The 56,931-nt window shown below is 72.1% G+C and carries 53 protein-coding genes and 1 riboswitch (2 of these 54 cut by a window edge); of the genes, 13 read left to right on the top strand and 40 right to left on the bottom strand.

Going from position 1 to position 56,931, the window contains the following annotated elements; all coding sequences use genetic code 11:
- Both ESZ52_RS13295 and ESZ52_RS13300 read right to left on the bottom strand, forming a co-directional pair.
- Positions 1-259, bottom strand: partial view of a thymidine phosphorylase gene (locus ESZ52_RS13295; RefSeq protein ID WP_131105354.1) — the beginning only. The gene continues 1,031 nt to the left of window position 1, outside the view; 259 of the gene's 1,290 nt are visible here — the first part of the coding sequence; its start codon is at positions 257-259; the stop codon falls past the left edge of the window.
- Entirely contained in the window at positions 252-1,133 is an 882-nt protein-coding gene (locus ESZ52_RS13300) for a hypothetical protein (protein ID WP_131105355.1), read from the bottom strand. The genes ESZ52_RS13295 and ESZ52_RS13300 overlap by 8 nt, the downstream gene beginning before the upstream one ends.
- A gap of 36 nt (positions 1,134-1,169) precedes the next feature.
- On the opposite strand from ESZ52_RS13300, the gene ESZ52_RS13305 reads away from it, so the two are divergent.
- Positions 1,170-1,862, top strand: coding sequence for a hypothetical protein (locus tag ESZ52_RS13305; protein ID WP_131105356.1), 693 nt, complete (start codon positions 1,170-1,172; stop codon positions 1,860-1,862).
- A gap of 108 nt (positions 1,863-1,970) precedes the next feature.
- Here the strand turns inward: ESZ52_RS13305 and ESZ52_RS13310 are convergent, their stop codons facing one another.
- The 8 genes from ESZ52_RS13310 to ESZ52_RS13345 form a co-directional block, all read right to left on the bottom strand.
- On the bottom strand, positions 1,971-2,399 hold the full coding sequence (locus tag ESZ52_RS13310; protein WP_181009906.1) for a cytidine deaminase: 429 nt from the start codon (positions 2,397-2,399) through the stop codon (positions 1,971-1,973).
- An 8-nt stretch (positions 2,400-2,407) separates the two neighbouring features.
- Positions 2,408-3,712, bottom strand: a complete 1,305-nt coding sequence (locus tag ESZ52_RS13315) for an ABC transporter permease (RefSeq protein ID WP_131105357.1) — start codon at positions 3,710-3,712, stop codon at positions 2,408-2,410.
- Positions 3,709-5,052 carry an ABC transporter permease gene (locus ESZ52_RS13320; protein ID WP_238154432.1) on the bottom strand — a complete coding sequence of 448 codons (1,344 nt, stop codon included), beginning with the start codon at positions 5,050-5,052 and terminating at the stop codon, positions 3,709-3,711. Before ESZ52_RS13320 ends, ESZ52_RS13315 begins: the two co-directional genes overlap by 4 nt.
- Positions 5,049-6,635 (bottom strand): ABC transporter ATP-binding protein, encoded by a 1,587-nt coding sequence (locus tag ESZ52_RS13325; RefSeq protein WP_131105358.1) that lies wholly within the window; start codon positions 6,633-6,635, stop codon positions 5,049-5,051. The genes ESZ52_RS13320 and ESZ52_RS13325 overlap by 4 nt, the downstream gene beginning before the upstream one ends.
- Positions 6,636-6,798: 163 nt before the next feature.
- Positions 6,799-7,974, bottom strand: coding sequence for a BMP family lipoprotein (locus ESZ52_RS13330; protein WP_131105359.1), 1,176 nt, complete (start codon positions 7,972-7,974; stop codon positions 6,799-6,801).
- 140 nt (positions 7,975-8,114) lie between these two features.
- The gene (locus ESZ52_RS13335; RefSeq protein ID WP_337590172.1) at positions 8,115-9,434 is read right to left on the bottom strand and encodes an amidohydrolase; all 1,320 of its coding nucleotides are present in this window, start codon (positions 9,432-9,434) and stop codon (positions 8,115-8,117) included.
- A 104-nt stretch (positions 9,435-9,538) separates the two neighbouring features.
- Complete coding sequence (locus ESZ52_RS13340; RefSeq protein ID WP_131105360.1) at positions 9,539-11,122, bottom strand: acyl-CoA mutase large subunit family protein; 1,584 nt, start codon at positions 11,120-11,122, stop codon at positions 9,539-9,541.
- A 20-nt stretch (positions 11,123-11,142) separates the two neighbouring features.
- Positions 11,143-12,300 carry a quinone-dependent dihydroorotate dehydrogenase gene (locus ESZ52_RS13345; RefSeq protein WP_131105361.1) on the bottom strand — a complete coding sequence of 386 codons (1,158 nt, stop codon included), beginning with the start codon at positions 12,298-12,300 and terminating at the stop codon, positions 11,143-11,145.
- Positions 12,301-12,324: 24 nt separating this feature from the next.
- On the opposite strand from ESZ52_RS13345, the gene ESZ52_RS13350 reads away from it, so the two are divergent.
- The 3 genes from ESZ52_RS13350 to ESZ52_RS13360 all read left to right on the top strand — a co-directional run bounded on the left by ESZ52_RS13350 (position 12,325) and on the right by ESZ52_RS13360 (position 15,425).
- Positions 12,325-13,476 carry a mannose-1-phosphate guanylyltransferase gene (locus tag ESZ52_RS13350; protein WP_131105362.1) on the top strand — a complete coding sequence of 384 codons (1,152 nt, stop codon included), beginning with the start codon at positions 12,325-12,327 and terminating at the stop codon, positions 13,474-13,476.
- A 119-nt stretch (positions 13,477-13,595) separates the two neighbouring features.
- Positions 13,596-14,753 carry a glycosyltransferase family 4 protein gene (locus ESZ52_RS13355; RefSeq protein ID WP_202865343.1) on the top strand — a complete coding sequence of 386 codons (1,158 nt, stop codon included), beginning with the start codon at positions 13,596-13,598 and terminating at the stop codon, positions 14,751-14,753.
- Positions 14,754-14,873: 120 nt separating this feature from the next.
- Entirely contained in the window at positions 14,874-15,425 is a 552-nt protein-coding gene (locus tag ESZ52_RS13360) for a 2'-5' RNA ligase family protein (RefSeq protein WP_202865344.1), read from the top strand.
- A gap of 68 nt (positions 15,426-15,493) precedes the next feature.
- Here the strand turns inward: ESZ52_RS13360 and ESZ52_RS13365 are convergent, their stop codons facing one another.
- Positions 15,494-15,949, bottom strand: a complete 456-nt coding sequence (locus ESZ52_RS13365; protein ID WP_131105363.1) for a LysM peptidoglycan-binding domain-containing protein — start codon at positions 15,947-15,949, stop codon at positions 15,494-15,496.
- A gap of 236 nt (positions 15,950-16,185) precedes the next feature.
- Between ESZ52_RS13365 and ESZ52_RS13370 the strand changes: the two genes are divergently transcribed.
- Positions 16,186-17,172 (top strand): malate dehydrogenase, encoded by a 987-nt coding sequence (locus ESZ52_RS13370; protein ID WP_131105364.1) that lies wholly within the window; start codon positions 16,186-16,188, stop codon positions 17,170-17,172.
- 183 nt (positions 17,173-17,355) lie between these two features.
- Here ESZ52_RS13370 and ESZ52_RS13375 read toward each other — a convergent pair whose 3' ends face one another.
- From ESZ52_RS13375 to pcrA, 11 genes are all read right to left on the bottom strand, one after another.
- A complete protein-coding gene (locus tag ESZ52_RS13375) occupies positions 17,356-17,595 on the bottom strand; it encodes a DUF3017 domain-containing protein (RefSeq protein ID WP_131105365.1) in 240 nt (79 codons plus the stop codon).
- 69 nt (positions 17,596-17,664) lie between these two features.
- A complete protein-coding gene (locus ESZ52_RS13380; RefSeq protein ID WP_131105366.1) occupies positions 17,665-18,537 on the bottom strand; it encodes a bifunctional methylenetetrahydrofolate dehydrogenase/methenyltetrahydrofolate cyclohydrolase in 873 nt (290 codons plus the stop codon).
- 24 nt (positions 18,538-18,561) lie between these two features.
- Positions 18,562-19,104, bottom strand: a complete 543-nt coding sequence (locus ESZ52_RS13385) for a glycine cleavage system transcriptional repressor (protein WP_131105367.1) — start codon at positions 19,102-19,104, stop codon at positions 18,562-18,564.
- Positions 19,105-19,194: 90 nt separating this feature from the next.
- A complete protein-coding gene (gene purH / locus ESZ52_RS13390; RefSeq protein WP_202865345.1) occupies positions 19,195-20,799 on the bottom strand; it encodes a bifunctional phosphoribosylaminoimidazolecarboxamide formyltransferase/IMP cyclohydrolase in 1,605 nt (534 codons plus the stop codon).
- A gap of 27 nt (positions 20,800-20,826) precedes the next feature.
- Positions 20,827-20,905: riboswitch (ZMP/ZTP riboswitch) on the bottom strand.
- Between the two features lies 1 nt (position 20,906).
- On the bottom strand, positions 20,907-21,413 hold the full coding sequence (locus ESZ52_RS13395; RefSeq protein WP_131105368.1) for an SRPBCC family protein: 507 nt from the start codon (positions 21,411-21,413) through the stop codon (positions 20,907-20,909).
- Position 21,414: 1 nt separating this feature from the next.
- Complete coding sequence (purN, locus tag ESZ52_RS13400; protein WP_425600017.1) at positions 21,415-22,059, bottom strand: phosphoribosylglycinamide formyltransferase; 645 nt, start codon at positions 22,057-22,059, stop codon at positions 21,415-21,417.
- Positions 22,060-22,069: 10 nt separating this feature from the next.
- Positions 22,070-23,380, bottom strand: coding sequence for a cell division protein PerM (locus ESZ52_RS13405; protein WP_132974523.1), 1,311 nt, complete (start codon positions 23,378-23,380; stop codon positions 22,070-22,072).
- Between the two features lie 103 nt (positions 23,381-23,483).
- A complete protein-coding gene (gene sucD, locus ESZ52_RS13410; protein ID WP_131105371.1) occupies positions 23,484-24,374 on the bottom strand; it encodes a succinate--CoA ligase subunit alpha in 891 nt (296 codons plus the stop codon).
- Positions 24,375-24,411: 37 nt separating this feature from the next.
- On the bottom strand, positions 24,412-25,626 hold the full coding sequence (sucC, locus tag ESZ52_RS13415) for an ADP-forming succinate--CoA ligase subunit beta (protein WP_131105372.1): 1,215 nt from the start codon (positions 25,624-25,626) through the stop codon (positions 24,412-24,414).
- 137 nt (positions 25,627-25,763) lie between these two features.
- Positions 25,764-26,276 (bottom strand): cobalamin-dependent protein, encoded by a 513-nt coding sequence (locus ESZ52_RS13420; protein WP_131105373.1) that lies wholly within the window; start codon positions 26,274-26,276, stop codon positions 25,764-25,766.
- 140 nt (positions 26,277-26,416) lie between these two features.
- On the bottom strand, positions 26,417-29,008 hold the full coding sequence (gene pcrA, locus ESZ52_RS13425; RefSeq protein WP_131105374.1) for a DNA helicase PcrA: 2,592 nt from the start codon (positions 29,006-29,008) through the stop codon (positions 26,417-26,419).
- Positions 29,009-29,083: 75 nt separating this feature from the next.
- On the opposite strand from pcrA, the gene ESZ52_RS13430 reads away from it, so the two are divergent.
- The 3 genes from ESZ52_RS13430 (at position 29,084) to ESZ52_RS13440 (ending at position 31,079) form a co-directional block, all read left to right on the top strand.
- The gene (locus ESZ52_RS13430) at positions 29,084-29,485 is read left to right on the top strand and encodes a hypothetical protein (RefSeq protein WP_131105375.1); all 402 of its coding nucleotides are present in this window, start codon (positions 29,084-29,086) and stop codon (positions 29,483-29,485) included.
- Positions 29,482-29,913: a hypothetical protein gene (locus ESZ52_RS13435; protein ID WP_131105376.1), complete on the top strand. Its 432-nt coding sequence runs from the start codon at positions 29,482-29,484 to the stop codon at positions 29,911-29,913. The genes ESZ52_RS13430 and ESZ52_RS13435 overlap by 4 nt, the downstream gene beginning before the upstream one ends.
- A gap of 86 nt (positions 29,914-29,999) precedes the next feature.
- Entirely contained in the window at positions 30,000-31,079 is a 1,080-nt protein-coding gene (locus tag ESZ52_RS13440; RefSeq protein WP_131105377.1) for a lysylphosphatidylglycerol synthase transmembrane domain-containing protein, read from the top strand.
- Between the two features lie 15 nt (positions 31,080-31,094).
- Here ESZ52_RS13440 and ESZ52_RS13445 read toward each other — a convergent pair whose 3' ends face one another.
- From ESZ52_RS13445 to guaB, 8 genes are all read right to left on the bottom strand, one after another.
- Positions 31,095-31,907: a type 1 glutamine amidotransferase gene (locus ESZ52_RS13445; RefSeq protein ID WP_131105378.1), complete on the bottom strand. Its 813-nt coding sequence runs from the start codon at positions 31,905-31,907 to the stop codon at positions 31,095-31,097.
- Positions 31,904-33,217, bottom strand: coding sequence for a Mur ligase family protein (locus ESZ52_RS13450; protein ID WP_131105379.1), 1,314 nt, complete (start codon positions 33,215-33,217; stop codon positions 31,904-31,906). Before ESZ52_RS13450 ends, ESZ52_RS13445 begins: the two co-directional genes overlap by 4 nt.
- Positions 33,218-33,222: 5 nt before the next feature.
- Entirely contained in the window at positions 33,223-34,800 is a 1,578-nt protein-coding gene (gene guaA / locus ESZ52_RS13455; protein WP_131105380.1) for a glutamine-hydrolyzing GMP synthase, read from the bottom strand.
- Entirely contained in the window at positions 34,797-35,132 is a 336-nt protein-coding gene (locus ESZ52_RS13460) for a DUF3817 domain-containing protein (protein ID WP_131105381.1), read from the bottom strand. The genes guaA and ESZ52_RS13460 overlap by 4 nt, the downstream gene beginning before the upstream one ends.
- Positions 35,129-36,034 carry an SURF1 family protein gene (locus ESZ52_RS13465; protein ID WP_131105382.1) on the bottom strand — a complete coding sequence of 302 codons (906 nt, stop codon included), beginning with the start codon at positions 36,032-36,034 and terminating at the stop codon, positions 35,129-35,131. The genes ESZ52_RS13460 and ESZ52_RS13465 overlap by 4 nt, the downstream gene beginning before the upstream one ends.
- A gap of 29 nt (positions 36,035-36,063) precedes the next feature.
- Positions 36,064-37,512, bottom strand: coding sequence for a YncE family protein (locus ESZ52_RS13470; protein WP_131105383.1), 1,449 nt, complete (start codon positions 37,510-37,512; stop codon positions 36,064-36,066).
- On the bottom strand, positions 37,499-38,620 hold the full coding sequence (locus ESZ52_RS13475; protein ID WP_131105384.1) for a GuaB3 family IMP dehydrogenase-related protein: 1,122 nt from the start codon (positions 38,618-38,620) through the stop codon (positions 37,499-37,501). Before ESZ52_RS13475 ends, ESZ52_RS13470 begins: the two co-directional genes overlap by 14 nt.
- A gap of 129 nt (positions 38,621-38,749) precedes the next feature.
- Entirely contained in the window at positions 38,750-40,264 is a 1,515-nt protein-coding gene (gene guaB / locus ESZ52_RS13480; protein ID WP_131105385.1) for an IMP dehydrogenase, read from the bottom strand.
- A 274-nt stretch (positions 40,265-40,538) separates the two neighbouring features.
- On the opposite strand from guaB, the gene ESZ52_RS13485 reads away from it, so the two are divergent.
- The gene (locus tag ESZ52_RS13485) at positions 40,539-40,820 is read left to right on the top strand and encodes a WhiB family transcriptional regulator (RefSeq protein ID WP_131106639.1); all 282 of its coding nucleotides are present in this window, start codon (positions 40,539-40,541) and stop codon (positions 40,818-40,820) included.
- 189 nt (positions 40,821-41,009) lie between these two features.
- On the opposite strand, the gene groL is transcribed toward ESZ52_RS13485, so the two are convergent.
- The 3 genes from groL to ESZ52_RS13500 form a co-directional block, all read right to left on the bottom strand.
- Positions 41,010-42,617, bottom strand: coding sequence for a chaperonin GroEL (gene groL / locus ESZ52_RS13490; protein WP_131105386.1), 1,608 nt, complete (start codon positions 42,615-42,617; stop codon positions 41,010-41,012).
- 108 nt (positions 42,618-42,725) lie between these two features.
- The gene (gene groES / locus ESZ52_RS13495; RefSeq protein ID WP_131105387.1) at positions 42,726-43,022 is read right to left on the bottom strand and encodes a co-chaperone GroES; all 297 of its coding nucleotides are present in this window, start codon (positions 43,020-43,022) and stop codon (positions 42,726-42,728) included.
- Between the two features lie 231 nt (positions 43,023-43,253).
- A complete protein-coding gene (locus ESZ52_RS13500) occupies positions 43,254-44,522 on the bottom strand; it encodes a phospholipase D-like domain-containing protein (protein WP_131105388.1) in 1,269 nt (422 codons plus the stop codon).
- 67 nt (positions 44,523-44,589) lie between these two features.
- Between ESZ52_RS13500 and ESZ52_RS13505 the strand changes: the two genes are divergently transcribed.
- A complete protein-coding gene (locus ESZ52_RS13505; RefSeq protein WP_238154433.1) occupies positions 44,590-45,837 on the top strand; it encodes a THUMP-like domain-containing protein in 1,248 nt (415 codons plus the stop codon).
- Between the two features lie 2,837 nt (positions 45,838-48,674).
- Here the strand turns inward: ESZ52_RS13505 and tsaD are convergent.
- From tsaD to ESZ52_RS19505, 5 genes are read right to left on the bottom strand one after another with little or no spacing between them, the layout of a single operon-like run.
- Positions 48,675-49,724: a tRNA (adenosine(37)-N6)-threonylcarbamoyltransferase complex transferase subunit TsaD gene (gene tsaD / locus ESZ52_RS13510; RefSeq protein WP_131105389.1), complete on the bottom strand. Its 1,050-nt coding sequence runs from the start codon at positions 49,722-49,724 to the stop codon at positions 48,675-48,677.
- Positions 49,717-50,190 carry a ribosomal protein S18-alanine N-acetyltransferase gene (gene rimI / locus ESZ52_RS13515; RefSeq protein WP_238154434.1) on the bottom strand — a complete coding sequence of 158 codons (474 nt, stop codon included), beginning with the start codon at positions 50,188-50,190 and terminating at the stop codon, positions 49,717-49,719. Before rimI ends, tsaD begins: the two co-directional genes overlap by 8 nt.
- A gap of 12 nt (positions 50,191-50,202) precedes the next feature.
- On the bottom strand, positions 50,203-50,892 hold the full coding sequence (tsaB, locus tag ESZ52_RS13520; RefSeq protein ID WP_202865346.1) for a tRNA (adenosine(37)-N6)-threonylcarbamoyltransferase complex dimerization subunit type 1 TsaB: 690 nt from the start codon (positions 50,890-50,892) through the stop codon (positions 50,203-50,205).
- Positions 50,893-50,926: 34 nt separating this feature from the next.
- The gene (locus ESZ52_RS13525; protein WP_131105390.1) at positions 50,927-52,150 is read right to left on the bottom strand and encodes an HD-GYP domain-containing protein; all 1,224 of its coding nucleotides are present in this window, start codon (positions 52,148-52,150) and stop codon (positions 50,927-50,929) included.
- On the bottom strand, positions 52,147-53,448 hold the full coding sequence (locus ESZ52_RS19505) for an HD-GYP domain-containing protein (RefSeq protein WP_131105391.1): 1,302 nt from the start codon (positions 53,446-53,448) through the stop codon (positions 52,147-52,149). The genes ESZ52_RS13525 and ESZ52_RS19505 overlap by 4 nt, the downstream gene beginning before the upstream one ends.
- 423 nt (positions 53,449-53,871) lie before the next feature.
- On the opposite strand from ESZ52_RS19505, the gene ESZ52_RS20130 reads away from it, so the two are divergent.
- Positions 53,872-53,946 carry a 50S ribosomal protein bL37 gene (locus tag ESZ52_RS20130; RefSeq protein WP_425600054.1) on the top strand — a complete coding sequence of 25 codons (75 nt, stop codon included), beginning with the start codon at positions 53,872-53,874 and terminating at the stop codon, positions 53,944-53,946.
- A gap of 106 nt (positions 53,947-54,052) precedes the next feature.
- Here the strand turns inward: ESZ52_RS20130 and rsrA are convergent, their stop codons facing one another.
- Positions 54,053-54,334, bottom strand: a complete 282-nt coding sequence (gene rsrA / locus ESZ52_RS13535; RefSeq protein ID WP_131105392.1) for a mycothiol system anti-sigma-R factor — start codon at positions 54,332-54,334, stop codon at positions 54,053-54,055.
- Positions 54,331-54,993: a sigma-70 family RNA polymerase sigma factor gene (locus ESZ52_RS13540; protein ID WP_131105393.1), complete on the bottom strand. Its 663-nt coding sequence runs from the start codon at positions 54,991-54,993 to the stop codon at positions 54,331-54,333. Before ESZ52_RS13540 ends, rsrA begins: the two co-directional genes overlap by 4 nt.
- Positions 54,994-55,250: 257 nt before the next feature.
- On the opposite strand from ESZ52_RS13540, the gene ESZ52_RS13545 reads away from it, so the two are divergent.
- Together ESZ52_RS13545 and ESZ52_RS13550 are read left to right on the top strand one after the other, a co-directional pair.
- Entirely contained in the window at positions 55,251-56,495 is a 1,245-nt protein-coding gene (locus ESZ52_RS13545) for a pyridoxal phosphate-dependent aminotransferase (RefSeq protein WP_131105394.1), read from the top strand.
- Between the two features lie 7 nt (positions 56,496-56,502).
- On the top strand, positions 56,503-56,931 hold the 5' portion of the coding sequence (locus ESZ52_RS13550) for an SOS response-associated peptidase (protein WP_131105395.1). 414 nt of this gene lie beyond the right edge of the window; only the first 429 of its 843 coding nucleotides appear in the window; it begins with the start codon at positions 56,503-56,505; the stop codon falls past the right edge of the window.

Consider the following 56,931-nt stretch of genomic DNA (forward strand, 5'->3'; position numbering starts at 1 on the left):
AGTGCTTGTCGGCGGTCGGCCGGGACAACGAGGAGAAGTCCATCCGCTCGCCGGAGTCGATCATCGCCCGGGTCCAGTCGCTGATCTCCCGCCGCGTCATACCGTTGAGCAGGATGGCCATGGCCAGGGCGGACATCTGCTCGTCGGCCACCTGGCCGCGGGTGTAGGCGTCGATGACCCAGGCGATCTCCTCGCTGGTCAGCTCCCCCCTGTCCCGTTTGGTGCTGATGACGTCGACGGCGGCGAAGGACTCACTCATAGCGCCCAGTCTGGCCCATCGTCCCGGCGGCCCTCGCGACACGTGCCACCTTCGGTCCCGGCGGGTCCTCCCCACGCGCGGCAGCGACGTCCCGCTGCAGCCTCCGCAGCCCCGACTCGAACTCACGCCGCCCGGACCCCGGCAGCGCCCCTGCGCCGCTGAGCTGGCCCAGGAGCCGGTCGGACTGCTCCCTCAGCTCCTCCAGGACCCGCATGACGTCCTGGGTCGATCCGGTGGTGGCTGCCGTGTGCAGGTCGCGTGCGCAGCGGCTCAGGTGCAGCTGACCGAGGGACACGACCGGGTCGGTCGACGGGCTGGCGCCCACGGTCGGGTTCGCCGTGGAGTATGTGGAGGGGTGTCCCGGAGGGTATGCCGAGGACTGACCTGGGGGCCGCACCGGGGGCGGGGTGCTCCCGTGGGGGTACTGGGGAACGTCGATCCGAGGCATGCCGGGACCCGTCGCCGTTCCGGAGCCGGGCGCTCCCGGCGCTGGCGTGGCCCCGGGGCCCGGCTGCTCGCCGGGTCGGTGCACCCAGGGTGAGTGTCCCGGGCCGCTCTGTGTCGGGGCGGTGGTGGGCGGCTCCCCCATCCGGCCGACCGGCGGCGGGGTGGCACCTTGGTCGGGGCCACCCGCCCACCCGAGGGTGGATCGGTCGGACCCGGAGTCCGGCCGGTAGGGCGGCAGTGGCTGGCCGGAGCCGTGCTGCTCGGCCTTCTTCTGCTCGCTGCTGCCGCGCTGGCTCAGCACCCCAGCAGCGATCCACCCGATGATGATCGGCACGAAGATGCTCACGTTCATGTCCAGCAGCACGTTCAGGACGACGAACGCGATGATGGCCCAGCCCCACCAGGGCAGTGAAGGAACGGTGCGCACCGGACCACCCTACCCACGTGTGACATCCTGTGGCCCGTGCAGACCGCAGACATCATGGCCCTCGTCGTCCCGCCCACCGTCGAGCTGCTGCGCCGTGCCCGCGCGGCGGAGGGGGCCAGGCCGCAGGAGCCGGAGCCGATGTTCGCCACCCTCATCGCGGTGCGCAACGGGCGCGTCGTGGCCAGCGTCAGCACGCCGCGGATGTCGATCACCCTGAACTGTGCCCTGCCGATGGCGGTCGGGCTCGACCCGGAGGCTCTGGTCGTGGCGGCCCAGGCCCAGGTGGAGGGTCGCCCTGCGCTGGCCTACTCGGTGATGAAGCGGGACCGGACCGCCAAGTTCGTCCTGCAGCCGGTGGCCGAGCAGGACGGCGAGCTGGTGGTCGGGCGACCCGTCGACGGCGGCGAGCCGGCGGACCCGCACATCCTGCAGACCCTGGCCGAGGCGATGGGCCAGCGGCCCGTGGACGTGACCAAGGTGGCCCGCAAGGACCTGGGTGGCACGTTCGGCGAGGACACCTTCCTGCCGCCCGAGGAAGGCCGGGTGGTGGTCGACGCGGGCACGGTGAAGACGCTGGAGCAGCGGGTGAAGGGCGTGCGGGGTCAGGCGCTCTACGTGGCCCGCAGCCCCGAGGCCGGGCGGCTCGCGCTCGAGGCCGGCCTGCCGCGGACCAGCCTGCTGACCTCCGACTCCCCGGAGGTCGTGGCCGCCACCGAGGACGGCAGCTGAGCCGTCAGGAGCTCAGCGCAACGAGCGCAGAGAACGAACAGAGAGAACGAGCGGAGAACGAGCAGCGAGCCGCCCGGAGCCAGGTACACAGGCGCCGGCTGGTCAGGGTCAACGCTGCAGGTGCTCGGCCCCGAACGCCTGGGGCAGGATCTGCTCCATCGGCAGGATGCCCTCGGGGGTCTGCAGCAGGCACCCCGGGCCGCCGTGCTCCCACAGCAGCTGGCGGCAGCGGCCGCACGGCATGAGCGTGGCGCCCTGGCCGTCCACGCACCACACCGCCACCAGCCGCCCGCCGCCGGTGGCGGCCAGCTCGGAGACCATGCCGCACTCGGCGCACAGGCCCACGCCGTAGGAGGCGTTCTCGACGTTGCACCCGGCGACGACGCGGCCGTCGTCGACCAGGCCGGCCACGCCGACCGGGTAGCGCGAGTAGGGCACGTAGGCCCGCTGCATGATCTGGGTGGCGGCGATCCGCAGCCGCTCCCACTCGATGTCGGTCTCGGTCCCGGTGTCGGTCTCGGAGTCGGTACTGTCCACGCCATACCTCAGCTCTTGGTGTAGGGGATGCCCTCGGCGGCCGGTGGGCGGACCCGGCCGACGAACCCGGCCACGGCCAGGATGGTGATGACGTAGGGCAGCATGAGCAGCAGCTCGGAGGGGATCGTGCTGCCGATGCTCGACATCATGTTGCCCAGGTTCTTGGAGAAGCCGAAGAGGAGGGCCGCAGCGACCGCGCCCCACGGGCTCCACTTGCCCAGGATCATCGCGGCCAGCGCGATGAAGCCGTTGCCGGCCGACATCTCGCGGCCGAAGGCCAGGCCGGAGCCGACGGTGAAGAAGGCACCACCCAGACCGGCGACGGCACCACCGAGGATGGTGTTCCACACCCGGCGGGGGTTGACCTTGATCCCGACCGTGTCGGCGGCCCTCGGGTGCTCGCCCACGGCGCGGGTGCGCAGGCCCCAGCGGCTGCGGAAGAGCATGATGTTGAGCACCACCACGAGGGCGTACATCAGGTAGACCAGGACGGTCTGGTTGAACAGCACCGGGCCCAGGACGGGGATGTCCGCCAGGCCCGGGACCCGGATCCGCTCCAGGGGCATCCGGGTGTTGAACAGGGCCCGGTTGTCGGCCAGCAGGGTGGAGAAGAAGAACCCGGTCAGGCCGATGATCAGGGTGTTCAGCACGACGCCGACGATGATCTGGTTGACCCGGTACATCACCGCGAACCAGGCCAGGACCGCGCCGACCATCGCGCCGGCGAGGGGGGCGGCGAGCAGACCGGCATACCCGTTGCCGGCCATCGAGGCCACGACCGCGGCGGCGAACGCACCGAACAGCAGCTGTCCCTCGATGGCGATGTTGATGATGCCGGAGCGCTCGCAGATGACACCGGACATGGCGCCGAAGACCAGCGGTACGGACAGCGCCAACGCACCGCTGAGCAGCGAGACCATCGGGATCACCGAGGTGGTGCCAGCGCCCACGTAGGTGAGGAACGCCAGGACGAAAGCCAGCCCGACGGCGACGTGCAGCCACGCCGGGGCCGGGATCCGGTCCCGGGCCCGCAGGTAGGCCCACACCGCGGCAGCCGCCATGAGCACCGCGAGCACGATGATCGTGGTCAGCGCGGGCACGGTGATGTCGGGGATGGTGAACCAGTCGCTGGCACCCCCCACCTGGAAGGTGGTCGAGGTGCCGGCCGGTGTGCCGGGCACCATGAGCACAGCGGTGATCAGCGCGGCCACGGCGTAGCTGATCGGGGCCTTGAGGCCGAGCTTGGGTCGGACGGCGGACTGCTCTGCGTCCGGTGGGGGCGCGTCCGCCGGCCGCTCGGTGACGGTGCTCATGCTGCGACCTCCTTCGCCTCGGGACGGGCTCTGGGCTTGTACGGCCTGGCCGGGTCGGGCAACCGGAAGACCGACCGGACCAGCGGCGGAGCGGCGATGAGCAGCACGATGATCGCCTGCAGCACCAGGATGATGTCGATCGGCGTGGAGGTGAGCGACTGCATGAACGAGCCGCCCGCCTTGAGCGCACCGAAGAGGAGACCGGCGAAGAAGGTGCCCCAGGGACGGGACCGGCCCAGCAGCGCCACCGTGATCGCGTCGAAGCCGTAGGTCGCCGCGACGCCGGCGGTCAGCGAGCGTTCCGTCCCCAGCACCTGCGCGGTGGCGGCCAGTCCCGCCAGCGCACCGGCGATGAGCATGGTGATCACGGTGACCCGCCCGACCGACATCCCCGCCGTCCGCGCGGCCGCCGGGTTGGCGCCCGCGGCCCGCAGCTCGAAGCCGATCGTGGACCGCTCCAGCAGCCACCAGACCAGCGCCGCGGCAGCGATGGCGATCAGGAAGCCGAGGTGCAGTCGGAAGTTCACGCCGGGGAACCAGTCCGCCGGGATGAGCAGGGGGTAGACCGCGTCGGCACCCACGCTCGGGCTGCGCTGCCCGGTGCGACCGGGGTTGAACGCGGGCAGCTTGAGCACATAGCTGATCAGGTAGACCGCGATGTAGTTGAGCATGATCGTGACGATCACCTCGTTGGCCCCGAAGCGGGCCTTGAGCACGCCCGGGATGCCCGCCCACACGGCCCCACCGATCGCGCCACCCAGGACGGCCACCAGCAGGTGCAGGACCGGGGGCAGGTCGAAGGCGAAGCCGAGCCAGGCCGCGACGATCGCGCCGACGATGATCTGGCCCTGGGCGCCGATGTTGAACAGGCCCGCCCGGAAGCCGACCGCGATGCCGAGCCCGGCCAGGATCAGCGGCACGGAGTAGACCATGGACTCGGTGATCGGCCGGAGCATCCCCGCCAGGGTGGGCTGGTGCCAGTCGAAGATCGCGCCGCGGAACATCGCCACGTACGCCTCGGTCACCGCGGTCCACGCGGCGGACAACAGATCGCCGGGCCGACGGAAGAAGTACCCGGCAGCCTCCCGGGTCGCCGGGTCCGCGAACGCGATGAGGAAGGCCCCGATGACCAGGGCCAGCACCACGGCCAGGACGGACATGAGCATGCTGCCGGAGAGGACCTGGTGCAGCACCGGCCGACGGTCCTGGCCGGGACCGGTCCTGCCTGTGCCGGTCGACTGGCCCGTCCCGGTGCCCGTCTCGGCCGGGGGCGCTGCAGCCACCGCCTGCTCGGCGCCGGCGTCCGAGCCGCGGGACTGGCCCGCGTGCTGCTCGCTCACGGCGTCTCCTCCTCCAGGTCGGCCTGGCCGAGCACCGAGTGGTGCGCGGCGGCCTGGGTCCGGGCCTCGTCCAGGGGGACACCGGCCATCATCAGTCCGAGCATGTCGCGGTCGACCGTGCCGCCCTCCGCGGCCACGTCGACGATGCCGACGATCCGGCCGCGGTACATCACCGCGATCCGGTCACCGAGGTTGAGCACCTCGTCCAGCTCGGTGGAGACGATGATGACCGGGGTGCCGTTGTCGCGCTCCTGCACGATCCGCTTGTGCACGAACTCGATCGAGCCGACATCGAGGCCGCGGGTGGGCTGGGAGGCGACGAACAGACGCAGGGGACGGGACATCTCCCGGGCGAGCACCACCTTCTGGGCGTTGCCGCCGGACAGGGTGGAGATCGGGTCGTGCACCGAGGTGTAGCGCACGTCGAACTCCTGCGTGCGGTGCTCCGCGTTGGCCTCGACCGCGCTGGGGCTCATCGACACGCCGCTGGCGAACGGGGCGGTGTCGTACAGGTCCAGGACGAGGTTCTCGGCGATGGTGAAGCTGGCCACCACACCGTCGGTGGAGCGGTCCTCGGGGACGAACCCGATGCCGGCGCGCAGCCGTTGCTTGACGTTCCTGCCGCGCAGGTCGGTGCGGTCGAGCACCAACCGCCCGGCGTCGGCGTCCTCCAGCCCCAGGATGACCTCGGCCAGCTCGGTCTGGCCGTTGCCCTGGACCCCGGCGATGCACAGGATCTCCCCGCTGCGCACCTCGAAGGACACGTCGTCGACCAGGACGGTGCCGTTGGGTGCCACCACGGACAGCCCCTCGACCTGGAAGCTGGCCTCACCGGGGGTGGCCTGTGCCTTGCCCACCGACAGGTTGACCGAGCGCCCGACCATGAGCGAGGCGAGCTCGGTCTCGGTCGAGCCGGGGAGGGCCTCCCCCACGACCTTGCCCCGGCGGATGACCGTGATCCGGTCGGCGATCGCGCGGACCTCGCGCAGCTTGTGGGTGATGAAGACGATGGAGGTCCCGGCCTCCTTCAGCTCACCCATGATCGCGATCAGCTCATCGGTCTCCTGGGGCGTGAGCACGGCGGTCGGCTCGTCCAGGATGAGCACCTGCGCGTCGCGGGAGAGCGCCTTGATGATCTCCACCCGCTGCTGCACCCCGACCGGCAGGTCCTCGATGCGGGCGTCGGGGTCGACGTGGAAGCCGAACCGGTCGGAGATCTCCTTGACCCGGCGGCGCGCCTCGTCCAGCTTGAGGATGCCGCCGGGGCCGGCGGGCTCGTAGCCCAGCGCGACCGACTCGGCGACGGTGAAGACGGGCACGAGCATGAAGTGCTGGTGCACCATCCCGATGCCGGCGGCGACCGCGTCCCCCGGCCCCTTGAACCTGACCGGCTTGCCGTCGAGCAGGATCTGCCCGTCGTCCGGGTCGTACAGGCCGTAGAGGACGTTCATCAACGTGCTCTTGCCGGCGCCGTTCTCACCGAGGAGCGCGTGGATCTCACCGGGCTCGACGACGAGGTCGATGTGGTCGTTGGCCACCAGGGGCCCGAACACCTTGGTGATGCCCTGGAGCTCGAGCTTCATCGCCTCTCCTGCTTCATGCTCATCTCACGGGGTGACGGACAGGGGTATGGGGTTCCGCCGCCGGGACAGCGTAGCGGCCCGGCCCACCGGGCCGGGCCGCTACCACGGTTGACGCCTCGCTCAGCGGAGCAGGAGGGTCAGCGTTTCGTCGGAGTCCTCAGCGTCAGGGCGCGTTCGGCGTCTCGATGACGAGCTCGCCGGAGATGATCTGCTGCTTGTACTCCTCGATCTTGTCCTTCAGCTCCTGGGGGACCTCGGACTCGAAGTCGTGGAAGGGAGCCAGGCCGACGCCCTCGTTCTCCAGGGTGCCGACGTAGGGCTCGTTGGTGAACCCGCCCTCGAGGGTCTGCCGGATGGTCTCGTGGACCGCCGGACCGATCTGCTTCACCACGGAGGTGAGCATCAGGTGGTCGTAGCCCTCGGCAGTGAGGTAGCCGTCGGAGTCGACCCAGACGATCTTGACGTCACCGGCGGAGTCGGCAGCGGCTGCGGCACCCAGGCCGACCGGGCCGGCGACCGGCATGACGATGTCTGCGCCCTGCGCGATGAACTGGTCGGTCAGGGTCTGGCCCTGGCTCTGGTTCTCGAAGTCACCGGAGAAGGTGCCGTTCTGGGCGTCCTTGTCCCAGCCGAGGGCGGTGACGTCCGCGTCGTTGTCCTCGTTGTACTGGTTCACGCCGTCGACGAAGCCGTCCATGAAGATCGACACGGAGGGGATCTGCATACCACCGAAGGTGGCCACGGTGCCGGTCTCGGACATGCCGGCGGACAGGTAGCCGGCCAGGAAGCTGGCCTCGGCGGTGTTGAACAGGATCGGCCGGGCGTTGTCCACCTCGACCGCCTCGAAGTTCTCGTCGGAGAAGGCGGAGTCGATGAGCGCGAAGTTGGTGTCCGGGTTGGCCTCGGCGGCCTCCTGGATGGCGTCCTCGAGCAGGAAGCCGACCCCGATGGTCAGGTTGCAGCCCTGGCTGACCAGGTTGCCCACGTTCGTGGTGTAGTCGGCGTCGGACTGGGACTCCACCTCCTGGGTGGAGATGCCCAGCTCGGCCTCGGCGGCGTCCATGCCTTCCTTGCCGGACTGGTTGAACGACTGGTCGTCGAAGCCACCGGAGTCGGAGACCATGCAGGCCAGGAAGTCGGCGGCGTCCTCCGGAGCGGCTGCTTCGCCGGTCTCGGCGCCGTCGTCGGTCTCCGCACCGTTGTCGGTGTCTGCACCGGTGTCGGTGGTGGCGCCGTTGCCGGTGGCGGCCGGGGCGTCGTCTTCGGGGGCCTCGCCACAGGCGGCGAGGACGAGGGTGGCGGCCGCACCGGCGGCGGCAAGCTTGAGAACCCGGCGCACGGGATGCTCCTTCTGTCACGGGAGATGGACGCCCACATGCTATCCCGCCCGCGCGCTTACTCCACGCACCTGTCCACCGCCTGAGCAAAGAGTGACGAACTCGTGACCTGCGCGTGCTCGAACGCCCTCGCGGGCTCAGGTCACTGCAGCCCTGCGGGGCCGAGCGAGGTGAAGACGGAGGCCGCCAGGACCTTGGCGGCCACCAGCACCGCGCCCTCGTCCACGACGAGGTCGCCCTGGTGCAGCTCGAAGGTTGGCCCGCCCGGCGTGCGGGTGCCCAGCCTGGCCATCGCGCCCGGGATCTGCTGCAGGTACCAGCCCAGGTCCTCCCCACCCATCGACTGCTTGGTCGGCTCGACGCTGGTCGCCCCGAGCAGCAGCATGGCGGCCCGGGACAGCGCGACGACCGAGGCGTTCTCGTTCTCGACCGGGGGCACGCCCTGGGTGTAGGTGATGGTGGCGGTGACGCCGTAGGGGGAGACGACGGACTCGACGATGTCGGTGAAGAGCGGCCGGACCGTCTCCCAGGTCTCGGCGTCGAGCATCCGCAGCGTGCCGGAGGCCTCGCCCCGGGTGGGGATGACGTTGGGAGCGGACCCGGCCTGGACCTTGCCCCAGACCAGGACCGCGGCGGCCCGCGGGTCCAGCCGGCGGGTCAACGCCGCAGGGACCTCGGTGACCACCTTGCCCAGGGCGTAGGTCAGGTCCTGGGTGAGGTGCGGACGGGAGGTGTGCCCGCCGCGCCCGGTGAGGGCGACGTGGACCATGTCGGAGGCGGCGGTGATCGGGCCCACCCGCAGCCCGATGTGGCCGACGTCGACCGAGGGGTCGCAGTGCACCGCGAGAAGCCGGTCGACCCCCTCCAGGCCACCCTGCTCCAGCACCTTCAGCGCGCCACCGGGGTGGGTCTCCTCGGCCGGCTGGAAGATGAGCCGCACGGCGACCCGGCGGGCGACGAGCTCCTCCTGCATGGCCAGCAGGGCCAGACCCGCGCCCAGCACCCCGACGGTGTGCACGTCGTGGCCGCAGGCGTGGCAGGCGCCCGGGACCTGCGAGGCGAAGGGCAGCCCGGTCACCTCGTCGATGGGCAGCGCGTCCAGGTCGGCCCGCAGGCCGACCCGGACCTCGGGCTCGGCGTGCCCGATCTCGACCAGGGCCCCGGTGCCGGGCAGCCGGCGGACCCGGGCACCGCCCTGGCTCAGCACGCCCGTGACGAGCGCCGTGGTGCGCTCCTCCTGCCAGGAGACCTCCGGGTGCTGGTGCACCTCGCGCCTCCACTGCAGCAGCTGCTCCGAGATCGCGTCCACCTCCACCGCCACCCGCCCCACCAGGTCCGCGTGGGTGGTGGCGCCGACCTCACCGGTCGCGTCGCCGGAGTGGTGCGTCGCGCGGGTGGTGCGCGGGCTGCTCGGCTGGGTGGTCAGCTGGGTGGTCAGCGTCTCGGAGGCGTCGGGGGTCACAGGGTCAGGCTCCTGAAGGGTTCGTGAACGTCTCCACGATACGCCCTGCCCTCCCCCGGCCCAGGACACCGGCCGGGCTGGGGTCGAGAACCGCGCTGGGCGCCCTAGAAGGTCTCGCGGGGGACGTAGGCGCCCCAGACCTCCCGCAGCGCGTCGGCGACCTCGCCACCGGTGGCCCGGGCGCGCAGCGCCTCCCGCATCGGGTAGAGCACGTTGTCGCTGCCCTGCGCGGCCGCGCGCATCTCGTCCAGCCGACGCTCGACCTCGGCGTTGTCACGCTCGCGGCGCAACGTCTCCAGGCGCTCCCCCTGCTGGGCCTCGATGGTCGGGTCCACCCGCAGCGGCTCGTAGTCCTCGTCCTCGTCGATGGTGTAACGGTTCTGCCCCACGACGACCCGCTCGCCGGTGTCGATCTGCTGGGCGTTCTCGTAGGCGGAGCGCTCGATCTCGCTCTTCTGGAAGCCCTGCTCGATGGCGTGCACCGCCCCACCGCGCTCGTCGACGGCGGCGATCAGCGCCTCCGCGGCGCCCTGCACGTCGTCGGTGAGGCTCTCCACGACGTAGGAGCCGGCGAACGGGTCCACCGTCTTGGTGACATCGGTCTCGTAGGCCAGGACCTGCTGGGTGCGCAGCGCGAGCCGGGCGGCCTTGGCCGTCGGCAGCGCGATCGCCTCGTCGAAGGAGTTGGTGTGCAGCGACTGGGTCCCGCCGAGCACGGCGGCCAGGCCCTGGACGGCGACCCTGACCAGGTTGACCTCGGGCTGCTGGGCGGTCAGCTGGACCCCGGCGGTCTGGGTGTGGAAGCGCAGCATCATCGACTTGGGGTTCTTGGCCCCGAACTCCTCCTTCATGATCCGCGCCCAGATGCGGCGGGCCGCGCGGAACTTCGCGACCTCCTCCAGCAGCGTGGTGCGGGCGACGAAGAAGAAGGACAGGCGCGGCGCGAAGTCGTCGACGTGCAGCCCGGCGTCGACCGCGGCCTGGACGTAGGCCTTGGCGTTGGCCAGGGTGAAGGCGATCTCCTGCGCGGGCGTGGCCCCGGCCTCGGCCATGTGGTAGCCGGAGATCGAGATCGTGTTCCACCGCGGGATCTCAGCCTGGCAGTAGGCGAAGATGTTCGAGATCAGCCGCAGCGACTCGGCGGGCGGGTAGATGTAGGTGCCGCGGGCGATGTACTCCTTGAGCACGTCGTTCTGGATCGTGCCGGTCAGCTTGGCCGCGGGGATGCCGTTGCCCTCCGCGACCAGCTGGTACATCAGCAGCAGCGTGGACGCCGGGGCGTTGATGGTCATCGAGGTCGACACCTCGTCCAGCGGCAGGCCGTCGAAGAGGAGGGCCATGTCGTCGATCGAGTCGATCGCGACCCCGACCTTGCCCACCTCCCCCGAGGCGAGCGCGTGGTCGGAGTCGTAGCCCATCTGCGTCGGCAGGTCGAAGGCCACCGACAGGCCACCGGTGCCGTTGGCGACCAGCTCTCGGTAGCGGGCGTTCGACTCGGTCGCGGTGCCGAAGCCGGCGTACTGACGCATGGTCCACGGGCGCCCGGTGTACATCGAGGGGTAGACCCCGCGGGTGAAGGGGTAGGACCCGGGCTCTCCCAGGGCGTTCCCCGGGTCAAAACCGTCCAGGTCAGCCGGGCCGTACACGGCCTTGAAGGGCAACCCGGACTCCGTCGTCGACTCAGCCATGGGCTCAGCCTAGCGAGGTCTCAGCCGGTGCCTGACGTCGCGTCCGTCACGTCCGCCACGAGCGTCGGACCGGCGTAGACCAGCCCGGAGTAGAGCTGGACGAGGTCGGCTCCTGCCTGGACCAGCGCGGCCGCGTCCGACCCGGTCAGCACACCACCGACCCCGACCACCGGCAGGTCGGTGCGCGAGCGCACCTGCCGCACCACCTCCCGGGCCCGGAAGGTCAGGGGCCCCCCGGACAGCCCACCGGCCTGCGCCTGCGCCAGCGCGGCCTCCTCGGGCGCGACCGCGGAGCGGTCCAGGGTGGTGTTGATCGCGATGATCCCGGAGACCCCGGCGGCGAGCGCCACGTCGAGGGCCTCGTCCAGGGCCGCGTCGCTGAGGTCGGGGGCCAGCTTGACGAGCACGGGTGTCTCACCGGCGGCCTGCACGACCGCGCGCAGCAGCTCCCCTAGGGGCTCGGCGTCCTGCAGGGAGCGCAGGCCAGGGGTGTTGGGGCTGGAGACGTTGACCGCCAGGTAGTCCGCGAGCCCGTCGAGCACGCGCACGCAGGTCAGGTAGTCCGACACTGCGTCCTCGACAGGGGTGTCCTTGTTCTTGCCGATGCTCACGCCCACCGGGATCGTGACCAGACCCTGGTCCCGGGCGGAGCGCAGCCGGCCGGCCATCGCCTCGACGCCGGCGTTGTTGAAGCCCATCCGGTTGATCACAGCCTGGCTCTGCGGCAGCCGGAACAGCCGCGGCCGTGGGTTGCCGCCCTGCGGCCGGGGCGTCACCGTGCCCAGCTCCGCGTGCCCGAAGCCGAGGGCGCCCCAGGTCGCGGCGCCGCGCCCGTCCTTGTCCATGCCGGCCGCCAGACCCACCCGGTGCGGGAAGCGCAGGCCGAGCAGCTCCACCGGCGAGGAGACGCCGCCCACCGCATACCCCACCAGCGAGGCGAGCGCCCGGGTCTGCGGCGTGCGGCCCAGCAGCTCGGCCGCCACGACGGTGCCGTGGTGGGCCACCTCGGCGTCCAGCCGGAAGAGCAGGGGCCGGGCCACGTGCCGGTATGCCGCCCCGGCGGCTGCACGGGCGAGCGCGCGTCCCTCCGGGTGGATGGTGCCGCTCCGACCGGTGGTCCGGTCTGCGGAAGGGTCGCGGGTGGGTGTCACGACGGTGTGGCGGTCAGGCTCGGCCATGGCCGCAACCCTAGACTGACCAGCGTGGACACAGCTGCCGACGCACCGCGGGACGGGGGGCGCGAGCCCGGGCCAGCAGGCCAGGCTGACCCGCTCGACGGCTTCACCGCCGTCATCCCGGCCGGGGGGTCCGGCACCCGGCTGTGGCCGCTGTCGCGCAGCGGTGCGCCCAAGTTCCTGCACGACCTCACCGGCAGCGGACGGTCGCTGCTGCAGGCGACGGTCGACCGGCTCCGGCCGCTGGCCGGGGACCGGGTGCTGGTGGTGACCGGCGCCCGGCACGAGGAGGCCGTCCGAGCGCAGCTGCCGGGCCTGGCACCCGAGCAGGTGCTGGTGGAGCCGGCGCCCCGGGACTCGATGCCCGCGATCGGCTGGGCCGCGGCGGTGCTGGAGCGCCAGGACCCGGACGCCGTGCTGGGCTCGTTCGCGGCCGACCATGTCATCGGCGACGAGCCCGCCTTCCACGGGGTCGTGCAGCAGGCGGTCGCCGCGGCCCGGACCGGGGCTCTGGTCACGCTCGGCATCTCGCCGACCCATCCCGCGACCGGTTTCGGCTACATCCAGGTGGGTGCGGAAGCACCCGTGCCGGGCGCACCTGACCTGCGGCAGGTCGAGGCGTTCGTGGAGAAGCCGGACGCGCAGCGCGCCGCCGAGTACCTCGCGGGCGGGGCCCACCTGTGGAACGCCGGGATGTTCGTGGTGCAGGCCCGCACGCTGCTGGAGCTGCTGGAGGCGGGACATCCGGAGATGGTCCGCACGCTGCGCGAGATCGCGGCCCAGCCCGACCTGGTCACCAGCCGGTGGGACTCGCTGACCAGGATCGCCATCGACCACGCGGTCGCCGAGCCGGCCGCGGCCGCGGGACGGGTACGGGTGCTGCCGGCCAGGTTCGCCTGGGACGACATCGGCGACTTCGCCTCGCTGGCCGCCCTGCTGCCCGAGAGCGCGGAGCACCCGGGGCTGCGGGTGCTGGGCCCCGGCGAGCACCTGCTGAGCGACGGGTCCACCGGGCTGGTGGCTGCGCAGGGTGGGCGGATGGTCATCACCCTGGGGCTCGACGACGTCGTCGTCGTGGACACGCCCGACGCCGTCCTGGTCACCACGCGCGAGCGCTGCCAGGACGTCAAGGCCGTGGTGGCGGCCCTCCAGGAGCGCGGACGGGGGGATCTGACCTGAGCACCGGACCCCGACGCCGGGTACGCGACGGGCTCGGACACCCACTGGTCATCCGACGCTCACCCGACACACCCCCTACCGTCGCCCAGGGCGCACCTGGCGTGGACAGGCTGGAGCACGTGAGGGTCGCTATCGTCACCGAGTCCTTCCTGCCCGCGCTCAACGGGGTCACCACCAGCGTGTGCAAGGTGCTGGAGTGCCTGCGCCTGCAGGGCCACGAGGCGCTCGTCGTGGCGCCGGGGACCAGCCCGTGGAGCCCGGTCCCGACGCCGCAGTACCACGCCGGGTTCCCGGTCCACACGGTCACCAGCGTCCCGGTCCGCCAGTTCCGGGTCGGTCTGCCCTCCTACGAGCTGGAGACCGTGCTGCACCGGTTCCGTCCCGACGTCGTGCACGTCGCCTCGCCGTTCGTGCTGGGCGTGCGCGGGCTGACCGCCGCCCGGGCCCTGGGCATCCCCTCGGTCGCGATCTACCAGACCGACATGCCCTCCTACATCCGCCAGCACGCCGGGCCGGCCGGTGAGCTGACCGCGCGGGCCGCCTGGCGCTGGATCCGCCGCATCCACGACCAGGCCGACCTCACCCTGGCCCCTTCCAGCGCCGCGCTGGCCGACCTCGCCGCCCACCAGGTCCCCCGTATCGCGCTGTGGGGCCGAGGCGTGGACTCCGAGCTGTTCCATCCCGACCGGCGCACCGACGCGGGTGTCGCGGCGCTGCGGCGCGAGCTGGCTCCGCACGGGGAGACGCTCCTGGGGTATGTCGGACGGCTGGCCCCGGAGAAGGAGCTGCACCGCCTGGCCGAGCTGTCCCGGCTCCCGGACGCCCGGCTGGTGCTGGTGGGTGAAGGTCCCAGCCGCGACCTGCTGCAGTCCCTGCTCCCGGGGGCGGTCTTCCTCGGCCGCCGAGAGGGTGCCGCCCTGGCGCAGGCCTACGCCGCCTTCGACGTCTTCGTGCACACCGGGACCCGGGAGACCTTCGGACAGACCCTGCAGGAGGCGGCTGCGGCCGGGCTGCCCGTGGTGGCGCCCGCCAGGGGTGGGCCGGTGGACCTCGTGGACGTGGGCCGCACCGGCCACCTCTTCGACCCCGACCGTCCCGGTGCCCTGCGGGCTGCGGTCGAGCCGCTCGTCGGGCCGGCGGCCGCGGCGCTGCGGCAGCAGCTCGGGCGTGCGGGGCGGGCCAGGGTGGAGGAGCGCTCCTGGCCGGCCCTCGTCGACCAGCTGCTCGACCACTACTCCTCGGTCGTGCACCGCGCTGTCCGGCCGGTCGTGGCCTGAGGCCAGTAGGCGTCGCGTCACCGGGTGTCACCCCACCCTTCAGCCGCAGGGTTCAGCCGCACCTTCCAGCCGTACCCTCCACCCCCTGTCCCGGCCCGCCTCTGGGTAGGGTGGACCACCGTGACCAGCGAGGACCCGACCACTTTCAGGGATGTGGTCATCGGGGTCGCCATCCCGGTCCCCGAGCCGTGGGGTGAGCACCTGCGCCAGCTGCGGGTCGACTACGGCGACACCCGGGCGCAGCACATCCCGACCCACATCACCCTGCTGCCGCCGACCGCGACGACCTCCGCCGCCATGGACGGCGTGCGGGCGCACCTGAGCCAGGTGGCTGCACGGCATACCCCCTTCGAGGTGATCCTGCGCGGCACGGGCACCTTCCGCCCGGTCTCCGACGTGGTGTACGTGCAGGTCGCCCAGGGTGTGGCCAGCTGCGAGCAGCTCGAGCGCGACGTGCGCTCCGGTCCCCTGGGGCGCGAGCTCAGCTTCCCCTACCACCCCCACGTCACCCTCGCCCACGACCTGCCGCACAGCGTGCTGGACCGGGTGTTCGCCGACCTCGCCGGCTTCAGCTGCACCTTCCAGGTCGAGGCCTTCCGGCTCTACGGGCACCGCGGCGACGAGCTGTGGTCACCGCTGCAGGACTTCCCGATGGGAGCGGCCCGGGGCTGAGCCCGCCAGGCGGGCCTGCCCGGTGGGACTGCCCGGTGGGACTGCCCGGTGAGACTGCACGCCCCGGGTCAGGCGTGCGGGATCCGGAAGACCTGCCCGGCGAAGACCAGCTCGGGGTCCACGCCGTTGAGCTCGGCCACGTCCTCCACGCTCACGCCGTGCTGCTCGGCGACATCCGCCAGGCTCTGGCCCGGCAGGAGGGTGTGGGTGCGGTAGCGGCGCGGCTCCGCCGCCGGTGTGTCAGCGGCGGCGGTGTGAGGTGTGGCAGCGGCTTCAGGAGCGTCAGGCACGTCTGGGGCTTCAGAGGTTGCGCGCTCCTGGACCGGGGACGATGCCGGTGCTGACGTCTGCGCGACAGCGGTCGGCTCGTGCGCCGGCTGCGCGGTGACAGGTGCGGGCGGCCTCTGCTGCGTGGCCTCCCGCCCCGTCTTCTGCCCGCGAGGCTCGTCGGAGGCCCGGCCGGTGCCGGGGAGCACCTTCTCGACTCTGGCGAGCACCTGCCGAACCTTGTCGAACAGTCCCATGGGCGGCCCCCTCGGTATAGGTGGTGAGCTGTGCTGGTGGATGGCGCCCCCACGGTAGTCGCTCCTCCCGCTACCGGGCTACCGCTGCGGAGCGGGCCAGGCCAGCGTCCACGCGCGATCCACGCTCGCAGACCAGCACGAGACCCCGCACGGGAACCGCCGGCCCGGGTGCTAGCGTCGGCGCAGGCGGCACCCGCAGCGCCGCCCATCCCACACGTCGAGCGAAGGGCACCCTCGTGAACTCTCCCGTCAAGGTCGCCGTCACCGGCGCTGCCGGCCAGATCGGTTACAGCCTCCTCTTCCGCATCGCCTCCGGCGAGCTGCTGGGCAAGGACACCCCTGTCCAGCTGCGCCTGCTGGAGATCACGCCCGCCCTGAAGACCCTGGAGGGTGTGGTGATGGAGCTGGACGACTGCGCCTTCCCGCTCCTGTCCGGTGTCGAGATCGGCGACGACCCGAACGTGGTCTTCGACGGCGCCAACATCGCCCTGCTGGTCGGCGCCCGCCCGCGCACCAAGGGGATGGAGCGTGGCGACCTGCTCGAGGCCAACGGCGCCATCTTCACCGCGCAGGGCAAGGCCCTCAACGACCACGCGGCCGACGACATCCGGATCACGGTGACCGGCAACCCGGCGAACACCAACGCGCTCATCGCGATGAGCAACGCCCCCGACATCCCGACCGAGCGGTTCAGCGCGCTCACCCGGCTGGACCACAACCGGGCCATCGCCCAGCTCTCGGCCAAGGTCGGGGCGCCGGTCAGCGACATCTCGCACATGACCATCTGGGGCAACCACTCGGCGACCCAGTACCCGGACCTGTTCCACGCCAAGGTCGCCGGCCGCAACGCCGCCGAGGCCGTCGGGGACCAGGACTGGCTGGAGAACACCTTCATCCCGACCGTGGCCAAGCGTGGCGCCGCGATCATCGAGGCACGCGGCTCCTCCTCCGCCGCCTCCGCGGCGTCGGCCACCATCGACCACACCCGCGACTGGCTCCTCGGATCCCCCGCCGACGACTGGGTCTCCATGGCCGTCCGCTCCGACGGCTCCTACGGCGTGGCCGAGGGCCTCATCAGCTCCTTCCCGGTCACCACCCGTGACGGGAGCTGGGAGATCGTCCAGGGGCTGGACATCGACGACTTCTCGCGCGGCAAGATCGACGCCTCCGTGGCCGAGCTCGACGAGGAGCGGACCGCCGTCACCGAGCTGGGTCTCATCTGAGCTGAGTCCCACCGGGCTCGACAACCGGGCTCGACCAACCGGGCTCGCCCGAGCAGAGCACCCTGGTGCACCAACGGTGCGTCACATCCGTCGTCGCGGCGACGGATGTGACGCACCGTTTCCGCGCATCCCTGCTGAGCGCCCCGCACCTGGTCGACAGCGCCCGCCCGAGGGGGTGCGCTCCTACACCTGCCGCAGGTTGGTGGCCAGCAGCGCCACGGCGGCCCCCAGCACGAGCAGGGTGGTGACGTCGACCCAGCGGCGGCGGACGGACAGCCCGCCGGTCAGCCGCGCGGGCAGGGTGGCGCGGAGCAGCGCCAGCGCCCCGAGCGTCGCGCCGAGCGCGACCCCGTAGGCGCGCAGGTTCTGCCCCATGAGCAGCGCCAGGGACAGCACCAGCCCGGCGACCCCGAACCACCACACGCCGAGGGGCTGGGCCCGGCGCGCCGCCGCCAGCCTATCCCTCCGGTCCCCGGTGCCCACCGCCGCGGGTCAGCGGGCGGACGCCGCGAGGGCGCCACGCTCGGCGGCTCGTTCCGCCGCCTCGACGACGTTGGCGAGCAGCATCGCCCGCGTCATCGGGCCGACCCCGCCGGGGTTGGGGGTGAGCCAGCCGGCGACCTCGGCGACGTCGGGGTGGACGTCGCCGGCGATCTTGCCGTCCCGTCGGGCGACGCCGACGTCCAGCACCGCCGCGCCAGGCTTGACCATGTCCGGGGTGATGATGTCGGGCACCCCCGCCGCCGAGACGATGATGTCGGCCCGCCGGGTGTGCGCGGCCAGGTCCCGGGTGCCCGTGTGGCACAGCGTGACGGTCGCGTTCTCGCTGCGGCGGGTCAGGATCAGCCCCAGCGGACGCCCGACGGTGAGCCCCCGTCCGACCACCACCACCTCCGCACCGGCCAGCGGCACGTCATACCGGCGGAGCAGCTCCACGCAGCCCACGGGCGTGCACGGCAGCGGCGCCGGCTCGTTCATCACCAGCGACCCCAGGTTGAACGGGTGCAGGCCGTCGACGTCCTTGACCGGGTCGACGCGGGAGAGGATCGCGAACTCGTCCAGGCCGGTGGGCTGCTGGACGAGGTATGCGGTGACGGCCGGGTCGGCGTTCAGCTCGTCCACGACCGCGAGCACCTCCTCGAGGGGGGTGTCGGCGGGCAGGTCCTTGCGGAGGGAGTGGACGCCGATCTCGGCGCAGTCCTTGTGCTTGGCGCCGACGTACCAGGCGCTGGCCGGGTCCTCCCCGACCAGGACCGTCGCCAGGCCGGGGACCACGCCCTGCTCGGCGAGCCTGGCCACCCGTGCCCGCAGCTCGTCCTTGATCGTGGAGAGGACCGCCCTGCCGTCAAGCACCGTCGCCGTCATGCCGCCGAGTCTAGGGCGTGCCAGTCAGCCCCAGTCCGGGCCCTCGTCCTCCTCGCCGAAGGTCAGGTCCACCTGCAGCTCCTGCGCCAGCTCCTCCAGCGCCGAGCGCAGCCCGTCCAGGTCCGCTCCCTCCGGTGCCCGCAGCACCGCCCGAGCCTGGAAGATGTCCCCTCCTCCCTGGGGGGTCGGCACCACCGCGCTCTGCAGCCGCTCCACCGAGACGCCGGCAGCAGCGAGGACGCCGGTGATCTGCCGCACGATGCCCGGCTGGTCATGGCCGACGAGGTCCAGATGGGCGACCGGACCGTCGGCCGGCTGCGGCGGCGGGTCCGCGCCGAGGCGGCGCACGCTGGTCTCCAGCACCCCCTGCAGCCCGCGCAGCGCACCCTCCAGCGGCTCGACCGCGTCGGCCGCGACCTCGACGGTGACGATGCCGGCGAAGGTCCCGGCGAGCTCGGAGAGCTGGCTGCGGCCCCAGCTGCCGCCGTGCTCCGCCACGACGTCCGAGAGGGCGCTCACCAACCCGGGCCGGTCCTCACCGATGACGGCTATGACGAGTGTGGTCATGGCCCGAGCGTAGCGGCGCAGGCCAGGCCGTGGGGGCGACGAGCCAGGAGAGCGATGGGTGAGGGCGGGCAGCGAGCCCGCCCACGCGGCTCAGTGGGCGAAGTGGCGGGTGCCGGTGAAGTACAGCGTCACCCCTGCCGCGCGGGCCGCCTCGACGACCTCCTCGTCCCGGATCGAGCCGCCGGGGGCCACGACCGCGCGCACGCCGGCGCCGAGCAGCACCTGGAGCCCGTCGGCGAAGGGGAAGAAGGCGTCCGAGGCCGCGACCGAGCCGGTCGCCCGCTCGCCCGCCCTGCTCACCGCCAGGTGGCAGGAGTCCACCCGGTTGACCTGCCCCATACCGACCCCGACGGAGGCGCCGTCGTCGGCCAGCAGGATCGCGTTGGACTTCGTCGCCCGGACGGCCCGCCAGGCGAACTGCAGGTCGGCGACGGTCGCCTCGTCGGCGGCCTCGCCGGCGACCAGCCGCCAGCGGGAGGCGTCGTCGCCGCCGTCCTCCACCTCGGCCTCGACGGTGTCGACGGACTGCATGAGCAGGCCACCGGAGATGCGCCTGGTCTCGACGCCGCCGCGCGCCGGGGGCGCCACCGTGAGCAGACGCAGGTTGGCCTTGGTGCGCAGCAGCTCCAGCGCCCCGGGCTCGAAGTCGGGGGCGAGGACCACCTCGGTGAAGACGTCCTTGACCTGCTCGGCCATCGCCACGGTCACCGGTCGGTTGGCCGCGATGATGCCGCCGAAGGCCGAGAGCGGGTCGCAGGCGTGCGCCTTGGCGTGCGCCCGGGCGATGTCGGTGCCGACCGCGATCCCGCACGGGTTGGCGTGCTTGATGATTGCGACCGTCGGCTGGTCGCCGTGGTCGTGCGCGGCCCGCCACGCGGCGTCGGCGTCGAGGTAGTTGTTGTAGGACATCTCCTTGCCGCCGAGCTGCTCGGCCTGCGCCAGACCGGGGTGCGGCGCGAAGCCGTCGGTGTAGAGGGCGGCCCGCTGGTGCGGGTTCTCGCCGTAGCGCAGCACCGCCTTCTTCTCCCAGGTCGCGCCGACCCACGCCGGGAAGCCGGTGCCAGATGACGGCGCGTTGGTGTCGTCCGGTGCCTGCGCCAGCATCCAGGAGGCGACGGCGACGTCGTAGCTGGCGGTGTGCACGAACGCCTGGGCAGCCAGCGCCCGACGCTCGTCGAGCGTGCTGCCGCCCGCCCCGACGGTCTCGAGGAGCTGCGGGTATGCCGTGGGGCTGGTCACCACGGCGACGCTGCGGTGGTTCTTGGCGGCGGCGCGCACCATCGAGGGGCCACCGATGTCGATCTGCTCCACGCACTCGTCCTGGCTGGCGCCGGACTGCACGGTCTCGGTGAAGGGGTAGAGGTTAACGACCACGAGGTCGAAGGCCTCGATGCCGAGGTCCTCGAGCTGGGTCAGGTGGTCGGGGTTGGTGGTGTCGGCCAGGATGCCGGCGTGCACGCGCGGGTGCAGCGTCTTGACCCGGCCGTCGAGGCACTCGGGGAAGCCGGTGAGCTCCTCGACCCGGGTGACGGGGACGCCGGCCCCCTCGATCCGCCCGGCGGTCGAGCCGGTGGACACGATCGCGACGCCCGCCTCGTGCAGGCCTAGGGCCAGCTCATCCAACCCGGTCTTGTCGTAGACGGAGACGAGGGCGCGGCGGATCGGGCGGCGGTCGGTGTGCTGGCTGGTGGTCACGGAGTTCTCCTCGCGGTGGCTGGGCTCGGCGGGCACCCAGGCGGGCGATGCCCACGAACTCTCACTCCCCGGTGGTGACCCACCCGCGCCAGTCGTGTGCGGTCAGTCTAGTGGGCCTTCTCGGGAGCTTCCGCAGCCAGCCGGGCGCGGAGCCGCCGGTGCCGGTGCGCGAAGAGCGCGTCGAGGCCGCGCCGCACGACGGCCCGTGCCGGTGCCGGCAGGGGCACGCGCGGCACCATCGTCAGCTCGTCGGTCACGCGGGTGCGCCCCTCCCCCAGGTCCTCGAGGCTGCGCCGGTGCTCCCAGACGCGGGCACTGAGCATCCAGGAGCGTTCGTGGAACCGGTGGGGCGGCTCCACCGACACCAGCTGCAGGTGGTCGAAGTCGACCGGCACCAGGCCCGCGAGGCGCAGCCAGGCCCGGCCCAGCGGCACCCCGACCGGCACGGTGTCGACGGTCTTGCCCCGGTGCCGGGCCGGCATGGTCATCGAGAGCACGGGGCGCAGCTCGTGGTCGATGCCCTCCGGGGTGACGACCAGGTCCCACACCTGCTGGCGGGGCGCCGCCACGATGACCGAGCGGGTGAGCCGGACCTCGTTCGCCTCCTGGCCCATGTCAGGACCGGTCGGGTGCGCCGGGTCGGTCGGGTGCCCCGGGTCGACCAGGCTCGTCGGGGCGGTGCGCGGCCTCTCCGACCAGCCGTGGGAGCAGCTCGACGAGCATCGCCCGCTCCACGACCTTGATCCGCTCGTGCAGGCTCTCCTCGGTGTCGTCCTCGCGCACCTCGACCGCCCGTTGGGCCAGGATCCCCCCGGTGTCGATGCCGGCGTCGACCTCGAAGAGCGTCGCCCCGGTGACCTTGACCCCGTGCGCCAGGGCGTCCCGCACGCCGTGCGCGCCGGGGAAGCTGGGCAGCAGGGCCGGGTGGGTGTTGACGATGCGGAAGCGCGAGAGCGCCGGCTCCCCCACAATCTTCATGAACCCGGCGCACACGACCAGGGCGGGCGCGTAGGCGCCGATCGCGTCGGCCAGCGCCCGGTCCCAGGTCGCCCGGTCCGGGTGGTCCGCCAACCGTTCCACGAAGGTGGGTATGCCGTGCCGCCGCGCCCTGGCCAGCCCCTCGATCCCGTCGCGGTCGGCCCCGACGGCGACCACCTCGACGCCGTAGCCGGGGTCGGCGCTGGCGTCGAGCACAGCCTGGAGCAGGGTGCCGCTGCCGGAGACGAGGACGACGACGGGCGTCCGGGGTGGTGGGGTCACGCTCGGCAGTCTAGGAGGGCGAGGAGGCGGCCGGGCGCGAGAGGCGGCGGGCCCGGACGAGGTGCAGCAGGGTGACGACGGCGAGCGCCCCGGCGGCCACCTCGAGAGTCAGCAGCCCGGCGAGGAGCCCGGGCTCCACGCCGACGCGGCCGAGCCGCCCCGGGGTCAGCCCACCGGTGGCCAGCCAGCCCAGGACGAGCGTGGCCGCACCGACGACCGCGGACGCGCCGAGCGCGACCTGGGCCTTGGTCCACCACGAGGAGAGCCGGGAGGTGACCTCGACGGCCCGGTAGCCGATCCAGGCCCCGGCCAGGACGAGGACCATCGCCCACATCCCGGGCGGCAGGGTCCCGGGCTCCGGGAGGGCGCCGAGCACCGGGATGAGCGGCAGGTCGCCGGCGGTGGAGTGGGACCAGCCGACGTGCACCGTGCCGACGGTCAGCCCGGCCCCGGAGAGCCAGCCCAGCGCCCACACCATGAGGTTGGGGAGGGCGGCGAGCTGAGCGAGCGTGAGCACAGCGGTGCCCGTGACGCCGGCGTCGAGGCTGCCGTAGAGGCTGAGGATCCGCTCACCGCGCAGCAGCAGCAGGCCCAGCACCAGCAGGAAGCACACCGCGGCCAGCGCGACCAGCACCTCCAGCGCGGGCGGCACCGCCCTCCGGATCAGCACCGGCGTGCGGTCGCGCACCCAGGCCATCCCGGCATCGACCGCGGGGTGCTCCTCGCGCCGGTGGTCCCGCCACCACACCAGGGCGACGGCGGCCAGCGGGATGAGGACGGCACCGGGGACGAGGCTGGGCAGCCGGACCGGCGCGATCCCGAAGCTGGCGGTGTGGGCCAGCGCAAGGGAGGCGGCCAGGTAGGAGAGGACGAAGACCGTGGCGTCGGTGGCGCCCAGGGCGTGCCAGGCCGAGCGCCAGCCGCCGATGTGCGGGACCCGCTGCGCGAGCCCGGGGCGGCTGAGGATGACCTGACGGGCGGCATACCAGCACAGCAGGAGCGGTAGTGCGGTGAGCAGCAAGGGTGCGAAGACGACCTCCGCCACGGGCGTGACGACCTGGGCGCGGTGCGCCAGGGCCCACAGGTCGACGGAGACGCCGGCGCTCTGCCAGAGGCTGGCGGTGCTGCGCTCGTCGCCGGCCCACGCGAGCAGGGTCGGGATCGCCAGGATCAGCACCCCGAGCGCGACGCACACCGCGCCGGCCACCGCTGCGCCGAGGACCTCCCCGACCCGTCGGACGGTGAGCACGGGGGCCCGCTGCGGCTCGGGGCCGGGCGTGGGGGTCGTCTCGGAGCGCTCCAGCACAGTCATCGCCTCCATGCTCACGGACGGTGCGGCCCGCGACCGGGAGGCGCGCCGCAGACATGCCGCGGCGCCCGGTGCACTGGGTGCGACCGGGCGCCGTCGGGCTGCCTGGACCGGGTCAGCCGAGGCCGTCGATGATCTCCCGCATCAGCATGGCGGTCTCCGAGGGGGTCTTGCCGACCTTGACCCCGGCGGCCTCCAGGGCCTCCTTCTTGGCCTGAGCGGTGCCGGAGGAGCCGGAGACGATGGCGCCGGCGTGGCCCATGGTCTTGCCCTCCGGGGCGGTGAAGCCGGCGACGTAGCCGACGACGGGCTTGGTGATGTGGGCCTTGATGTAGTCGGCCGCCCGCTCCTCGGCGTCGCCGCCGATCTCGCCGATCATCACGATCGCCTTGGTGTCCGGGTCGTCCTCGAAGGCCTGCAGGCAGTCGATGTGGGTGGTGCCGATGATCGGGTCTCCACCGATGCCGACGGCGGTGGTGAAGCCGAGGTCACCCAGCTCGTACATCATCTGGTAGGTCAGCGTGCCGGACTTGGAGACCAGGCCGATGGGACCGGTGCCCGTGATGTCGGCGGGGATGATGCCGGCGTTGGACTGGCCGGGGCTGATCAGGCCGGGGCAGTTGGGGCCGATGATGCGCGTCGTGCCCTTGTCTCGCGCGTAGGCCCAGAACTCGGCGCTGTCGCGCACGGGGATGCCCTCGGTGATGACGACCACCAGCGGGATACCGGCGTCGACGGCCTCGATGACCGCGCTCTTGGTGAAGGCCGGCGGCACGAAGACCACCGAGACGTCGGCCCCGCTCGCTGCCATCGCCTCGGCGACGGTGCCGTAGACCGGGACCTGCACGCCGTCCTCGAAGTCGACGGTCTGGCCGGCCTTGCGCGGGTTGACGCCACCGACGATGGCGGTGCCCGAGCGGAGCATCCGCTGGGTGTGCTTCATCCCCTCGGAGCCGGTCATGCCCTGCACGATGACCTTGGAGTCGTTGTTCAGAAAGATCGCCATGGTGCTCTCTCGATGTCCTTGTGTCTCGTGTGGGGGGTCAGTTGCTGGTGGCGGTGCCGGCGGCGGCCAGCTCGGCGGCCTTCTGGGCGCCGCCGTCCATGGTCTCGGCCAGGGTCACCATCGGGTGGTTGGCCTCGGTGAGGATGCGCCGGCCCTCCTCGACGTTGTTGCCGTCCAGCCGGACCACGAGCGGCTTGGTCGCCTCGTCGCCGAGGATCTGCAGCGCCTGGACGATGCCGTTGGCGACCGCGTCGCAGGCGGTGATGCCGCCGAAGACGTTGACGAAGACGGCCTGGACCTGCTCGTCGCCCAGGATGACGTCCAGACCGTTGGCCATCACCTCGGCCGAGGCGCCGCCGCCGATGTCGAGGAAGTTGGCCGGCGAGGCGAGAGGGCCGTCGTCGCCCTCGCCGGGCAGCTGCTCCCCGGCGTAGGCCACCACGTCGAGGGTGGACATGACCAGGCCCGCGCCGTTGCCGATGATCCCGACGTTACCGTCGAGCTTGACGTAGTTGAGGCCGAGCTCCTTGGCCTTGGCCTCGAGGGGGTCGGCGGCCGCCTTGTCCTCCAGGTCGGCGTGCTCGGGCTGGCGGAAGTCCGCGTTGGCGTCGAGGGTGACCTTGCCGTCGAGCGCGACGATCTCTCCGTCCTCCGTCTTGACCAGCGGGTTCACCTCGACCAGCGTGGCGTCCTCCTCGCGGTAGACGTCCCACAGGCGCTGCAGCACCGGCACGATCTTGGCGGCGACGTCGTCCTCGAAGCCGGCCTCGGCCACGATCTCGCGGGCCTTGGCCTCGTCGATGCCGGTGTTGGCGTCGACCTCCACCTTGGCGAGGGCCTCGGGGCGCTCGACCGCCAGCTGCTCGATCTCCATCCCGCCCTCCTTGCTGCACATGGCCAGCAGCGAGCGGTTGGCGCGGTCCAGCAGGAGGGAGAAGTAGTACTCCTCCGCGATCCGCGCGCCCTGGGCGATCATCACGCGGTGCACGGTGTGCCCCTTGATGTCCATGCCGAGGATCTGCTCGGCGGCGATCTGGGCCTCGGGCGCCGACTTGGCGACCTTGACCCCGCCGGCCTTGCCGCGGCCCCCCGTCTTGACCTGGGCCTTGACGACCGTCACTCCGCCGGAGAGCCGGCCGACCTCTTCGGCGGCCGCGCGGGCCTCCTCAGGCGTGTCGGCGGTCGCCCCGGCGAGCACGGGCACACCGTGCTTCTCGAACATGTCGCGTGCCTGGTACTCGAACAGATCCACGAGTCAGCTTCCCATCGTGTGAGTGGTGGTGGGTGAGGTGTGCAGTGCTGAGGAGGGTGTGCGGTCGGTATGCCGTGGGTATGGGGTGGGGGTATGCCGCCGGCGGGTCGGGCGTGCTGGCTGGTCGGCCCCGTGGGTCAGGCCCCGGCGGTCGCCCCGGCGCCGCGGTCGAGCTGGTCCGCCGAGCTGCCCGAGTCGCCGGCGCTGCTCGAGTTGCCGGAGTCGCTCGGACCGCCCGGGTCGCCCGACTCGTCGCGGGCGAGGTGCTCGCGCACCCACCGGGTGATCGCGGACGGGCTGGCACCGGGGGTGAACACCTCGGCGACCCCCATCTCCTTGAGGACCGGGATGTCCGCGGCGGGGATGATGCCGCCGCCGAAGACGACCACGTCCGCGGCGTCCCGCTCCCCCAGCAGGTCGATGACCTTGCGGAAGAGGGTCAGGTGGGCGCCGGAGAGGACCGACAGGCCGACGGCGTCGGCGTCCTCGGCCAGGGCCGCCTCGACGATCTGCTCGGGGGTCTGGTGCAGCCCCGTGTAGATCACCTCGACCCCGGCGTCCCGCAGGGCCCTGGCCACGACCTTGGCGCCTCGGTCATGACCGTCGAGACCCGGCTTGGCCACGATCACGCGCAACGGTGAGGATGACATGGTCTGCAGACTATCGCAGCGCCCCGGCTGGTCCGTGCGCGGTCCGGGCAGGATGCGGTCAGCGGTGGTGGCGCGCGGTCGGGCGGTCGCCGGGTGCGCCCGGTGGTCGTGCGCGGAGGGTTCCCGGCCGGACCCAGGGGTCAGAGCTTGACCAGCGGGGCGACGCGCAGGAGGAGGCGCTTGACGCCTGCCTCGCCGAAGTCGACGTGGGCCATCCGGTGGCGGCCGGTGCCCTCGACGCGGACGACCGTGCCCAGACCGAAGGTGTCGTGGTTGACCCGGTCACCGTCGGACAGGGCGTCGAGCTCGGCCGTCTCCGCCTCGCTGCGCTCCTTGCGGGGGGCGCTGCCCCGGGGGTCGAGGCGGACCACCGCCGCCCGGCCACCGCTCCCGGACCGTCCTCCGCCCTGACCGGCACCCAGCGGGCCGCGGCCCCAACCAGGCCCGCCGTCCCGGCCGCCCCACGCCATACCCTCGGCCGCGGAGCGGCGGCCGGTCATGCTCATCCGGTCGGCGTCGGTGCGCTGCCAGGTGATGAGCTCGTCCGGGATCTCGTCGAGGAAGCGCGAGGGCGGGAACCACTGCGGGCTGCCGAAGGCGGACCGGGTGCCGGCCCGGGACAGGTGCAGCTGCTCCCGGGCCCGGGTGATGCCGACGTAGGCGAGCCGGCGCTCCTCCTCCAGCTCCTGCGGGTCGTCCAGGCTGCGCTGGTGCGGGAAGGTGCCGTCCTCCAGCCCGGTGAGGAAGACGACGGGGAACTCCAGCCCCTTGGCGGTATGCAGCGTCATCAGCGTCACCACACCGGAGCTGTTGCCCTCCTCGTCGGGGATCTCGTCGGCGTCGGCCACCAGCGAGACCTGCTCGAGGAAGTCGACGAGCCCACCCTCCGGGTAGTTGTCGTCGAACTCCCGGGCCACCGTCACCAGCTCGGTGAGGTTCTCCACGCGGGTCTCGTCCTGCGGGTCCGTGCTGGCCCGCAGCTCGGCGAGGTAGCCGGTCCGGTCCAGGATCGCCTCCAGCAGGTCGCCGATGCCGGTGCCCTCCTCCCCGGCGAGGTCGCCCAGCCCCTCCAGGAGCTGGGTGAAGCCCCGGATGGCCGCGGCGGACCGGGTCGCGATCGCCGGCGCGTCCTCCGCCCGCCCGAGGGCCGCCACGAAGGGGATCCGCTCCCGTTCCGCGAGCGCGCCCACCGCCGCCACCGCCCGGTCGCCGATCCCGCGCTTGGGGGTGTTGAGGATGCGCCGCAGGTTGACGTCGTCGGCGGGGTTGGCGATGACCCGGAGGTAGGCCAGGGCGTCCTTGACCTCACGCCGCTCGTAGAACCGGGTGCCGCCGACCACCTTGTACGGCAGCCCGGTGCGCACCAGGACCTCCTCCAGGGCGCGGGACTGGGCGTTGGTCCGGTAGAAGACGGCCACGTCCCCGGGTCGGACGCCTCCTTCGTCCCCCAGCTCGTCGATGCGCCGGGCGACGAAGGAGGCCTCGTCGTGCTCGCTGTCCGCGACGTACCCGACGATCCTCGGCCCCTCCCCCGCGTCGGTCCACAGCCGCTTGTCGCGACGCTTGGGGTTGCGGGCGATCACCGCGTTGGCCGCCGCCAGGATCGTCGAGGTCGAGCGGTAGTTCTGCTCCAGCAGGATGGTCCGGGCATCGGGGTAGTCCTGCTCGAACTCCACGATGTTGCGGATCGTGGCGCCCCGGAAGGCGTAGATGGACTGGTCGGCGTCGCCGACCACGCACAGCTCCGCGGGGGGCAGCGCCCGGTCGCCCCCGTCGACGATGTCGCCGAGCTGGCCCACGAGCTCGCGGACCAGCACGTACTGGGCGTGGTTGGTGTCCTGGTACTCGTCGACCATGACGTGCCGGAACCGGCGGCGGTAGTGCTCGCGGACGGCCGGGAAGGCCTGGAGCAGGTGCACCGTGGTGGTGATGATGTCGTCGAAGTCCAGCGCGTTGGCGGCCCGCAGCCGGCGCTGGTAGAGCGTGTACGCCTCGGCCACCTTCTGCTCGTAGGCGTTGCCCGCGGCGGCGCTGGCGAAGCTTTCCTCGTCGATGAGCTCGTTCTTGGCGTTGGACACCTTGGCCAGGAAGGCGCGGGCCGGGTAGCGCTTGGGGTCCAGGTCGAGGTCGCGGATGACCATGCCCATGAGCCGCTGGCTGTCCGCCGCGTCGTAGATGGTGAACGAGGACCGGAGGCCCACCGTCTGGGCCTCGCGGCGCAGGATCCGCACGCACGCCGAGTGGAAGGTGGAGACCCACATGGCCTTGGCCCGCGGGCCCACCAGGGCTGCGACGCGCTCCCGCATCTCGGCGGCGGCCTTGTTGGTGAAGGTGATGGCCAGGACCTGGCCGGGGTGGACGTGCCGGTGGGCCAGCAGGTAGGCGATCCGGTGGGTGAGGACCCGGGTCTTGCCCGAGCCTGCCCCCGCGACGATGAGCAGCGGGCTGCCCTCGTGGACCACGGCCTCCCGCTGGGGGTCGTTGAGGCCGGCGAGCAGCTCCGCCACCGAACGACCCTCCCCGTGCCGCCGCGACGCGCCGCCTCCGGCACCCTCGGGCGGCATACCGGAACGGCGTGCCGCACCGGCGGGCGGCTCCTCCCCCGCCACCGCCCAGGCGGGGACACCGCGGTCGTCGACCGCGCCGGCCTCCCGGACATGGCCGCTGGCCGCGGTCGAGCTCATCGGGGGGACCGGCTCGTCGAAGGGAAGGTGATCGAAGAGGCCGCTCATCACCGTCCATCCTAGGCGGGCCGGCTGACCGTCCCGGTGCCATCCTCCCCAGCCCCGCGGCCTACCCTGTGCCCCGTGACCTCCAGCTCCTCCGCCTATCTCGACGGGCCCACGATCGCCCTGCTCGTCGGCGGTCTCGTCGTGGCCGGGGTCTGCGCGATCAGCGCCATCAACGGGCGACCGCCCGGTCGGCTGACGCTCGGGCTGACCTGGTTGATGCAGGCGGCGGTCACCGCCTACTGCGCCTGGTACCTGGTCCGGCAGCTCGACGGCCAGTCCCCCGAAGGGCCGGCCTGGGAGCTGTGGGCCTACCTCGTCACGATCCTGCTGCTGCCCGCGCTGGCGATCATCTGGGCCCGCGAGGAGCCCAGCCGGTGGAGCACGGTCGTGCTGGCCGTCGGTGCCGGGGTCGTCGCGGTGATGGCCGCCCGCACGGCGCAGATCTGGGCCGGCATCGGCCTGGTGCCGGGCGCATGAGGCGGCCGACCGCCCACGCGGGAGACCGTCGGCACGGTCCGGGCCGGGTCATCCTCGCGCTCTACCTGATCTTCGTCATCGGCACCGTCTCTCGCTCGGCCGCCCAGATCTCCACCCGCTGGGAGGAGGCACCCCTCGCCTACGGGCTGTCCGCCTTCGCCGCCCTGGTCTACGTCGTCATCCTGGTGTCGCTGTCCGTGCGCGGCCGCGCCGCCTGGTGGGTGAGCACGATCGCCCTGACGGTCGAGCTGGTCGGCGTGCTCGTCGTGGGGACGTGGAGCGTCCTGGCGCCGCAGATGTTCCCGGACGCCACGGTCTGGAGCACCTTCGGGCGCGGCTACCTCTTCCTCCCCCTGGTGCTGCCCGTCCTGGGCCTGTGGTGGCTGCTCTCCGACCGCGGTGCACGGGCCGCTGCCGGGCCTGACTAGCCGGTGGCGGGAGCCGTGCGGCCGCCGCGCCGTTGCAGCGGCGGGAGACGGGGTCGTGACATCCTGGGTGGGTGCAAGGGGGTGCGATGAGTCGCGCGGTCGACGAGAGCGCCGAGGACCACGGCGGTGAGGACCACGGCGGTGGGTCGGCGCTGCCGGCGCTGGGCTGGAAGGACCTCGCCCGGACCCTGGTCGGCCTGGTCCTCGTCGTCCTGCTCATCGCCTACGGGCTGCCCTACTTCCTGGACACCTCGTGGGCGGAGATCTGGGCCCAGCTCTCCCGCGTCCGCGCGCCCGACGCCCTGGCGATGGCCGCACTGCTCGTGGGGGCCCTGGCCTGCTACACCTGGGTGCTGACCGGGTCCCTGCCGGGGCTGGGGCACCGCCAGGGGTTCCAGGCCAACGCGGTCAGCTCCCTGGTCGCCAACGTGCTGCCCCTGGGCGCCGCCATCGGTTTCGCGCTGCAGTTCATGATGTTCCGCTCCTGGGGCTTCCTGAAGCGGGAGATCTCCTCCTCGCTGCTGGTGACCGGCCTGTGGAACCTGCTGGCCCGCATCGCGCTGCCGGTCATCGGCGCCCTGGTGCTGGTGGCGGGGCCGATCGACGCGCCACGCATCGTCATCAACGGCGCGCTGATCGCCGGTGCCGTCGGCACCGGGGTGCTCGTCGTGGCCTGCCTGATGGTCTTCTCCGACACCGTGTCGGCGCAGATCGTCACGCTGGTGCACACCGTCGCCGGCTGGTTCGGCCGGGGCACCCGGCTGCGTCGCGTCGACCAGGTCATCACCGACCAGCGGCGCCGCATCGCCTCGGTGGTGCGGCACGGGGGGCTGAAGATGACCCTGGGCATGACGGGTCAGTTCGTCCTGCTCTTCGGCCTCTACTGGCTGGCCGCCCGCTCCGTGGGCCTGGACCTGCCGCTGGCCGAGCTGATCGCGGCCTACACCTTCCGGCAGATGCTCACGGCCGTGGCCGTCACGCCCGGCGGGCTGGGCGTGACCGAGGTCGGCACCGCCGGTCTGCTCGTCGTCCTCGGCGGCAGCGCCGGGGCCGCCTCGGCCACCGCCCTGCTCTACGCCATCTACGCCCACCTGGTGGTCGTGCCCTTCGGCGTGGCGGCGCTGGTCGCGTGGCGGGTGCAGGGACGACGACCTGCCGTCCCCTGAGCCTGGTGAGCCTGCTCAGCCGAGCAGCCGGCGCACCTGGCGCCCGTGGGCCTGCCGGGCGAGGGAGTCGTCGATCTGCGCCGGTGCCCACTCTCCGGTGGCCCGGCGTGCGGCCGCCTCCAGCAGACCGTCGGCCAGGCCGGGGTTGGCCGGCAGGATCGGGCCGTGCAGGTAGGAGCCGATGACGTTGCCGGTGCGGGCACCCTCGGTGCCGTCCGAGCCGTTGTTGCCCTGCCCGTGCCGCACCCGGCCGAAGGGCGCCTGTCCCTCTCCCAGGACGGTGGACCCCGAGTGGTTCTCGTAGCCCACGACCGGCCCGAGGTCGGTGTCCAGCACGACCGGGCCGATCATCCGGGTGGCGTTGCCCCGGGTGGTGACGTCGAGGATGCCCAGCCCGGGCAGCCGGTGCCCCTCCGCGGTGATGAAGGCGTTGCCGAAGAGCTGGTACATCCCGCAGATCATCAGCATGGGCACCCCGTCGGCCGCCAGCTCCCGCAGCCGGTCGGCCTGCGCCGCGAGGTCCTCCTGCACCCTCAGCTGCCCGCTGTCCTGCCCGCCGCCGCCCAGGACCAGGTCGACGCGGTCCGGCCAGGTGTCGCCGGGATGGTGGTTGTGCACGACCGGTCGGTAGCCGTGCCAGCGCAACCGGGCCGCCAGGCAGCGGGTGTTGCCGAGGTCGCCGTAGATGCTCATCTCGCGGGGATAGAGGTGCACCAGGTGCACCTCGCCCTTGTCGGCCGGGACGTCGGCCAGGGCGGCGACGTCGTCCGGGAGCGGGGTGCGCACGTCCTGCACGGGGTCTGTCGTGTCCACGTCGTCGGCGCTCATGCCGCCGGGTCCTCGCCGAAGCGGGCCAGGCCGAAGCGGTCGGCCAGGCGGCGGCGCAGGTGCATCATCGCGGTGTAGGAGGTGAAGATGCGCATCGGCTCTCCCTGGTGACGGGTGAGGAACTGATCGAGGGCCCGGTCCAGGTCGGTCTCGACCTCACCCACCTCCACGCCGTCGTAGCGCAGCCGCAGCGCCATGTCCCAGCCGCGGACGCCGCTGGTCAGCGCCACGCCCCGCTCGCGCAGCGACTCGAAGGAGACGTCGTAGAGCCACGACACGTCGCGGCCGTCGGCGTAGTTGTCGTTGATCGCGATCATCGTGGCCACCGGCTCGCTGCCGTAGGTGCCCAGGGCGACGGTGAACCCGGCCGGGTTCTTGACCAGCACCAGCTCCAGCGGCACCCCACCGGCGTCGATGACCTCACCGCGACCGAAGGGCGGGGTGACCGCGGCCAGGGCCTCCGCCGCCACCTCCGCCCGGAAGTCCTCGCCCAGCAGCTGACGGGCCATGGCGGTCGCGGCGGTGGCGTTGATCATCGCCGCCAGACCGCGCTGCCGCAGCGTCACCGGGCCGACGTCCGACCCGTCGGGCAGTCGCACGGTGCAGGAGCGGCCGTCCTCTGCCGGCAGCAGCAGGGCCGCGCCGTCACCGAGGTCGGGACGCTGCTCGTCCTCGGCGAAGCGGACGTCCGCCTCCTGCAGCTCGGGCAGCCGGTCGGCCACCGAGGGGTCGACCGCGAACCAGCCGACCTCGACCCCGGGCTGCAGGTGCTCACGGATCCGGGAGATGAAGGAGTCGTCGGCGTTGAGCACCACGCCGCCCGTGGTGGCCTGGCCCAGGGTGGTCAGCAGGCGGGCGGTGTGGTCGATCTCGGCGAACCGGTCCAGCTGGTCCCGCGCGACGTTGAGCAGCAGGGCGTGCGTGGGCGCCACCTGCGCGGCGAAGTGGAGGGCGTGCGCCTCGTCCAGCTCGACGACGGCCAGGTCGGCGTCGACGCGTCCCCCGAGCCCGACCTCGCCCAGCAGGGCCGAGATGACCCCTCGGGTGAAGTTGGAGCCGGTGGGGTTGGTGAAGACCCGCAGCCCGTGCGCGCGCAGCAGCGCGACCAGCATCTTGGTGGTGGTGGTCTTGCCGTTGGTCCCGGACACGACCACGACCCCCCGGGGCAGGCTGCCCAGGGTATGCCGCAGCACACCGGGGTCGATCCGCTCGGCCACCAGCCCGGGCAGGGCGGAGCCGCCCCCGCGCAGGCGGGACGCCAGGCGGGCGGCCTTGCCGGCGGCGAGCGCGGCGGTGGTGCGGGGCCGCATACCCCTCACTCCCACTCGATGGTCCCCGGCGGCTTGGAGGTGATGTCCAGCACCACCCGGTTGACGTCCTCGACCTCGTTGGTGATCCGGGAGGAGATCCGGGCCAGGACGTCGTAGGGCAGCCGGCTCCAGTCGGCGGTCATCGCGTCCTCGGAGGAGACCGGGCGCAGCACGATCGGGTGGCCGTAGGTGCGGCCGTCGCCCTGGACCCCGACGGAGCGGACGTCGGCGAGCAGCACCACGGGGCACTGCCAGATGTCGCGGTCCAGACCGGCGGCGGTGAGCTCCTCGCGGGCGATGAGGTCCGCGCGGCGCAGCACGTCCAGCCGCTCCGCGGTCACCTCCCCGACGATGCGGATCCCCAGCCCCGGCCCCGGGAACGGCTGGCGCCACACGATCGACTCGGGCACGCCCAGCTCCAGGCCGACCTGGCGCACCTCGTCCTTGAACAGGGTGCGCAGCGGCTCGATGAGGGAGAACTGCAGGTCGTCGGGCAGCCCGCCGACGTTGTGGTGGCTCTTGATGTTGGCGGTGCCGGCGCCCCCGCCGGACTCGACGACGTCGGGGTAGAGCGTGCCCTGCACCAGCCACTTGACCGGGTGCTCGTCGTCGCCGCGGTCCTGCACCACGTCACGGGCGGCCTGCTCGAAGACGCGGATGAACTCCCGGCCGATGGCCTTGCGCTTGGCCTCCGGGTCGCTGATCCCCGAGAGTGCGGTGAGGAAGCGCTGACGGGCGTCGACGACGACGAGGTCCACGCCGGTGGCCTCGACGAAGTCGTGCTCGACCTGTGCGGCCTCGCCATCGCGCAGCAGGCCGTGGTCGACGAAGACGCAGGTCAGCTGGTCGCCGACGGCCCGCTGCACCAGGGCGGCCGCGACCGAGGAGTCGACGCCGCCGGAGAGGGCGCACAGCACGCGGTCCTGGCCGACCTGCTCGCGGATCTGCTCGATCAGCTGCTGGGCGACGTTCTCGCTGGTCCAGGTCTGGTCCAGGCCCGCGCCGCGGGTGAGGAAGTTTCGCAGGACCTGCTGGCCGTGGGCGGTGTGCAGCACCTCGGGGTGCCACTGGACGCCGTACAGCTTGCGCTCGTCGTCCTCGAAGGCGGCGACCGGGGCGCCGGGGCTGCTGGCGGTCACCGCGCAGCCCTCGGGCGGCTGCGTCACCGCGTCCCCGTGCGACATCCACACGACCTGCTCCCCCGGCTGGCCGGCGAAGAGCGTGCTCCCGGTGTCCTCGACGGTGGCGACGGTCTGGCCGTACTCACGCTGCCCGGTCCGCTCGACCGCGCCGCCGAGGGTCTGCGCCATCGCCTGGAAGCCGTAGCAGATGCCCAGGACGGGCACCCCGGCCGTGACGACCGCCTCGTCCAGCCCGGGCGCGTCCGGCGCGTAGACCGAGGACGGCCCGCCGGAGAGGATGATCGCCGCGGGGTCCTTGGCCAGGATCTCCTCCGCCGACGTGGTGTGCGGGACGATCTCGCTGTAGACGTCGGCCTCCCGCACCCGCCGGGCGATGAGCTGGGAGTACTGGGCGCCGAAGTCGACGACGAGGACGGGTCGCGCGGGTGCGGGGGTGCTCACGCGGCAACCTTATCCGCGTCGCGCTCCAGCTCCTCGATCGCTCCCTTGGCCTGCGCGGAGATCCTGTGCTCGACCCAGAAGGACAGGAACGGCACGCAGCCGGCCAGCATCACGCCCACCATCTTGCCCAGCCCCCAGCGCAGCTCGAAGCCGAGCATCGCGGTGGCGGCGATGTAGACCATGTAGAACCAGCCGTGCGGGGCGGGCCACCAGGCCAGGACGTCGTTGCCGAAGCCGTAGTAGAGCACCATGTGGGTGGCCAGGATGAGCAGGAACACCCCCACCAGGAAGGCCATCACGCGGAAGAACGTGAGCTTGGCGCGGGGGGTCATGCGGTGTCTCCTTCTCGGGTGGGTGCCGTGCCGGCCATCGTGGCGGCGGGCGGGGTATGCCGTGCAGCAGGGTCGTGCTGTCCGTCCGGGTCGTCCGGGCCGGACTGTGCGTCCGGGCCGGGAGCGACCGAGGCGCCGGGCGCGCGATCCACAAGGTCCGCGCGTTCTACCCGCTCCTCCTTCTCCCGGCGCGTCGCGTCCCGCAGGAACCGGTAGTACATGTAGCAGGCGAACGCGGCGAAGACGAACCACTGCAGGCCGTAGCCGAAGTTGCGCCACTCGATGCCGCTCTCGCCGAAGACCGGCGGCGGCACCGGCTGCACCTGGGCGGAGGTGAGCGTGGGGGTCTCCTCGACGAGGAAGATGAAGGCGTTGTAGATCGGCAGGTCCCAGTCGTTGGCCAGGTCGGCGGTGTCGATGGCGCCCCGCTGCCCCTCCGGGAAGTCGTCGAACACTGGGGTCTCGGCGGGGGCCAGGGTCCCCAGGAGCGCGACCGGCGTCTCGGGCGGCAGGTCCGCCAGGCCGGGGTCGGTGACGAAGCCGCGCATCACCGGGATCAGCGCGTCGGCACCGGAGGCGTCGGTCCGCAGCGGGGTCACCACCCAGTACCCCTCCTGCCCGTCCAGCAGCCGGTGGGGCACGAGGAACTGGTGCTCGGCGACATACTCGCCCTCGACGCTGACCGAGAGACCGGCCCCGTCGTCGGGGAAGGTCTGGTGCGGCGCGGTCACCTGCCCCAGCGGCTCGGTGGGACGGGCGGTCTGGACGGCGGCCATCTCCCGGGCTGCGGTGTTGGAGCTGACACCGATCTGCCACATCCCCAGCTGGTAGAACGCGACGACGACGGCGATCAGCAGGGCCAGGAGGGCCAGCCAGGCCGGCTTGAGGGCGGTGCGGATCACCCCCCCAGGGTAAGGGAGGCTCCTGGGCGTCAGAGCAGCGCGTCCTGGTCGTCGAAGACGTAGATGGAGCCGCTGTAGCAGGCCACCCAGACCGTGTTCGTGACCGGGTCGTAGTCGATGCCGATCGGGTTGGCGTCGACCTGGACCCGGTCGATGACCTCCATGTCGGAGGTCCGGATCTTGGACACGGTGGCCTCGTCGTAGTTGACGACGTAGAGCGCCGACTCGTCCGGCGACATCGCCACGCTGCGCGGCTCAACCCCCGGGGTGACCTGGTCGACGATCTCCCCGCTGGCGGTGTCGATCTTGTAGATCGCGTTGGCGCCGCTGACGGTCAGGTAGAGGGTCGAGCCGTCCTCGGTGAGGTTGAGGTGCCGCGGCCGCGGCCCGATCTCGCGGATGACCTCCGAGGTCTGCTCGGCGATGTCGATCTCGTAGAGCTGGTCGGCATACATCGCGACCGCGTAGGCGGTGTTGTTGTCGGGCATGATCACGATGCCGCGGGGCGCGGCGTCCATCGCGATGGTGCCGGTCTCCTCCCCGAGCTGGGTGTCGACGATCGACAGCGTCGCGTCGCACCAGTTGCTGACCAGGAGCGTGGACTGGTCGGGGCTGAGCGCGACGTACTTGGGCACCGCGCCCACCTTGATGACCTGGTCCCACGCCATCTCGTGGGCGTCGAAGCGGTAGAGCATCGACGGGCCGACCCCGTCGTGGACGGTGCAGTTGTCGAAACCCTCGCGACCGAAGTTCTGCCCGTACATCGTGTACTGGGAGACGTAGGCGTAGCGGCCGTCGTCGGTCCAGACGGCCTCCACGGGCGCGCCCTGGGAGGTGCCCGGGTGCCCCTCGACGCCGAACTCGGACACGTCCACGCTGTCGGACAGCACCGCCAGCTGCTCGCGGGTCGTGGTGTCGAAGACGGTGGAGGTATGGCTGTACATCATGTTGTTCGCGATGGCCAGACCGTGCCCGGAGGCCATGACGGACTTGGGCGTCAGGCCACCGGTGAGGTAGTCCACCCGTTCCATCGCGGTGGCGTCGCTGGGGTGCTCCGCGGCGACCGGGTCGCGTTCCCAGTCGAACTCCTGCGTCCCCTGAGTCTCCTGCGCCTCGTCCTCGCTGCCGCCCGGCTGCTCCCCCGCCGCGCCGTCCTCCTGCCCGGTCTCGTCACCGGAGCCTGCGCCGGCGTCCGCCTGGCCGCTGGTCTCTGCGTCGTCCTGCCCGTCCGGGGTGTCGCCGGTGACGGGGGCCATCGCCTCGGCCGGGCCGGCCGTCGGTGCGCCCGTCGTCGCGGTGGAGTCCTGCTCGCCACCGCCGAGCAGCGCGTTGGCCCCGCAGCCCCCGAGCAGCAGGACCCCGACCAGGCCGACGGCCGCCAGCCGACGGCGGCGCACGTGCACCGCGTCCTTGCTCACCCGCAGCTGGCCGACCCGGTTCTCGGACCCGGAGCCCGCACTGTGGTCAGTACCCGCCATACGGTGCCACCACCACTTCCACCCGCTGGAACTCCTTGAGGTCGGTGTAGCCGGTCGTCGCCATCGCCCGGCGCAGGGCCCCCATCATGTTCGTGGTGCCATCGGCGGTCCGGCCGGGACCCAGGAGCACCTCCTCCATCGTGCCCACCGTGCCGACGTGGACCTTGTCCCCGCGCGGCAGCTCCGGGTGGTGCGCCTCGCTGCCCCAGTGGTAGCCGGCGCCCGGTGCCTCCTCGGCCCGGGCCAGCGCGGCACCCATCATCACCGCGTCGGCGCCGCAGGCCACGGCCTTGACGATCTCCCCGGACACGCTCGCGCCGCCGTCGGCGATGACGTGCACGTAGCGACCACCGGACTCGTCGAGGTAGTCGCGCCGGGCGGCGGCGACGTCGGCGATGGCCGAGGCGGCCGGGGCGTGGATGCCGAGCGAGGAGCGGGTGCGGTGCGTCGACCCGCCGCCGAAGCCGACGAGGACGCCCGCCGCCCCGGTGCGCATGAGGTGCAGGGCGGCGGTGTAGGTGCCGGCACCGCCGACGATGACCGGGACGTCCAGCTCGTAGATGAAGCGCTTGAGGTTCAGCGGCTCGGCGCGGCTGGAGACGTGCTCGGCCGACACTGTCGTGCCCCGGATGACGAAGAGGTCGACCCCGGCGTCGACGACGGTGCGCCAGTACTGCTGGGTCCGCTGCGGCGACAGGGCCCCCGCCACCGTCACGCCCGCCTCCCGGATCTCGCGCAGCCGCTCGACGATCAGCTCAGGCTGCACGGGCGCGGCATACAGCTCCCGCATCCTGGCCGTGGCCGCCTCCCCCTCCAGCGCGGCGATCTCCTGCAGCGCCACGGTGGGGTCGTCGTAGCGGGTCCACAGCCCCTCGAGGTCCAGCACGCCCAGGCCGCCCAGGCGACCGAGCTCGATCGCGGTCTGCGGCGAGACCACCGAGTCCATCGGCGCACCGAGCACCGGCATCCCGAAGTGGTAGGCGTCGATCTGCCAGGAGATCGAGACCTCCTCCGGGTCCCGGGTGCGCCTGGAGGGGACGACCGCGATGTCGTCGAAGGAGTAGGCCCGTCGGCCGCGTTTGCCCCGCCCGATCTCGATCTCAGTCACCGTCCCAGGCTACCCAGTGCCCGGACCGCTCCCGGCCACCGACACCCGGCGGCTCCCGCCCGGTCTCCCGAGTCTCCCCGGGTCCGGCCCGGGGCCGGCCGGGCCGGCCTGGACCGGTGACGGCATACCTCACCCGTAGTTGGGTGCCTCCGCGGTGATCTCGATGTCGTGCGGGTGCGACTCCTGCAGGGAGGCCTGGGTGATCCGCACGAAACGCCCCTTCTCCCTCAGGTCGGGCACCGTCTGCGCCCCGACGTAGAACATCGCCTGCCGCAGGCCGCCCAGCATCTGGTGGACCACCGAGCTGGCCGCGCCCTTGTAGGGCACCTTGCCCTCGACGCCCTCGGGGATCAGCTGGTCGTCGTTGACGACCTCGGCCTGGAAGTAGCGGTCCTTGGAGAACGACGTCTTGCCCCGCGAGCTCATCGCCGCGAGCGAGCCCATCCCGCGGTAGGCCTTGTAGTGCTTGCCGTTGACGAAGATCAGGTCGCCCGGACCCTCCTCGCAGCCGGCCAGCATCGAGCCCATCATCACCGACTCCGCACCGGCCACCAGAGCCTTGGGGATGTCGCCGGAGTACTTCATCCCGCCGTCGGCGATCACCGGAACACCGCTGCCCCGGATCGCCATCGCGGCCTCGTGCACGGCCGTCAGCTGCGGGGCGCCGACCCCGGTGACCACGCGGGTCGTGCAGATCGCCCCCGGCCCGACCCCGACCTTGACCGCGTCGGCCCCGGCCTCGACGAACGCCCGGGCGCCCTCCCCCGTGGCGACGTTGCCGCCGACCACCTGCACGTGCCGGGTCGCCGGGTCCTTCTTCAGCCGCGACACCATCTCGATGAGCAGCCGGACGTGCCCGTGCGCCGTGTCCGCCACCAGGACGTCGGCCCCGGCCTCGATCAGCGTGGTCGCCCGCTCCCAGGCGTCGCCGAAGTAGCCGATGGCCGCGCCCACGAGGAGGCGGCCCTGCGCGTCCTGCGAGGCGCGGGGGTACTGCTCGTTCTTGACGAAGTCCTTCACCGTGATCAGGCCCTGCAGTCGGCCCTCGCCGTCCACGAGGGGCAGCCGCTCCCGCTTGTGCGCCCGCAGGATCGCGGTCGCCTCCTCGCGGGAGACGTCGGGCGGGGCGGTCACCAGCGGCGTGGGGGTCATCACGTCGCGGACCAGGGTGTCCTCCCACTCGGCCACGGGGACGAAGCGCAGGTCACGGTTGGTGCAGATGCCGAGCAGCAACCCGGTCCCGTCGACGACGGGCAGGCCGGAGACGCGGTACTCCCCGCAGATCCGGTCCAGCTCCTCCAGGGTGGCGTCCGGGCCGATCGTCACCGGGTTGCTGATCAGACCCGTCTGGGTGCGCTTGACGAGGTCGACCTGGTAGGCCTGGTCCTCGATCGACAGGTTGCGGTGCAGGATGCCGATGCCGCCCTGGCGGGCCATGGCGATCGCCATCCGGGACTCGGTGACGGTGTCCATGGCGGCGGAGATGAACGGCACCTTCAGGGAGATCTCGCGCGTCATCCGGCTGGTGGTGTCGATCTGGTCCGGGGTGAGGTCGGTCTCCCCCGGCAGCAGGAGCACGTCGTCGTAGGTGAGGCCGACGCGGGCGAAGGCGTCGGGCAGGGCGGGCATCTCGCCAGACATCATGCTCCGAGTGTAAGTCGCGACGCCACGGGTGCCGACGGGTGCCGACGGGCGCCGACGGGTGCCCGGACCGCGCGGCACCCGCACCGGACCCGCACCCGACCCGCACCCGACCCGCACCGGCCACACCCGTCGGCCACGCGCGGCACTTTCCCGGCCCAGTTCTCATGGCGACATTTCCCCGGTGGACCCATCACCTCGGGTAACGTTCGGGCCACAGCGGGCAGGGTCGAGGACCCGTGCCGGCGGAGAGGAGCAGGTCGGCGTGACGGAGGCGATGAGCCAGCCCGGACCCATCGCGGAGCTGTGGGAGTGGCAGTTCGAGGGGCTGTGCCGGACCACCAGCCCGGAGGTCTTCTTCCACCCCGAGGGTGAGCGAGGCCCGGCCCGGAGGCGCCGCGACGAGCGGGCCAAGGAGGTCTGCGCCGCCTGCCCCGTGCTGGAGCAGTGCCGCACGCACGCCCTGGCCGTGCGCGAGCCCTACGGGGTATGGGGCGGCATGACCGAGGAGGAACGCGCCGCCCACTACGCCGAGGTGGACCTCAACCGCACCCGGTGAGCAACGACTCCCCCCACCCCCCACCGGCGACCCAGTCTGCCTCCCACCGGCGACACGCTTTGCCGCCCACCGGCGACACGGTCTGCTTCCCACCCGCGACACGGTCTGCTTCCCATCGGCGACACGACGAAGGCCCCGGCGCAGGCTGCGCCGGGGCCTTCTGCAGGTCAGGGTCCTGCGAGCCGTTCGTCAGTGGCTGTGCCCGTGCCCGTGGTCGTCCTCGTCGTGCTCGGGCTTGTCCACCACGAGAGTGTCCGTGGTCAGGACCATCGAGGCGATCGAGGCCGCGTTGCGCAGCGCCGACCGGGTGACCTTGACGGGGTCGATGACCCCGGCGGCGACCAGGTCGACGTACTCACCGGTCGCAGCGTTCAGGCCCTGCCCGGCGGGCATCTCGGAGACCTTGGTGGTGGCCACGTAGCCCTGGAGGCCGGCGTTCTCGGCGATCCAGCGCAGCGGCTCCTGCGCGGCCTTGCGGACGATGGTCGCGCCCACGGCCTCGTCACCGGACAGGCCGAGCTCGTCGGCGGCACCGGCGGCGTGGATGAGGGCGGAGCCGCCACCGGCGACGATGCCCTCCTCGATCGCGGCGCGGGTCGCGGAGACGGCGTCCTCGATCCGGTGCTTCTTCTCCTTCAGCTCGACCTCGGTGTGGGCGCCCACCTTGATGACGCACACGCCACCGGCCAGCTTGGCGATCCGCTCCTGCAGCTTCTCCCGGTCCCAGTCGGAGTCGGTCGAGGCTGCCTCGGCCTGCAGCTGGGCGACGCGGTCGGTGACGGCCTGGTGGTCGCCACCGCCCTCGACGATGGTCGTGGCGTCCTTGGTGGAGACCACGCGGCGGGCGGTGCCCAGCAGGTCCAGGTCGGCGGTCTCCAGGGACAGCCCGACCTCCTCGGTGATGACCTGGCCACCGGTGAGGATGGCCATGTCCTGCATCATCGCCTTACGGCGGTCACCGAAGCCCGGGGCCTTGACGGCGACCGCGTTGAAGGTGCCGCGGATCTTGTTGACCACGAGCGTCGACAGGGCCTCGCCCTCGATGTCCTCGGCCACGATCACCAGGGGCTTGCCGGCGCCGACGACCTTCTCCAGCAGCGGCAGCAGGTCGGAGACCTTGGAGATCTTGCCCTGGTGGAGCAGCACGTAGGCGTCCTCCAGGACGGCCTCCATGCGCTCGGTGTCGGTGACGAAGTAGGGCGAGAGGTAGCCCTTGTCGAACTGCATACCCTCGGTGAACTCCAGCTCCATCGCCGTGGTGGAGGACTCCTCCACGGTGATGACGCCGTCCTTGCCGACCTTGTCGAAGGCGTCGCCGATCAGCTCGCCGACCGTGGGGTCCTGGGCGGACAGCCCGGCCACCTGGGCGATCTCGTCGCGGCCCTCGATCTCGCGGGCGGTCTCCAGAAGGCGGTCGGAGATGGCGTTCACGGCCTGGTCCATGCCGCGCTTGAGCGCGGCCGGGCCGGCGCCGGCGGCCACGTTGCGCAGGCCTTCCTTGACCATGGCCTGGGCCAGGACGGTCGCGGTGGTGGTGCCGTCACCGGCGATGTCGTTGGTCTTGGTGGCGACCTCCTTGGCCAGCTGGGCACCCAGGTTCTCGTAGGGGTCCTCCAGCTCGACCTCGCGGGCGATCGTCACACCGTCGTTGGTGATGGTGGGCGCGCCCCACTTCTTGTCGAGGACGACGTTGCGGCCCTTGGGGCCCAGCGTCACCTTGACCGCGTTGGCCAGGGCGTCGACGCCCCGCTCCAACGCCTTGCGGGCGTCGTCGTTGAACTGCAGCTGCTTCGCCATCGGCGCACAGCTCCTTTCGGTGGTATGTGGTCGGTCATGCGAGCGCCCCGCCTCACCGCGCCGCACGGGCGGGTGTGGCGGGGCGGCTCACAGAAATTTCAGAGCGGGTCAGCCGACGATCGCGAGCACGTCACGCGCGCTCAGGATCAGGTACTCGGTGCCGCCGTGCTTGACCTCGGTGCCGCCGTACTTGGAGTAGATGACGCGGTCGCCGACCTTGACATCCATGGGGACACGCTCGTCGCCGTCCTCGTTCCAGCGGCCGGGACCGACCGCCAGGACCTCGCCCTCCTGGGGCTTCTCCTTGGCGGTGTCCGGGATGACCAGGCCGGAGGCGGTGGTCTGCTCGGCCTCGACGGCCTGGACGACGATGCGGTCCTCGAGCGGCTTGATGGAAACCGACACGGTTACCTTCCCTTTCGTGGTCCGGCCGATGGTGTCCACCGGCCGGTGTGGTCGTTGCGGGTGCCACTCCCCGCTGGCGCCTACCGCCGTCGCGGGGATCGGTCGGCGCTCGCGGCTGGCACTTGCGTGCCTTGAGTGCTAAGTCGAATCTAGGCCGACGGTTAGCACTCGGTCAAGCCGAGTGCCAACACGCCGGGGCTTTGGCCGACCGCGACGACCGAGCGCGACGACTCAGAGCATGACCTGCAACGGGCGAAGGAACCGCTCCACGCCCTTGCGGTACCAGGCACGCTGCCGCCACTGCTCCAGCGTCACCTCGTCGCAGTTCTCCAGGTCGGTGACGAAGATCTGCTCCATCAGCGAGGCCTGGTCCGGGTCGATGATCTCCAGGTTGATCTCGTAGTTCCCCTGGAGCGAGAGCCGGTCGATGTTGGCGGTGCCGATGGTCGACCACTGCCCGTCCACCGTCATCGTCTTGGCGTGCACCATGACGTCGCGGTAGTGGAACAGGCGCACCCCGCCCTCGAGCAGGTCGTCGAAATAGGCCTGGGCGACCAGGTCGGCCAGCACGTGGTTGGACCGCTCGGGCAGGATCACCCGCACGTCCACCCCGCGGCCCGCAGCCGCGAGCACGGCGTTCTTGATCTCGGGGTCGGGGATGAAGTAGCCCTGGGTGATCCAGACCCGCTGAGCCGCGCGGTCGATCGCCTCCAGGTAGAGGCCGCGCACCGGGTAGATGACTCGGCTGGGCTCGTTGCGCGCCGCGTGGATGGTGCTGTTCCACCGCTGGATGCCGCTGTCCGGAAGCTCGGGCAGGCGGGCCCGCGGGCCGCGGTGCCGGTTCCAGAAGTCCACGAAGGCGTTCTGCAGCTCCCATACCGCGAGGCCGGTCACCCGGAGGTGGGTGTCCCGCCAGCTCTCGGCATACAGAGATCCGATGTTGTAACCACCCACGAAACCGACCCGGCCGTCCACCACGAGGATCTTGCGGTGGTCGCGGCCGGTGCTGCGGATGTCGATGATCGGGATGGCGGTGCGCATCACCGGGAAAGGCATCACGTGGATGCTGTCCGGGAAGCTCTTGAACTCCCTCGGCACGACGAGGTTGGCGAAGCCGTCGTAGACGATGCAGACCAGCACCCCGCGCTCTGCCGCCCGCAGGACGGCGTCCTTCAACGCCTGTCCCACCTCGTCGCCCTTCCACATGTAGGAGGCGAGGTAGACGAAGTCCCGGGCCTCGTCGATGGCCTTGACCATGTCGTCGTAGAGGTGCCGGCCGAAGGTGTACGTCTTCAGCTCGTTACCGTCGACGTCCGCGATGCGCGGCGGGTGCTCGGGCACCTTGTCCTCCGCATAGTCCCGCTGCTTGCGGAGCGCGTCCGCCACCATGATCGCTGCCCCCAGCGTCACCTGCCCTGCCACCGTGACGCCCGCCGTCACCAGGGCGAGCTTGCGGCCGCGCCGTAAGAGTTTGTGCACGTCGGGCGAGAGCAGCGGCATACCGCCCAATCTAGTCGGTCGGTCGGCCGGCGCCATGCTCGCACCGGCCTGACCCGACAATGGTGGGGTGGAGCGTCCGGACACAGAGCTGCTGATCCGCCTGGCCGAGGGCGAGGGCGCGGACCTCCTCGCCTCGCTGCCGCCCTACGACGAGGACGCGGCCTTGGCCCTCGGCACCCGGCTGCGGGCCGAGGGGCACGAACCTGCGCTGGTGGCCGCGGCGCTGACCCAGTCGCGGCTCCGGGCTGCGGCCCGCCCACGGCTCGGCCCGCTCGCGGACCGGCTGCTGCTGACCCAGGACGGCCTCGAGCAGGCGACCCGGCCAGCAGTCGCCGCACGCCGCGCCCTGCGATGGCGTGCCACCGGCGTCGCGCATGTCTGGGACCTGGGCTGCGGGCTCGGGCTGGATGCACGCGGGCTGGCCGAGGCTGGCCTGCAGGTGACGGCGGTCGAGAGCGACCCTGCTGTGTCGGTCGCGGCCCGCGCGAACCTGGCGGACCTGGCCGGTGTCGAGGTCCGGGTGGGAGATGCGACCAGGGTGTCTGTCGGTCCGGATGACGGGGCCTTCCTGGACCCGGCGCGCCGCACCCCCGGGGTGGCCGACGTGCGGGGGCGGACCCGGCGGGTGTTCCGGCTTGAGGAGCTCTCACCGTCGTGGACGGTGGTGCAGCAGGTCGCGGTGGACGCCGCCGCCACCGGAGCCAAGCTCTCCCCCGGCTTCCCGCACGCCCACCTCCCAGCCGGCACCGAGGCCGAGTGGGTCTCCGTCGACGGCAGCGTCGTCGAGTGCGCAGTCTGGTGGCGGGCAGCGGTCCGCAACGCTGGGCGGCGGGCGGTGGTCGGCACGACGGACCCCTTCGGTGAGGTGCGCTGGGTTGAGGTCGATGCTCCCGACAGCGAGGCAGAACCCCTCGACGACCCTGCCGACCTGGGACCGTTCCTGGCCGAGCCGGACCGCGCGGTGCTGGCCGCCGGCCGGGTCGACGCCCTGACCGCCCTGACGGGAGGCCGGGAGCTGGACCACGGCACCGGCTACGTCAGCGCACCGGCAGTCACTCCCCTTCCCTGGGCGCGCTGGTATGCCGTGCGAGAAGTCCTCCCGCTCCACGCCAAGATGGTCAGGGGCTGGCTTCGTCAGCGTGGGTTCGGGCGCGTGACCATCAAGAAGCGGGGCGTCCCGACCGACCCCGACCGCTTCCGTACCGAGCTGCGGCTGCGGCCGGGCCGGGCCGGGTCCGCCGAGGCGGTCCTGGTCCTGACCCGAGTGGCTGGGACGCCTGTCGCCGTGGTCGTGGAGCCTGTGCAGGCCACCTGACGAGCCTGGGAAGGCCACCTGACGGCGGCTGCGCGAGCGTGACGGTTGGCGGAGTGTCCCGATGTCGCGATGCAGGACTCTCACCAGTGTCCAGAGACATCACGAACATCGCTGTGGATAAGTCGAGGGTGTGTCGTACTGGCGTTCTAGTATGTGGGTGTCGGTCACGAACCGTCGGGAGGGGGAGTTCCGGGCGGGGGTGCCGGGCCGGTTGTGGGCCCACTGGAGAGGGGGTGGTTGGGGATGAAGCGGGATGGGTCTCGTGAGGGTGCGGGGGCTTCGGCCGTCCCTGGCCTGCGGGGTGAGTTGGAGGCGGTGCTGGCGCGGGCGGGCCTGGATGCGGGGGCGGTGGCGGTGTTCGCGGACGCGGTCCTGCTCACCGGCGCAGCCATGACTGGTCAGCCGGTGGCGGGGGTGGAGGCAGGGTTTGTGCCGTTCTCCAGGCCGGCCCTGCCGGAGGGCATCACTCGTCAGTCCGATGAGGCCGGGGGTGAGGAGGCGGGGTCGGTGGATGGGTTGTGTGCGGTGGCGGATCGTGCGCAGACGGCGGTGGAGGCGGTGAACCAGGTCATTGCCCGCCTGGAGCGGGTGCGGCTGGTGGCGGTGGCTGAGGGGGTGAGCGCGATGGGCCGGGCCGAGCTGGCCCGTCGTGGGGTGTTGGACGTGGGGGAGTTGTCGGCGACTGGTCGGCAGCGGTGGCGGTGGCGGACCAAGGCGCGGGTGCGGCAGGACCTGACGCCGGCCACGGGCTGGTCGCGGGCGGAGACCGCGACCCTGGTCGCGGTCGCGACCGCACCGGCCGCGTTCCGGACCCCGGTCAACAGTGCCCTGTCCCGCGGGACCGTCACCTGGGCCCTGGTGCGTGGCCTGTGGCGGGCGTGTGACAAGGCGAAGCTGTCCGCGGCCGACGCCGCGCACGTGGCGAGCGTGATGCTGGCCGATGAGGCGGGCACGTGCGTCCCCGAACGCCTGGAGGCCGATGGGACCGTGACGAGGGCGCCGTGGGGGCATGGGCTGTTCTGGACGGTGCTGGAGCGAGAGGTGACCAAGGTCGCGGCCTGTCCCGACCCGGGCGACCAGGCGTCGGTGGAAGCGGCGGAGGCGGCGCGGGCGGCGCGGGAGGCTGCGTACCGGGCCCGGTCGATGTGGGTCCGGGTCAACGAGGACGGCACCGCGCAGGTGTGTTTCACCGGCACTGCCCTGAAGGTGCTGGCGTTGGGGGACCGGTTGGACAAGGCCGCCCGTGCTGCCCGCGGCGCCGGCGACGCACGGACCGTGGCGCAGCTGGCGAACGATATCGGGATCGCCCTGTTGGGGCATGCGACGATCGGCGCGCACGAGCTGCCCGACCTGGACATCTTCAAGTCGACCCAGCCCACGCCGCAGGACCTGGTCGCGGCCGGGTGGACACCACAGGTCATCGCTGCCCTGTCCGCCCTGCCCCCGGCGATCCTGCAGGTGATCGTGCCCTTGTTGGCGTTGCACGACCCCGCCACCGCCCACACCCTGCCCGGCGTCCACCGCACCACCACCACCGAAGCAGCCGACGATGGATCCGGAGAGGCCGGAGAGGCCGGAGAGGCTGGAGGGGCCGGAGAAGCTGAGGGAGCGGCTGGGCACACGGGCGCACCGGGCTGCCCGGCCTGCCTGCCCTCGGTCCGCGCCGCCCGCAACCACGACATCGACCACACCAGCCGCACCGCCCGACAGGACCCCGGGAAGGACTCCGCCCATGGTCAGGGTCCGGACCCTGGGGAGGACTCTGCCCATCACCAGGGCCAGCGGAGGGTGCCGCGGGTGGCGTGGGTGGGTCGCGTGCTGGGCAAGCAGCCGAAGTTCCTCGGACCGGACCTGGTGCGGCGGCTCGCGTTGTCGCCGGGGAGCACGTTCGTGCGGCTCCTGGTCGACCCCGCTGACGGGCGGTGCCTGGAACGCTCGACCACGGCGTACAGCTTCGATGCGGCGATGCGGGCCCAGCTGGCCGCGGCCGACGTGACCTGCCGGGCACCGGGGTGTGATCACCACGCCGGTGCCTGTCAGGTCGACCACGTCATCCCGCACGGCACCGGCGGCCTCACGAGGGAGACCAATGGGCAGGTGTTGGACACCTGGCACCACGACCCCAAGACCGCCAAGGCCTGGGACGCGGTGCTGCACGCCAACCGTGACGTCACCTGGACCACCACCCTGTCCCGCGTGTACCGGACCCGGGTGCATGACTACCGGGAGCTGGTCACCCTCATGGTCGACGCCCTCGAACGCGTCGCCACCGTCCCGGAGGACGACGTGGCGGACCAGATCAACCGCGAGGTCTACCAGGCCCTGTGTTACCGGGGCGCCGGGGAGCGGTTGAACGAGGGCGATGACGACACCTACGACGAGCGCACCTGGCCCGGTTCGGGGGCGACATCACCATCGGCCTGTCCCACCGCGACCCCCTCACCGGGCGCCGTACCCCCGGCCCCGCACCCGCCGCCCGCGACCGCGCCGACACCGCAGCAGCCCTCGCCCGTACCACCCCACCCAGCACCGCCCCACCCAGCAGCGCCGTGCCCGGCGATACCCGTGCAGGAGGCTCGTCCGGCGGTGACACCACCTCCGGGGACGGGGTGGCCGTCCAGGGCAAGACTTCCCCGGGCAGCGGACAACGGCAACCGCCTGCGACCAGTGACCAGGACAGGCCCCGCTACCCCGGCGGCCACCGGTGGGGACTCACCGACCGCCCCAACCGCCCCGAGCACGACCGGCAGACACCCTGGAGCCAGCGCAGCGACGACGACCCACCACCCTTCTGAGGAGGGGGCAGGGCAGGGTCGACGCCGTCGACGCGGCCTCCGTCAGACCTGGATCAGCTCGATCGACTGGGAGGAGTCGGCGGGCAGGTCGAGTCTTGAGGCAGTCCGTCCGCGCATGACCATCTCAGCACCCAACGCAGCGATCATGGCGCCGTTGTCGGTGCACAGCGCCGGCCGCGGCACTCTCAACCGGATCCCCGCAGCGGCGCAGCGTTCCTCGGCGAGCGCCCGCAATCGACTGTTGGCCGCGACCCCACCCCCTATGAGCAGGTCCTCGACCCCGTGCTCCCGGCAGGCCGCGACGGCCTTGCGGGTCAGCACGTCCGCCACCGCCTCCTGAAAGCTCGCGGCGACGTCGGCGACCGGGACCTGCTCGCCCGCCACCTCACGGTGCTGGACCCACCGCGCCACCGAGGTCTTCAGGCCTGAGAAGGAGTAGTCGAAGCGATGCCGTTCCAGGTCTCGCCCGGAGGTCAACCCGCGCGGGAAAGCGATGGCGCGAGGGTCCCCGTCCGTGGCGACCCGGTCGATGTGCGGGCCACCCGGGTAGGGCAGTTGCAGCACTCGAGCGACCTTGTCGAAGGCCTCCCCCGCTGCGTCGTCCAGGGTGGCGCCCAGCGACTCCACGTCCTGGGTGATGTCCCGGACCAGCAGCAGGTTCGAGTGTCCGCCGCTGACGAGCAGGGCGATGAGTGGCTCGGGCAACGGCCCGTGCTCAAGTGCGTCCACCGCGACATGTCCGGCGAGATGGTTGACCCCGTAGAGCGGCTTGTCGAGAGCCAGCGCCAATGCTTTGGCCGCTGCGACGCCCACCACGAGCGCACTGGCCAGCCCGGGACCGGCCGTCACCGCGATGGCGTCAACATCGGTGAGACGGACCCGGGCCTCGTCGCAGGCGCGCTGGATGGTGGGCACCATGGCCTCCAGGTGTGCCCGGCTGGCCACCTCCGGCACCACCCCGCCGAAGCGTGCGTGCTCGTCAACGCTGCTAGCGACCGCGTTGGTCAACAGCGTGCGGCCGCGGACGATGCCCACCCCCGTCTCATCGCAACTGCTCTCCACGCCCAGCACCAGCGGTTCGTGCTCAGTCATCCTCGTCAAGCTCCTTGCGCATGATCAGGGCGTCCCGCGCGGGGCCGCCCGCCGCGTCCCGGTAGTAACCCGGTCGGGTGCGGACCACCTCGTACCCGTGGGCGCGGTAGAGCCCTACCGCGGAGTCATTGTCGGCGCGGACCTCCAACATGACCGCACCGCAGCCGGCGTCACGGGCCAGGTCGTGCAGGCCCGTCAGCAACGCCCTGCCCAGTCCACGACCTCTGGCTCGAGGATCCACTGCGACGGTCATCACGTCTGCCACGTCGCCAGCCAGGTCAAGGCCGGCATACCCCAGCAGACCTCCACCCTGCGCGCCATCGTCGGCCACGAGGTAGGCGCGGCGCGGGCGCATGGCCAGCTCAGCCCACATCGTCGCCTCACTCCAGGCGTCGTCGGGGAAGATCTCGCCCTCCAGCGCGGCCATCGTGGCCAGGTCCCGCCAGTCCACCTCACGCAGTCGCACGTCCCCCACCAGCTATCCTCCGGCCGGTGTCGGCATACCCACGGGCGCCACGGCGTCGGGGCGGCGGAGGTAGAGCGGCTCCGGGGGAAGCAGGGCGCTCTCGGCGTCGGGGTGGACGCCGGTGCGCAGCCGGACAGCAAGGTCAGCGAGCTCGCCGGGATCGACGTCGCGGGGGCCCTCGGCAAGCAGGTGGGGCAGAGCGTCGGGATAGAGCAGTGCGCCGCGGCCGACGACCGGCAGCTCGCGGAGCTCGTCCGGTAGGTCGATGGCCCGGGCCACCCCAGGACCGTCGAGACGGCTGGCCCGGCCCTGCTCGACGCGGTAGCGGGCCCAGTAGACCTCCTTGCGGCGGGCGTCGGTCGCGACGAGCAGCTCGCCCTCGTGCTGGTCCCGGACGGCGTGCGCCAGGGCGTCGAGGGAGCAGATGCCCTGCGGCGCGGGGAGACCCAGAGCGTGCGCCAGGACCTGGGCGGTCACCACGCCCACGCGCAGACCCGTGAAGGGGCCAGGCCCGACGCCGCAGACGACGGCCGTGAGCTGGTCGCGCCCGACCTCGGCCTGGCGTAGCACCTCCTCTATCGCGGGGGTGAGCAGCTCGGCGTGCTTGCGGGCGTCCTCGCGCACGACGCGGGCGCGCACGGCCTGACCGTCGTGGACGGCGGCACCGATGGCGTGGGTAGCGGTGTCGATGGCAAGCAGCACCCGCACAGGCTAACGCCGGGTCCTGTGGAGACCCTCAGCCGCGCAGCTCCGCCGCCTGGCGGTGGCTGATGACCCCGCGCCTCTCCAGTTGTCGGATGAGGGCGAGAACCACCTGCGGGTCGTAGTCGTGCGGCGTGTTGCGCACGAGCCGGTCCAGCGCCTGCACCGGTTCCACAGCACCGGTCAACGGGGTGCGGTGGCCGGTCAGGTCGTCGTAGGCAGAGACCACGCGAATGACCCGAGGTGGGAGCGCGACGTCACCCCGCTCCATGGCGCGGTGGTGCGGGACGCCGGCGTCCGCGACCCAGGCCGACAAGGAGGAGAGCTGGGCCGTCCTCGCCAGGATCGCCGCACCGGCCGCCGCGACCCCCCGCTGGTCCCGCCGCGAGATCTCGATCGTCGCGCCGCCGGGGATCCGGGACGTCAGGGCGACCTGCCCCAGGTCGTGCAACAGCGCCGCCGCCTCCACGTCCCGAAGGTCCTGCTCGTCGACACCCACGTCGCGGGCCACGGGCACGGCCAGAGCCGCCACCCGCTCCCCGTGACCGGGTGCGGTCAGCCCCGCCTGGTCGGTGAGCCGAGCCAGCGCTCCGACGGTCTGCACCTGCGCCGCCTTGATCTCTCGCTGCCGTCCGACCGCCAGCTGGAGAACGACCAGAGGGACGAGGAACAGGACCAGTGTCGCCTCCTCGAGGACAGGCAGTGCCTTCGCCATCACAGCGGCCGTCGTGGCCGTGACCAGGATGAGCGGCCCGTGCCGGGCGACATCTTCGGCCAGCTGCTGGCGCAGGGCTGTGCGGGTCTGCACAGCACGCCTGACCGAGGCAAGGAGGAAGGGCAGCAGCATGGCCTCGATCGCCACGAGCAGCATGAACAGGGCCACGATGCGCGGACGGCCCTCCCCCTCGGCAGCTGCATCCACGAGGGTGATTCCTCCGGTGCTGGGTACTCGCGCCAGCACCCCGGCAAGGAGGGTCGAGGCGAGCAGCATCGCCAGATAGGTCAGGTCGGGTGGCTGCCTGCGCGCCACGGCGACCACCAGCACTGCGACCACGACCAGCAGCAGCGGACCGGTCAGTCCGATCAGTGCGTTGGGGGCATCTTCCGTGACGGGCCATGCGGTGGCCAGGACCAGGGCCACGGCGGTGGCCTGGGTGAGGGGCGAGTCACGCAGGGTGTCCGACGGGGAGATCCGCCAAGCCTCGCCCACCACCATCACCAGCAGGCCGACGAGCGCGAGCGTCACGGTGAGCGTCACAGCAGTCGCCCGACGCTCTCCGGCTGCCACTGCGCGAAAGCGTCACTGATCCGTGGGTGGTCGTGGTCGGGAAGGGCACGCACGGGCGCATCTGGTGCCGGCACCGGCCGTTCCGGCACCGGCAGCCCCCGTGGACGGCTCGCCAGGGTGCGCAAGGCCTCCACCACGGCCGGGTCCAGCTGCGTCCCTGCGCGACCCTCCAGCTCCAGGAGCGCCTCCTCGGCCGTGAGGCGCTCGTTCTTCGGCGCGACGGTCAGTGCGTCGTAGGCGTCGGCGACGGCGATGATGCGGGCGGCCTCAGGAATGTCCTCCCCCGCCAACCCTGCCGGATATCCGCGCCCGTCCCACCGTTCGTGGTGGTGGGCGATGGCGGGCGTCGCGTCGGCGAGGAAGTCCAGGCCGCGCAGGACCTCGACACCGGCCTCGGCATGGGTGCTGAGCGAGGTGAGGTAGGCAGCCTCGTCCAGGTCTTCCGGGTCCCGGGACGGGCGGGCAGCGACCAGGCCGATGTCATGCAGCAACGCGGCATACCGGAGCGACTCGGCGGCCTTGCCGTGGATGCCGATCACCCCGCCCAGCGCCTCCGCGAGCGCCGCGACCCTGGCGCTGTGACCCGCCGTGGAGGCATCGGACTGCTCGAGCGCCGCCACGAAGGTCGTGACCGTCTCCTGATGCTCGCGCCGCGCCTGTGCCTCCCGCCCGATGGCCCAGTGCGCGATGAAGAGCGGTCCCAGGACGAAGGCAGCAGCGACTGCGCCCAGTCCCGCCGGCCCCCAGAGGACGACGAAGAGGAAGGCGATCGTGACGTGCGAGACGTAGGCCCATCCCACTCCGCGCAGCACGCGGATCGCAAAGTCGAGCACCCGGGTGCCGCGCATCACGGCGGACATGGCCGCCACTGCGAGCGCATTGGTCAACGTCATGACCCCGTAGGCGAGGAGCAGCGGGAGTCCAACCTGGCCCAGGAGGGCCAGCCCCTCCAGATCGTCGCGGGTACCGGGTTGCCCCCCCAACGCGACATAGCTCCACCCACCCAACCCCCCGATGGTGCCCGCCATCACCGCGTTGAAGCTCCACTTCCGCCAGTGCCACTGCCGGAAGTCGAGCAGCTGGGCGGTGAGGCCGACGATGACCGCCCCATGAGGGCCCGCCAAGGGGATCGTGGCGGCGAGCACCACCATGACCACGGACACCCCGATGTGTGGCCCCAGCGCCCGTTCGCGGACCAGCACCCCCACATAGGCCAGCAGCACCAGCAGGATCATCACCCGCGTGTCGAGTGGTCCGCGCTCCCCCACCCATATCCATCCTGCCCAGGCCGCCACCCCCGCAACGGCACCCAGACAGGTGATCAGGGTCAGGACAGGCAGAGCAGAAGGGCGCGGACCGATCCGGCCCGCGCCCCCGCGTTCTACCTGGGTGCTCACTCCTCCCAGGTAATGATCTCGATAACGCTGAACAGGGTGTCGAGGACACCGGTGGAGAAGAGGTCGGCAAGCAGCTGGAACACGATGGATCCTCTCGTTCGTGTTGCTCCACAGGGACGGAGCCGTGCCGACAGCCCGTCCGTCGGTCACGTGGGGCTAAGACTCTCATAAGTGTCAGTCGTTGGCATCTTCGCGAGGGTCCCGTGGAGAAGTCTTTACTGATTTTGTGTCTCAGGTCACACGGGGGCCGGATGTGTGACAATGGAGAGGTTGTCCACACCCCGAGGAGGGACCATGAGCAAGCGTGGCCGCAAGCGTCGTGCACGCAAGAAGAGCTCTGCCAACCACGGTCGTCGCCCCAACGCCTGACCGACCGGCGCAGCAGAACGGCTCAGGGCCGACCGCATCCGGTCGGCCCTGAGCCGTTCGTGTTCGTGCTGTCCGGCCATGGACGCCGGCGCAGCGGGGGCGCTCCTCAGCCGTCGGTGCGACGCACGACGGTGACGCCGGTGATCCGGGTGAGGATCTGGGCGCGCAGCTCCGCGGGGGCGGACTGCCTGGCGCAGGCCCGCCGCACCAGGGCCTTGAGCAGCAGGTCCATCTGGTACTCCGCCAGGCAGGCGCTGCACTCGTCGAGGTGGGCCTGGATGCGGTCACGGTCCAGCGGCTCGGTCTCGTCGTCGACGAACTCGAACAGGCGCAGGACCACGTCGGCGCAGTGGGTGCCCGCTGCGTTGTGCTCAGGATGGGTGCTCATGACTGCACCGCCTCGGCCTTGACGAAGCCGCGCTCGACGGCATAGTCCGTGAGCAGCTCGCGCAGCTGCTTGCGACCCCGGTGCAGGCGCGACATGACCGTCCCGATCGGCGTCTCCATGATCTCGGCGATCTCCTTGTAGGAGAAGCCCTCGACGTCCGCCAGGTAGACGGCCAGCCGGAAGTCCTCACCGATGGAGGCCAGGGCCCGGGTCACGTCGCTGTCCGGCAGGTGGTCCAGCGCCTCGGTCTCCGCCGAGCGCAGGCCCCGGGAACTGTGCGACGCCGCGCGGGCCAGCTGGTAGTCCTCGATCTCCGCCGCGTCCGACTGCAGCGGCTGGCGCTGCTTCTTGCGGTAGGTGTTGATGTAGGTGTTGGTCAGGATGCGGTACATCCAGGCCTTGAGGTTGGTGCCGGGACGGTACTGGTGGAAGGCGGCGAACGCCTTGGCGTAGGTCTCCTGGACGAGGTCCTCGGCGTCGGTGGGGTTGCGCGTCGTGCGCAGGGCTGCGCTGTACATCTGGTCCAGCAGGGGCATGGCCTCCCGCTCGAACCGGGCTGCGCGGTCCTCGGGGGTCTCGGTCGCGACGTCGACCATGGCGTCCGCCTCTGCCTGAGCCTGGGCGTCCAGCTCCTCGAGCGTCGGGTCTTCGCTAGTCATCGTCGTCCAGCCTAGCCCGTGATGCTCGGCGACGGCGCTGGCGCCGGCACGCTCGCCGGGGGTCACAGAGGTGATGAGCACTCAGCCTCCTCTAGAGGGGATCGGACATACGGGCCAACGCACCGCTCACGGCACGGCATTCCCGACCGGTGTTCCGGCGGCTGTCCCCACACCGGCATTCCCCACCTGCCCTTCCCACCCGGCGTGTCCCGACGACCCGTCTGCGCTGCCCCACGGGCCGGTGCGACGATGAGGGCGTGAGTGACCGCACCCGAACCGTCCCCCTGCGCCCGCTGACCCAGCCGGTCAGGCTGCAGAACGTCCTCTACGAGATCCGGGGGCCGGTGGCTGCCCGGGCCGCGCAGCTGGAGGCGGAGGGCCACCGCATCCTCAAGCTCAACATCGGCAACCCGGCACCCTTCGGCTTCGAGGCTCCGGACACGATCCTGCAGGACATGATCGCCGCGCTGCCCACCGCCCAGGGCTACTCGGAGTCCAGGGGGATCCTGTCGGCACGGCGCGCCGTGGTCTCCCGCTACCAGGAGGTGCCGGGCTTCCCCGAGCTGGACGTGGACTCCGTCTACCTCGGCAACGGCGTCTCCGAGCTGATCATGATGACCCTTCAGGCGCTGCTCGACCCGGGCGACGAGGTGCTGGTGCCGGCCCCGGACTACCCCCTGTGGACGGCCGCGACCAGCCTGAGCGGCGGGACGCCCGTGCACTACCTGTGCGACGAGACCGACGGGTGGAACCCCTCGGTCGAGGACATCCGCAGCAAGATCACGCCGCGCACGAAGGCCATGGTGGTGATCAACCCGAACAACCCGACGGGCGCGGTGTACTCACGGGAGGTGCTGCAGCAGCTGGTCGAGCTCGCCCGCGAGCACTCCCTACTGCTCATGGCCGACGAGATCTACGACCGGATCCTCTACGACGACGCGCAGCACCACTCGCTCGCCGCCCTGGCCCCCGACCTGCTGTGCCTGACCTTCAACGGCCTGTCCAAGACCTACCGCGTGGCCGGCTACCGCGCGGGCTGGGTCGCGATCACCGGCCCCCGAGCCCACGCCCGGGGTTTCCTCGAGGGCGTCGAGCTGCTGGCCTCCACCCGCCTGTGCCCCAACGTGCCGGCCCAGCACGCGATCCAGGTCGCGGTCTCGGGCCATCAGAGCATCGAGGCGCTGCTGGCTCCGGGCGGGCGCCTCCTCGAGCAGCGTGACACCGCCTGGTCCATGCTGAACGCCATCGAGGGGGTCAGCTGCGTCAAGCCGCAGGGCGCCCTCTACGCCTTCCCGCGCCTCGACCCCGAGGTGCACCAGATCCATGACGACGTCCGGCTCTGCCTGGACCTGCTCGAGCAGGAGAAGATGCTCGTCGTGCACGGCACGGGCTTCAACTGGCCGACCCCGGACCACCTGCGGCTGGTGATCCTGCCCTGGGCCGCCGACCTGCGTGCGGCCCTGGAGCGCCTGGGCAACTTCCTCTCCTCCTACCGGCAGTGAGCTGCTGATGTGTGGCCGGTATGCCGCCAGCGCCCACCCGGACGAGCTGGTCGAGGCCTACGAGGTCGAGGTGGACGCGACCGACGAGCGGTCCCGCAGCGTGCTCAAGAGCCCACAGGACCCGCCCGCCGGGGGGCCGGACTACAACATGGCCCCGAGCAAGCAGGCTCCCGTCGTGCTCACCCGCGCCCCGCGGGGCGAGGCGGACGGCATACCCGTCCGTCAGCTGCGGCTGCTCACCTGGGGCCTCGTCCCGTCCTGGGCCAAGGACCCGTCGGTGGGCGCCCGGATGACCAACGCGCGGGTCGAGACCGTGCTGGAGAAGCCGGCTTTCGCCAGGGCGGCCGCCGCGCGACGCTGCCTGGTGCCGATCTCCGGCTGGTACGAGTGGCAGGCCAGCCCCGTGGCGACCACCCGAGCCGGCAAGCCGCGCAAG

Origin of the sequence: Ornithinimicrobium sufpigmenti, assembly GCF_004322775.1 — a bacterium.
In the GTDB taxonomy this organism is placed as follows: Bacteria; Actinomycetota; Actinomycetes; order Actinomycetales; family Dermatophilaceae; genus Ornithinicoccus; species Ornithinicoccus sufpigmenti.

Excerpts from the sequence above, each read along its gene's own strand:
- ESZ52_RS13315 (WP_131105357.1), bottom strand. The coding sequence starts at position 3,712 with ATGAGCACCGTCACCGAGCGGCCGGCGGACGCGCCCCCACCGGACGCA.
- ESZ52_RS13325 (WP_131105358.1), bottom strand. The coding sequence starts at position 6,635 with ATGAAGCTCGAGCTCCAGGGCATCACCAAGGTGTTCGGGCCCCTGGTG.
- ESZ52_RS13340 (WP_131105360.1), bottom strand. The coding sequence starts at position 11,122 with ATGGCTGAGTCGACGACGGAGTCCGGGTTGCCCTTCAAGGCCGTGTAC.
- ESZ52_RS13345 (WP_131105361.1), bottom strand. The coding sequence starts at position 12,300 with ATGGCCGAGCCTGACCGCCACACCGTCGTGACACCCACCCGCGACCCT.
- ESZ52_RS13365 (WP_131105363.1), bottom strand. The coding sequence starts at position 15,949 with ATGGGACTGTTCGACAAGGTTCGGCAGGTGCTCGCCAGAGTCGAGAAG.
- ESZ52_RS13380 (WP_131105366.1), bottom strand. The coding sequence starts at position 18,537 with ATGACGGCGACGGTGCTTGACGGCAGGGCGGTCCTCTCCACGATCAAG.
- ESZ52_RS13385 (WP_131105367.1), bottom strand. The coding sequence starts at position 19,104 with ATGACCACACTCGTCATAGCCGTCATCGGTGAGGACCGGCCCGGGTTG.
- ESZ52_RS13395 (WP_131105368.1), bottom strand. The coding sequence starts at position 21,413 with ATGGGCCAGGAGGCGAACGAGGTCCGGCTCACCCGCTCGGTCATCGTG.
- ESZ52_RS13405 (WP_132974523.1), bottom strand. The coding sequence starts at position 23,380 with ATGGAGGCGATGACTGTGCTGGAGCGCTCCGAGACGACCCCCACGCCC.
- sucD (WP_131105371.1), bottom strand. The coding sequence starts at position 24,374 with ATGGCGATCTTTCTGAACAACGACTCCAAGGTCATCGTGCAGGGCATG.
- ESZ52_RS13420 (WP_131105373.1), bottom strand. The coding sequence starts at position 26,276 with ATGTCATCCTCACCGTTGCGCGTGATCGTGGCCAAGCCGGGTCTCGAC.
- pcrA (WP_131105374.1), bottom strand. The coding sequence starts at position 29,008 with ATGAGCGGCCTCTTCGATCACCTTCCCTTCGACGAGCCGGTCCCCCCG.
- ESZ52_RS13435 (WP_131105376.1), top strand. The coding sequence starts at position 29,482 with ATGAGGCGGCCGACCGCCCACGCGGGAGACCGTCGGCACGGTCCGGGC.
- ESZ52_RS13440 (WP_131105377.1), top strand. The coding sequence starts at position 30,000 with ATGAGTCGCGCGGTCGACGAGAGCGCCGAGGACCACGGCGGTGAGGAC.
- ESZ52_RS13445 (WP_131105378.1), bottom strand. The coding sequence starts at position 31,907 with ATGAGCGCCGACGACGTGGACACGACAGACCCCGTGCAGGACGTGCGC.
- ESZ52_RS13450 (WP_131105379.1), bottom strand. The coding sequence starts at position 33,217 with ATGCGGCCCCGCACCACCGCCGCGCTCGCCGCCGGCAAGGCCGCCCGC.
- ESZ52_RS13460 (WP_131105381.1), bottom strand. The coding sequence starts at position 35,132 with ATGACCCCCCGCGCCAAGCTCACGTTCTTCCGCGTGATGGCCTTCCTG.
- ESZ52_RS13470 (WP_131105383.1), bottom strand. The coding sequence starts at position 37,512 with ATGGCGGGTACTGACCACAGTGCGGGCTCCGGGTCCGAGAACCGGGTC.
- guaB (WP_131105385.1), bottom strand. The coding sequence starts at position 40,264 with ATGATGTCTGGCGAGATGCCCGCCCTGCCCGACGCCTTCGCCCGCGTC.
- ESZ52_RS13485 (WP_131106639.1), top strand. The coding sequence starts at position 40,539 with ATGAGCCAGCCCGGACCCATCGCGGAGCTGTGGGAGTGGCAGTTCGAG.
- groL (WP_131105386.1), bottom strand. The coding sequence starts at position 42,617 with ATGGCGAAGCAGCTGCAGTTCAACGACGACGCCCGCAAGGCGTTGGAG.
- ESZ52_RS13500 (WP_131105388.1), bottom strand. The coding sequence starts at position 44,522 with ATGCCGCTGCTCTCGCCCGACGTGCACAAACTCTTACGGCGCGGCCGC.
- tsaD (WP_131105389.1), bottom strand. The coding sequence starts at position 49,724 with ATGACTGAGCACGAACCGCTGGTGCTGGGCGTGGAGAGCAGTTGCGAT.
- rsrA (WP_131105392.1), bottom strand. The coding sequence starts at position 54,334 with ATGAGCACCCATCCTGAGCACAACGCAGCGGGCACCCACTGCGCCGAC.
- ESZ52_RS13540 (WP_131105393.1), bottom strand. The coding sequence starts at position 54,993 with ATGACTAGCGAAGACCCGACGCTCGAGGAGCTGGACGCCCAGGCTCAG.